The following is a 57,538-nucleotide window of genomic DNA, read 5'->3' on the forward strand; positions in this document are numbered from 1 at the left end:
CGGCGCCGCAGTCCCGGACGGTGTCCACCACCCTGCGCACCGACTCCGGTGTCGCGCCGGGCAGATCGATCATCAGCCGGTGCCCGCCGAGTCCGGCCAGTGCCTCGCGCAGCGTCGGCACCCCCCCGTGGGAGAGGTCGTCGACATCGGCCTTCGTGAGCCCCGCCAGCGGCCGGTCATGACCCCACAGCCGCTTCAGCGTCGCGTCGTGCAGCAGTACCGGGACGCCGTCGCGGGTGAGCCGCACATCGATCTCTACCGAGTCCGCGCCGCGTTCGAGGGCCGAGCGCAGCGAGGGCAGGGTGTTCTCACGGAACCGGTACGGGTCGCCCCGGTGGGCGACCACCGTCACCGCCCGCATGTCAGCGGGCGAGCCACGCGGTGGTGTACGTGTCGATCTCCGAGACGATCCTCGCCTTGCCGGCCGGGTCGAGGAACGACGCCTCCACCGCGTTCTTCGCGAGGGCGGCGACGCCGCGCTCGTCCAGCTCCAGCAGGCGGGCGGCGACGGCGTACTCGTTGTTGAGGTCCGTGCCGAACATCGGAGGGTCGTCGCTGTTGATCGTCACGAGGACGCCGGCGGAGACCATCTCCTTGATCGGGTGCTCGTCGATGCGGGCGACCGCGCGGGTGGCGATGTTGGAGGTGGGGCACACCTCCAGCGGGATCCGGTGCTCTGCCAGATACGCCAGCAGCTCCGGGTCCTGCACCGAGCTGGTGCCGTGCCCGATGCGCTCGGCGCCCAGGTGGTTGAGCGCGTCCCAGACGGTCTGCGGGCCGGTTGTCTCGCCGGCGTGCGGCACCGAACGCAGTCCGGCCGCGATCGCGCGGTCGAAGTACGGCTTGAACTGCGGGCGCGGGACGCCGATCTCCGGGCCGCCGAGGCCGAAGGAGACCAGGCCCTCGGGGCGCAGGTCGACGGCGAGCCGGGCGGTTTCCGCGGCGGCCTCCAGGCCGGCCTCGCCGGGAATGTCGAAGCACCAGCGCAGGACCACCCCGAACTCGGCCTCCGCCGCCTTGCGGGCGTCCTCGATGGCGGCCATGAAGGCCTTCTCCTCGACACCGCGGCGGGTGGAGCTGAACGGTGTGACGGTCAGCTCGGCGTACCGGATGTTCTGCCGTGCCATGTCACGGGCGACCTCGAAGGTGAGCAGCCGCACGTCCTCGGGGGTGCGGATGAGGTCCACGACCGTCAGGTAGACCTCGATGAAGTGCGCGAAGTCGGTGAACGTGAAGTACTCGGCGAGCGCCTCGGCATCGGCCGGAACCTTCGAGTCCGGGTGGTTCGCCGCCAGTTCGGCGACGATCCGGGGAGAGGCGGAACCGACATGGTGCACATGCAGTTCGGCCTTGGGCAGCCCCGCGATGAAGGGGTGCAGATCGGTCATCGGTTCCTCCAAGTGGGACGTGCCGCTCCTGCTCGTGGGCAGGTCCTGTGCGCCGGGCGGCGTGCTGCCAGGGGATCATCGTAGGCGCCCCTCCGGAGGGTGAAGCCGAGGCCGTAACATGGCCGGACCACCGATGGGGGAGAACCATGTCCGACAATCAGGTCCAGCCGCCCGGGGGGCCCCAGCCGAACGACCCGTGGGCTCCGCCGGAGAGCGGCGGCGCAGCCGGCAAGGTGCCCATGGACAAGCCGGCGGCCACCCCGCCGCCCGGCGTGCACGACCAGCCGACGGTCATCTCGATGCCCGGCGCCGACGACACCGGCTCGGTGCCGCCGCCGCCCGTCGCACCCGGCGGCCCCGCGCCCGGCCAACCCGCCGCAGGAGCCTACGGATACCCGGCCGCCCCGAGCCTGCCGCAGCCCCCGGCCGCCGGCGCCCCGGGATACGGCGCGCCCGACCCGTACGGTCCCGGCCACCCGGGCTACCCGGGATACGGCCAGGCGGCCGCCGGGTGGCAGCAGCAGCCGGCCAACGGCATGGGCATCACGGCGATGGTGCTCGGCATCCTGTCCGTCTGCCTCTTCTGTCTGTACGGCATCGTCGCCATCATCCTCGGCGTCCTCGCGCTGATCTTCGGCATCCTGGGCCGCAAGCGTGCCCAGCGGGGCGAGGCCACCAACGGCGGCATGGCCCTGGCGGGCATCATCCTCGGCGTGTGCGGCATCGTCATCGGGGCCGTCGTCATCGCGTTGATCGCCTGGGGCATCACCACGGCGATCAACGAGGAGAACAAGCGGGACAGCTACGACTACGACTACGACAGCTACTCGAACCACCTGGTCGTCGACGTCACCCGCTGACCCTGCTCCGTAGTTCCTCGCGCGCCTCCATCAGCGCGAATCCCAGCAGGTTGAGCCCGCGCCAGCGCGCGGGGTCCTGCGCCCGCTCGTCGTCCGCGGCCAGCCCGATGCCCCAGATGCGGTCCATGGGGCTGGCCTCGACGAGCACCCGGTCCCCCGTGGTCAGCAGGAAGTCGCGCAGCGCCGCGTCCTGTCCGAACTTGTGGACACTGCCCGAGCGCACGACGGCGAACCGCTCGCGCTTCCATATGGCGTCGTCGAAGCCCCGTACCAGCCTCCCCGCCTTCTTGGCCTCCGCCGGTGTCCGCGCGCCCAGGGCCGCCCGCTCCGCTTCCGCGTCGCCGAACAGCCGGGCCTTGGACGCCATCATCCAGTGCTCCGCCGTCTCGTACCGCACGCCGTCCACCTCGAACGGCGACGGCCACCACTGACTGAGGCAGCCCGCTCCGACGGTGCCGTCCGCACGTGCCCGGTGCCCCCAGAAGTGCAGGTACTTCACCCGCTGCCCCTCGGCCGTCCGCTTGATCAGCTCGTCGATCCCCATGACACACGAGTGTGGCAGCCGCCACTGACACCTCGTCCTGCGAGTGGCGCCGTGACGCGACACATGGTCGACCGATTCCGTCGCGTAACCAAAAGGCAACAACGGAATCCCTTGTTGCGTAGGTCACCCTCTGTCAGGATCGGCACTCCATTCGAGCTGGGACAACGGAGACCGCTTATGGGCAACCGCTACCGGACGCAGGACCGCTTCGCGGCCGGCGCGCAGTACATCGCAGGCACACTGCGATCCGGCACCTCGGGACGCACACAGGACATCGTCGACCCGGCCACGGGCGAGACGGTCCACACCTACGAACTTGCCGGCACCGCCGACGTGGACGCGGCCGTCGCCGCCGCCCGGGACGCCCTGCCCGGCTGGGCAGGAGCCACCCCGGCAGAGCGCTCCGACGCGCTGCACCGGTTCGCGGGAGTCCTCGCCGACCAGGCGGAGGAGTTCGCAGGCGCGGAATCGCTGCAGTGCGGCAAGCCCGTCAGACTGAGTACGGAGTTCGACGTCCCCGGCACCGTCGACAACACCGCCTTCTTCGCCGGCGCGGCCCGCCACCTCCAGGGGCAGTCCGCCGGCGAGTACAGCGGTGACCACACCTCGTACGTACGCCGCGAGCCGATCGGCACGGTCGGTTCCATCGCCCCGTGGAACTACCCGCTGCAGATGGCCGCGTGGAAGGTCCTGCCGGCCGTCGCCGCGGGCAACACCATCGTTCTCAAGCCCGCCGAGATCACCCCGCTCACCTCGCTGATGTTCGCCCAGGCGGCCACCGAGGCAGGCATCCCCGACGGCGTCGTCAACATCGTCAGCGGTGCCGGCAGGGACGCCGGGGAGCACCTCGTCGGCCACCCGGACATCGCCATGACCTCCTTCACCGGCTCGACCGCCGTCGGCAAACGCGTCGCACGCATCGCCACCGACACCGTCAAGCGCCTCCACCTCGAACTCGGCGGCAAAGCCCCCTTCGTGGTCTTCGACGACGCCGACCTCGACGCCGCCGCGCACGGGGCCGTCGCCGGGTCGCTCATCAACACCGGGCAGGACTGCACCGCCGCCACCCGCGCCTACGTCCAGCGGCCCCTGTACGACGCGTTCGTCGCCGCCGTCGCCGACCTGATGGCGACGGTCCGGCTCGGCGACCCCTTCGACCCGGGCACCGACCTCGGCCCGCTCGTCTCCCACGCGCAGCGCGACCGGGTCGCCGCCTTCGTCGACCGGGCCCGCGCCTACGCCACCGTCGTCACCGGCGGCGAAGCCCCCCAGGGCGACCTGAAGAACGGTGCCTTCTACCGGCCCACCCTCGTCACCGGCGCCGCCCAGGACAGCGAGATCGTGCAGTCCGAGATCTTCGGACCCGTCCTTGTGGTACTGCCCTTCGACACCGACGACGAGGGCATCGCGCTGGCCAACGACACTCCGTACGGGCTGGCCGCGTCCGCCTGGACCCGGGACGTCTACCGTGCCGGTCGTGCCACCCGGGAGATCAGGGCGGGCTGCGTGTGGGTCAACGACCACATCCCGATCCTCAGCGAGATGCCGCACGGCGGATACCGGGCCAGTGGCTTCGGAAAGGACATGTCGGCGTACTCCTTCGAGGAGTACACGCAGGTCAAGCATGTGATGTACGACAACACCGCCGTCGTCCGCAAGGACTGGCACCGCACGATCTTCCAAGGCCGATAGCCGGCGGCCGCGACTGCGGCGGCCATCCACCCGAAAGGGCAGAGCGTCATGGAGCAGTACGAGACCGAGCGCCTCTCAGCGGCCCAGCTGGCGGCCATGCGGCGCAGCCTGACCAGCGGACGGGGGGCCCTCTCCCGCCGTTCGCTGCTGCGCGCCTCCGGCGCCGGCGTGTTCGCCGTCGGCGGCGCCGGAATCCTCAGCGGCTGCGGCATCCCGCCCGCCAAGCGGGAAGGCGGAGCAGCGGACTCCGACGACCACTCGGACAAGGAGAAACAGGTCAACTTCTCCAACTGGACCGAGTACATGGACACCAGCGAGGACGGGAAGAGCCGCCCCACCCTCGAGGCGTTCACCAGGCGCACCGGGATCAAGGTCAAGTACACCGAGGACATCAATGACAACGTCGAGTTCTTCGGCAAGATCCAGCCGCAGCTCGCGGCCGGCCAGGACACCGGCCGCGACCTGATCAACGTCACCGACTGGCTGGCCGCCCGGATCATCCGGCTCGGATGGGCGCAGAAGCTCGACCCCTCGCTGCTGCCGCACGCCTACGCCAACCTCTCCTCCCAGTTCCGCACCGTGGACTGGGACCCGGGCCGGGCCTACTCGTACCCGTGGACCGGCATCCCCTGCGTCGTCGCCTACAACGCCAAGGCGACCCGCGGACGCAAGGTCGACTCGGTCACCCAGCTGCTCGACGACCCGACGCTCAAGGGCCGGGTCGGTTTCCTCACCGAGATGCGCGACACGATCGGCATGACCCTGCTCGACATGGGCAAGGACCCCGGCACCTTCACCGACGCCGACTTCGACGCCGCCGTCGGCCGGCTCCAGAAAGGTGTCGACAAGAACCAGATCCGCCGCTTCACCGGCAACGACTACACCGCGGACCTGGCCAAGGGCGACATCGCCGCCTGTCTCGCCTGGGCCGGTGACGTCATCCAGCTCCAGGCCGACAACCCGGACATCAAGTACGCCATCCCCGCCGCCGGTTATGTCACGGCCACCGACAACCTGCTGGTCCCGGCGCAGGCCAGGCACCGCAAGAACGCCACCCGGCTGATCGACTACTACTACGAGCTCCCGGTCGCCGCACAGCTCGCCGCGTACATCAACTATGTGTGCCCGGTCGCCGGAGTCGGCGCCGAACTCGCCAAGATCGACCCCGAGCTGGCCACGAATCCGCTGATCATTCCGGACGAGGCCATGGCCGCCAAGTCCCACTCGTTCCGCTCCCTCTCCTCCGCGGAGGAGACGGCGTACGAGGAGAAGTTCGCCAAGCTCATCGGCGCCTGATCGTCTTGTCCCCTTCCCCCGACACACCTGGGATCGCGACCCATGACTGACAAGCAAGCGGGCGGCGACGTCCGCCTCTCCGGGATCAGCAAGACCTACGGCTCCTTCACGGCCGTTCATCCGCTGGACCTGACCGTGCCGCAGGGCTCGTTCTTCGCCCTGCTCGGCGCCTCGGGCTGCGGCAAGACCACCACGCTGCGGATGATCGCCGGACTCGAGGACCCCACGACGGGCACCGTCCGGCTCGGCGACAAGGACGTCACCGGCCTCCCGCCGCACAAACGCCCCGTCAACACGGTCTTCCAGAGCTACGCGCTCTTCCCCCATCTGAACATCTACGACAACGTCGCCTTCGGACTGCGCCGCCGCGGCATCAAGTCCGTGAAGAAGCAGGTCGACGACATGCTGGAGCTCGTCCAGCTCGGCGACTTCGCACAGCGCAAGCCGCACCAGCTCTCCGGTGGTCAGCAGCAGCGGGTCGCCGTCGCCCGCGCGCTCATCAACCACCCGCAGGTCCTGCTGCTCGACGAGCCGCTCGGCGCCCTCGACCTCAAGCTGCGCCGGCAGATGCAGCTGGAGCTCAAACGCATCCAGACCGAGGTCGGGATCACCTTCGTCCATGTCACCCACGACCAGGAGGAGGCCATGACCATGGCCGACACCGTCGCGGTGATGAACGCGGGCAGGGTCGAGCAGCTCGGCGCGCCGGCGGAGCTGTACGAGAACCCGCGGACCACGTTCGTCGCCAACTTCCTCGGCACCTCCAACCTGATCGAGGCGGAGGTCGTCCAGAACACCGGTGGCGAGGTCGTCGTCACCGCCGGCGGCGGCAAGCTCCGGCTGCCGTCCGGACGCTGCCCGGACTCCACGTCCACCGGCGGGAAGCTTCTCGTCGGCGTCCGCCCGGAGAAGATCTCGCTCACCCCCGCAGCGGAGGCGGACGCCGTCCCCGCCGGCCGCAACGCCGTCACCGGCCGCATCCTCGACTCCTCCTTCATCGGCGTCTCCACGCAGTACGTCGTCGAGAGCCCGGCCGGCAAGGGACTCGAGGTCTACGCACAGAACGTCGAGCACCGGACGGGCCTCGCACCCGGCGCCGAGGTCGTCCTGCACTGGAACCCGGAGCACACCTTCGGACTGGACGCCACCCAGGCCATCGACGCCGGAGTCGAGACGGTGGGGGAGACGGCATGACCGTCACCGAGGCGCCGCCCGCCTCCCCGGCCCCGGCGCAGCCACGCGTCCACCGCACCCGAGTGCGCCGCAGGCTGATCCCGTACTGGCTGCTGCTGCCCGGCATCCTGTGGCTCGTCGTCTTCTTCGCGCTGCCGCTCGTCTACCAGGCGTCGACGTCCGTCCAGACGGGCTCCCTGGAGGAGGGCTACCGGGTCACCTGGCACTTCGCCACCTACTGGGAAGCGCTGAGCGAGTACTACCCGCAGTTCCTGCGCTCGCTGCTCTACGCGGGCACCGCGACGGCCCTGTGCCTGCTGCTCGGCTATCCGCTCGCATACCTGATCGCGTTCAGGGCCGGCCGCTGGCGCAATGTGCTGCTGGTGCTGGTCATCGCACCGTTCTTCACCAGCTTCCTGATCCGCACGCTGGCCTGGAAGACGATCCTCGCGGACGGCGGCCCGGTGGTGGAGGTCCTGAACGCCGTCGGCTTCCTGGACGTCACCAGCTGGCTCGGCATGACCGCGGGCGACCGGGTGCTCGCCACACCCCTCGCGGTGGTCACCGGTCTGACGTACAACTTCCTCCCGTTCATGATCCTGCCGCTCTACACCTCGCTGGAGCGGATCGACCCCCGGCTCCACGAAGCGGCCGGCGACCTGTACGCCAGGCCGTCCACCACCTTCCGCAAGGTGACCTTCCCGCTGTCCATGCCGGGCGTGGTCTCCGGAACGCTGCTGACGTTCATCCCGGCAAGCGGTGACTACGTCAACGCCCAACTGCTGGGCTCCACCGACACCCGCATGATCGGCAACGTCATCCAGTCGCAGTTCCTGCGCGTCCTCGACTACCCGACGGCGGCCGCGCTGTCGTTCATCCTGATGGCGATCGTCCTGCTGACGGTCACCGTCTACATCCGCCGGGCCGGAACGGAGGACCTGGTCTGATGCAGTGGCTGAAGCGCAATCTCGTCGTCATCGCGGGCCTGCTCACGCTGGCCTATCTGATCCTGCCGAACATCGTCGTGATGGTGTTCTCGTTCAACAAGCCGGCCGGGCGCTTCAACTACGCCTGGCGGGAGTTCTCCACCGACGCGTGGCGCGACCCCTGCGGAGTCGCCGACCTGTGCGGCTCGCTCACGCTGTCCCTGCAGATCGCGCTGTGGGCGACGATCGCGGCCACGGTGCTCGGCGGGATGATCGCCTTCGCGCTGGTCCGCTACCGCTTCCGGGCCCGCGGCACGATCAACTCGCTGATCTTCCTGCCGATGGCGATGCCGGAGGTGGTCATGGCCGCCTCGCTGCTCACCCTCTTCCTCAACATGGGTGCGCAGCTGGGCTTCTGGACGATCCTCATCGCCCACACCATGTTCTGTCTGAGCTTCGTCGTGGTGGCGGTGAAGGCACGAGTCATGTCGATGGACCCGAAGCTGGAGGAGGCGGCGCGGGACCTCTACGCGGGGCCCGTGCAGACCTTCCTGCGCGTCACCCTCCCGATTGCCGCACCCGGCATCGCGGCGGGCGCGATGCTGGCCTTCGCCCTGTCCTTCGACGACTTCATCATCACCAACTTCAACTCGGGCAGCACCGTCACCTTCCCCATGTTCGTGTGGGGTTCGGCCCAGCGCGGTACGCCCGTGCAGATCAACGTCATCGGTACGGCCATGTTCGCCGTCGCCGTACTGATCGTGGCGGGCACCCAGGTCGTCAACGGCCGCCGCAGGAAACGCGCCCTTTCGCAGTAGCACGAAGGAGTGGGAACCATGGCCCCAGCAGCCATGAACATTGCCGGATCGCTCTCCGACGCCCGGCCGGCGCCCTTCTGGCTCGAGGACCCCGGCAAGCCCGACCCGCTGCCCGCTCTCGCCGGCGACGAGCGGTGCGACCTCCTCGTCGTCGGCGGCGGCTACAGCGGACTGTGGACCGCGCTGCTCGCCAAGGAGCGGGACCCCGGGCGGGACGTCGTCCTGATCGAGGGCCGGGAGGCGGGCTGGGCCGCCTCCGGCCGCAACGGCGGCTTCTGCGCCGCCTCTCTCACCCACGGCCTGGGCAACGGCCTTGCCCGCTGGCCGGACGAGCTGGCGAAGCTGGAGGAGCTCGGCGCGCGCAACCTCGGCGCGATCGAGGAGACCGTCGCACGCCACGGAATCGACTGCGACTTCGAACGCACCGGCGAGATCGACGTCGCCACCGAGCCCCACCAGCTCGCCGAGCTGCACGAGACTCATGCAGAGGCGACCCGCCTCGGCTTCACGGGACTCGAACTCCTCGACGCGGAGGCCGTGCGTGCGGAGGTCGACTCGCCGACGTTCCTCGGCGGGCTGTGGGACCGGCAGGGGGTGGCGATGCTGCACCCGGCGAAGCTGGCCTGGGGACTGAAGCGGACCTGCCTCGATCTGGGGGTCCGCATCTACGAGAACACCCCCGGCCTGAGGCTGGCGGCCTCCGGCCCCGGGATTGTCGTGCGCACGCCGTACGGTCGGGTCCTCGCCCACCGGGTGGCCCTCGGCACCAACGTCTTCCCCTCGCTGATCCGGCGTGTGCGTGCCTACACCGTCCCCGTCTACGACTACGCGCTGATGACCGAGCCGCTCAGCGCCGCCCAACTCGCCTCCGTGGGCTGGAAACGCCGCCAGGGGCTGGGCGACAGCGCCAACCAGTTCCACTACTTCCGCATCACCGCCGACAACCGCATCCTGTGGGGCGGCTACGACGCGGTCTACCCCTTCGGCGGCAAGGTGCGGGCCGAGATGGACCACCGGCCCGAGACGTACCTCAAACTCGCGTCGCACTTCTTCCGCTGCTTCCCGCAGCTCGAAGGGCTCCGCTTCAGCCACACCTGGGGCGGTGCCATCGACACCTGTACGCGCTTCTCCGCCTTCTTCGGCACCGCGCACGCCGGGAGGGTCGCCTACGCGGCCGGCTTCACGGGACTGGGCGTCGGCGCGACCCGGTTCGGCGCCGACGTGATGCTGGACCTGCTGGCCGGTGAGCGGACCGAACGGACGGAGCTCGGGATGGTCCGCAGCAAACCGCTCCCGTTCCCGCCCGAGCCGGTGGCCTGGGCCGGTATCGGCCTGACCAAGTGGTCGATGGCCAGGGCGGACGCCAACGGCGGCCGGCGCAATCTGTGGCTGCGGACGATGGACCGCCTGGGTCTCGGTTTCGACAGCTGACCGGACCGGAACGACGGGACGTAACTCCGGCCCGGCCCGGTCCTGGCCGACTTCGGCGAGTCGCGCATGGGCTTCTTCGTACCGCCGGGCACCGCCCGGCGGTGGCTGGGCACGGGCGTCCGGGCCGCCGGGGAGGGCACCTGGATCGCCGTGCCGTACCCGGGCCGGACGGCCGGGGGAGTGCGCTGGCTGATCCCGCCGGACGGGTCGGGGACTCTCACCGACCCCTCGCTGCTGGAACTCGCGATGCACGAGGTGGCGGCGGATCGCGCGTGGGGAACCGGGCTGACGGGCCGGAGCACGGGGGGCGACGGGGCCGCTGGCCGGTGGCTGGGTGGTCGTCCACTCGTTCGGGTGGGGCCTGATCGGAGGCGGGAGGGGAACGAGACCGACTGGCTACGTTGGCGGCATGTCACGTTTCCGTATGTACCCGATGCCGCAGCAGGCACGGCAAATGCTCCTGCACTGCGCGCATGCGCGGTACGTGTGGAATCTGGCCGTCGAGCAGCATGCGAACTGGCGCAAGGGGCGCAAGGCAGCTCCCGGGTTCGCGGAGCAGTGCCGCCAGCTCACGGAAGCCCGACGGGACAGCGGGCCCGCCCTGCGGCCTGATGACCTGGTCCATCAACTGGGACCGCTTCAACCAATACGAGTTCTCGAAGAACTTCGACGCCTACCGGTGGAACTGAGCACCGGCAGCAGCGCCCCGAACAGGCACAGACTGCCGAGCACGTCCAGCGGCCAGTGATAGCCGCGCAGCACCAGACCGATGCCCGTCGCCACCGTCAGCACCACGGCGACGGGCATCGCCCATCTCCGGCGCAGATACGGCGTGACGAGCAGCGCCGCCGCGCCGTACGCCACCATCGCGGTCGCCGTGTGGCCCGACGGATACCAGCCGGTGCCCGGCTCCAGCGGGGCCGGACGCGCGACCAGAAGCTTCAGCGGCACCACGAACGCGGGCACCGCCGCCATCACGCACACCGCCGTCAGCACCGCCCGCCACTGCCGCCGGTCACGCACCAGGACGTAGCCGGCCGCCGCGGCCAGGACGGGCAGCGCGACGGTCATGTTGCCGAGATCCGCGAACAGCTCCGCGACAGCGGCAGGCCCGGTGCCGAACAGGGCGCGGCCGAGCCTCACGTCCGCGGTGAGCAGAGGCCCTTCGACCGCCACCTGCCAGGTGATCACCGCGAAGAGCACCACACAGAGAACGACGGCGGTGCGTGAACGCCGAGAGGCCGGCCACATCGGAACAGGGGGGGTGGTTCCGAAATGGCCGGCCGGACCGGTGTGCCGCGCGCCCCGGGGGGTTTGGGGCGGGCGGCCATCCGATCGGTGAGGAGTTCCGGAGCCTGAAGCTCCAGTGGTGTGCGCGAGGGCACGATCAGGTCGGGGCTGGGGAGGCTCCGGCCTGGGGTCGCCCGCAGTCTCCTGCGAGCGGGGTGTTTCTCTCATCTGCGGAAACCGTACGCCAGGCAGAAGGGGACCGACAGCCGGATTCCCATCCCGCCATCGGCCCCCCACAGCTTCTTCACAGAGCGGTTCCGTCGCCGCCGGTCAGACGCGCGCGAACGCCTGCTCGAGAATGTCGAGACCCTCGTTCAGCAGGTCCTCGCCGATCACCAGCGGCGGCAGGAAGCGCAGCACATTGCCGTACGTGCCGCAGGTCAGCACGAGCAGACCCTCGGCGTGGCACGCCTTGGCGAGCGCGCCGGCCGCCTCCGGGTTCGGCTCCTTCGTCGCCGGGTCCTTCACCAGCTCGATCGCGATCATCGCGCCGCGGCCCCGGATGTCGCCGATGACCTCGTACTTCTCCTGCATCGCGGCCAGGCGGCCCTTCATGACCTCCTCGATCCGCCGCGCCTTGCCGATGAGGTCCTGCTCCTTCATCGTCTCGATGGCGCCGAGCGCACCGGCACAGGCCACCGGGTTGCCGCCGTACGTGCCGCCGAGGCCGCCGGCGTGCGGGGCGTCCATGATCTCGGCGCGGCCGGTCACGGCAGCCAGCGGCAGACCACCGGCGATGCCCTTGGCCGTGGTGATGAGGTCCGGGACGATGCCCTCGTCCTCGCAGGCGAACCACTGGCCGGTGCGGCAGAAACCGGACTGGATCTCGTCGGCGACGAACACGATGCCGTTGTCGTTGGCGAACTTCACGATCGCCGGCAGGAAGCCCTTCGCCGGCTCGATGAAGCCGCCCTCGCCGAGCACCGGCTCGATGATGATCGCGGCGACGCTCGTAGCGCCGACCTGCTTGGTGATCTGGTCGATCGCCTGGGCGGCGGCCTCCGGGCCACAGTTCTCCGGGCCGGTCGGCCAGCGGTAGCCGTACGCCACCGGCACGCGGTACACCTCGGGCGCGAACGGGCCGAAGCCGTGCTTGTACGGCATGTTCTTGGCGGTCAGCGCCATCGTGAGGTTCGTACGGCCGTGGTAGCCGTGGTCGAAGACCACGACGGCCTGGCGCCCGGTGTGCGCACGGGCGATCTTGACGGCGTTCTCGACGGCCTCGGCGCCGCTGTTGAACAGCGCGGACTTCTTGGCGTGGTCGCCCGGGGTCAGCTCGGCGAGCTTCTCGCATACCTCCACGTAACCCTCGTACGGGGTCACCATGAAGCACGTGTGCGTGAAGTCCTGCAGCTGGGCGCTCGCCCGGCGCACGACGGCCTCGGCGGACGCGCCGACCGAGGTCACGGCGATGCCGGAGCCGAAGTCGATCAGACGGTTGCCGTCGACGTCCTCGATGATCCCGCCGCCGGCCCGGGCCGTGAACACGGGCAGCACGGACCCCACACCACCGGCGACCGTCGCCGTGCGGCGGGCCTGCAGCTCGATCGACTTCGGACCGGGGACGGCGGTGACGACGCGGCGCTCCTGCGGGATTGCGGTCATGCGGGGCTCCTGGGGGTGTATCCGGACGCTTGTTGTCTTTCTCCGCAGGCTAGGTGCGGGGCGGGGCGGCGGGCATGCGCCGATCGGGAGTGTTGGGGGTGCGTCGTTGTCCGCGACGGCCATAGGCCCGCGAGCGGGCCGGTTCCCTGGCGTGGCCCGGGTGCGGCCGGGTGCGAGGGGCCGGGGTCCGGGCCACGCCGGAAGGCGTTGTCCGGGTCTGCCGCCCGCCCAAGGGCTCACGCACTAGATTGATCGAGCACAGAGCGGGGCCTGGCTGGTCAGGGGGCAGCGGTTTTCATGGAATCCGAAGGCACATTCGAGGCACGCGGCACGCACGCCGATCGCGTGCCACGTCCTGCCGGTCCGCCGGCGGAGCCGCCGTCCGTGCCGCCCGGCACTCCCGCCCTGCCGGGCCACGCCCCGTCCACCCGCCCCGCCGTGCTCGACTGGCTGCGCACGCCGCGCCCCGAGGCGGAGCCCGGCATCTGGCGGTTCGGCCACCGGGCGCGGCCCGACGAGGAGCCGGACCTGGTCCCTGCCAGGCAGCTCCTGAGCGGAGCCTTCGTCGCCTACCTCTGCGGCTGGCTGCTCTGGTCGCTCCTGTGGAACGGCTACCTCGAGGGATGGTGGTTCTTCGTCGAGGACTGGTGGCTGCTGCCCATGCTGTGGGTCGTGCCGGACGTCTGGCGGACCGATCCCAGGTCGTACGTCGAGTGGTACGCCCTCTCCGGCCATCTCTACTACGGCATCGTGCTCGGGCTGCTCGCCTTCGGCTTCGGCCGGGTCGGGAACTGGAAAGAGGTCTGGCAGCGGTACGGAGTGCCGCTGTGGCCGTTGTTCGTGTTCCTGCCGGGGGCCTGGCGCGAGACGCCACGGAACATCAAGGATGCCGAGGTGTTCACCCAGACCTACTACTTCGTCTACTACCTGCTCCTCGCGGCGGCGGTGGTTGCCGTGGTGGGGAGGGTCGGCACCTGGCCGGTCGTACAGCGCAGGCGCGCGCGGGCGGCGGGAACGGAGCCCGTGGCCGGGCCGACACCGCCGAAGGACCCGGCCGACTGGCCGGAGTTGCGCGGCGCCGGACTGACGGAGAGCGCCGACCGGCTCGCGGAGGCCGCCCGGGCCGGGAGCCTCGGCGACGTGGACTACGCGCGGATCCGGCGCGCCTGGCAGGGCGTTCATGCCCGGCCGGAGCGGCTCGCAGCCTTTGTCGACACCGTCCGCCGGTACGGCCCCGCCGCGTGCGCCCACCCTTCCGGGCTGCGGGATCTGCCGGTGCGTACGGCGACGCACGACCTGGCCACCGGGCAGGTCAGGATCGGCACCGTGGTCGACGACGGACGCAATCCGTATGCCCGCCGTACCACCGGTGTCGCTCTGGAGCCCGCCCTGCTGGGCACGTCGCTGCTGGCCGTCGGCCCGTCCGGGTCCGGCAAGAGCGTGCGGCTCGTCCGGCCGGTCGTCGAGTCCCTGTGCCTGTTGGCGCTCGCCAACCGCGTAGCCGTCGTCGCCGTGACCGCCCACGGCAACGCCGTCGTTCCCGACGGGGACTTCGATCTGGTGATCTCCGTCGGACAGCCGGGGGCGACGCACGACCTCGACCTGTACGGCGGTGCACAGGACCCCGACGAGGCCGCACGGATGCTCGCGGAAGCACTCGTGGGAGACCTTGCCGCCGGTCTGCCCGGCGGGGACAGCCGGCGGGCCGCGACCGCGCTGGCCCAGCTGATCGGCCCCTACCGGTGCGTGCACGGGCACTTCCCCGCAGTCCCGGAGCTGCGCGAGCTGCTCGGCGGCGCGCCCGCCGCGCTCGGTGCGCTGCGGGCGGCCCTGGAAGAGGCGGGCGAGGCGGCGCAGCTGCGCGAACTGGACGCCAGGGAACGGCAGTCGGCCCGCGGCGACGACATCGGTGTGCTCCTGTCCGAGCGGATCGCATTCCTCGACCGGCCCGCGTTCGCCCGGTGCTTCCGTACCGACGGTGGCGGGCGGACGTTCTCCCTGCGCGCCATCGAGCACCCCATGCGGGTCCGCGTCGACCTTCCCGAGCGCGGCCACGCGGAGGCGTCGCGGATCATGGCCCGGCTGGTGCTCGCCCAGTTCACAGAGGCCGCGCTCACGCGTTCGGACCGCTCGCTCTTCGCCTGCCTGGTGCTCGACGACGCGACCAGCACGGTGACCGCCGACTCGGTGCGGGCGCTGCAGCGGCTGCGCTCCGCCAATGCCGGGGTCGTCCTCGCGCTGCGCACTCTGGAGGACGTGCCGGAGCCGCTGCGCGGCCCGCTGCTCGGCTCGGTCGGCTGCCGGATGGCCTTCGCCGGGCTCGCCCCGTGGGACGGCGGCCGGTTCGCGGAGACCTGGGGCACCGAGTGGGTCCAGACCCGGGACGTCACCAACCGGCAGATCATCGCGGACGAGCCCCTCACCAAGGCGCTGCACATGATGCGCCGCCTGGTCACCGGCAGGGCCCCCACCGCCGAGGCGGTCACCGTGCGTGAGGTGGAACGCGCCCGCTGGTCGGCGTCCGACCTCGCCCACGCCGTACCCGCCGGTCACGCCGTGCTGTCGCTGACGACCGTACGAGGCGAACACGCTCCGCCGCTGCTGGTGGATCTGCGGACCTGAGCGGCGCGACCGGGACTGCGACACCCTGGCAGAATCGAAGTACGCCGTTCATACGGGGCGGCGAAATCCTTCACCCCCGTCTCCTGCCTCGAAGGGCCCCCGGTTCCATGCCGCCCACGCTCGCCTCGCTCGTCCAGCACTCGGCGCTGAAGCTCACCGTGCGCGCCGGGGAGGACCGGCTCGAGACACCCGTGCGGTGGGCCCATGTCAGCGAGCTCACCGACCCGGTGCCGTACATGGAGGGCGGCGAGCTGCTGCTGGTCACGGCCATGAAGCTGGACGCCGAGGACCACGAGGCCATGCGCCGCTACGTGCGCAGACTGGTGGGCGCAGGAGTGGTCGGACTCGGTTTCGCCGTCGGCGTGTACTACGACGACATCCCCGAGGCGCTCGTCGAGGCCGCCAGGGCGGAGGGGCTGCCGCTGCTCGCCGTGCCGCGCCGCACGCCGTTCATCGCGATCAGCAAGGCCGTCTCGGCGGCGATCGCCGCCGATCAGTACCGGGCCGTGACCGCCGGGTTCGAGGCCCAGCGGGAGCTGACCCGGGCCGCGCTCACCGAAGGCCCGGGTGCCGTCGTCGCACGGCTCGCTGCGCACGTCGACGGCTGGGCGGCGCTGTACGACGCGTCCGGCGCGGTCGTCGCCGCGGCGCCCGAGTGGGCCGCCCGCCGCGCGGCCCGGCTCACCGCCGACGTCGAGCGGCTGCGCGAGCGCGCCGCGCCCGCGAGCGCCGTCGTCGGCGGCACGGAGGACGACGACCGGGTCGAGCTCCAGTCGCTCGGCACGGGGCGCCGGGTCCGCGGCGCGCTCGCCGTCGGGACGGGCGCCCCGCTGGGCACCGCCGAGCGCTACGCGGTGCACTCCGCCGTCGCCCTGCTGACCCTGTCGACCGAGCGGTCCCGGTCGCTGCAGGCCGCCGAACAGCGCCTGGGTGCCGCGGTGCTGCGCATGCTGCTGTCCGGGCAGCCGGACCACGCCCGGGCCGTCGCCGGCGATCTGTACGGCGGGCTGCTCGACGCCCCGTTCCGGCTGCTGATCGTCGAGACCGACGGTGAGCCGGACCCTGCCACGGGCGATCGCCCCGCCGCCTTGAGCGCCTTCGCCGAGTCGGTCGAGTCGGCGGCCGCGCGGGCCGGGGAGACCGTCCTCGCGGTGCCCGACGGGACGGAGGACCGCATGGTGGTGCTCGCCGTGGACGGCGGCGCGGTGGCCGCCGCGTGCGTGGGCGCGTACGGGGCCAAGGACGCGGACGAGGCGCAGCTCTTCGTGGGGCTCTCCGCGCCGGCCGGTCCCACTGCGGCGGCCGGCGCGTACAAGCAGGCGGAGCAGGCGCTCGCCGTCGCCCGCCGCCGGGGGCGGGCCCTCGTCGAGCACGAGGAACTGGCGGCCGGTTCCATCCTGCCGCTGCTCGGGGACGACGCCGTGCGTGCCTTCGCGGACAGCATGCTGCGCGCGCTGCGCGACCACGACGCGACCGGACGCGGCGACCTGGTCGCCTCGCTGCGGGCCTGGCTGTCCCGGCACGGCCAGTGGGACGCGGCCGCGGCGGACCTCGGCGTGCACCGTCACACGCTGCGTTACCGGATGCGCCGCGTGGAGGAGATCCTCGGACGCTCGCTCGACGACCCCGATGTGCGCATGGAGTTGTGGCTCGCGCTCAAGGCGACGGGTGAGCCGCCGTCGCAGCCGCAGGCGCGTACCGGTTCGTGACGGCGCTCAACGGCCGGTGGCGGTCATGAAAGCGCGGTCATGGCCGCCGGTGTTCATGACCGGCGGCCGAAGAACTCGATGTCGCTCTTCCTCGGCGGCACGATGCAGGCCACCGTCGGCTGACGCCGAAACAGCCCCCGGCCCGGTAATGACCCATGCCTGGCCGGGCCCCGGCTCGTACGGGAGCCGCACCCGGTAGGGGAGGACGCTCCGCTCAGGCGGGCGGGGCCTCCTCCTTCTCCGCGCCGGCCGCTGCCGCCGCTGGACGAAGGACCCCTGTACATCGGCCGGCTGCTCCTCCTCGTCCTCCGCGGCGGCGCGCTGCACGGACGCGGCGGTCGCGGGATGCCGGCGGTGCCGTTGCCGGTTCGGCCGCCGCGGCCGGAGCCGGTTCGCCAGGCCGGAGGCGCCGACCACGTCGGTGCGGCCGGCCGCGGCGGCGCGGAACACATGCGCCGTGTCGGCGGGCGGCGCGCCGTGCGCACCCTCGCTCCGGCGGTCGTCGGCGTTCTCACGGTCGCATCCGCGTCCGCGGCCGTGGTCGTGCTCCCGCTCGTGGTCGTGATCGTGCTCGTGGCTGTGCTCGTGCGCGTTCATCGACGTCTCCCCTGACCCGCACCGGTGGCCCGAGTCTCCACCATCACGTCGCCCGCCCTGCCCCGTCCAGCCCGGTCTCTGCCGGCCGAGGGCATGGAGCGCTGCCTCTTCGGGCAGCCCGGGCCGTACGTCGGGAATCCTGCCCGAATGCGGGCAGGATTTTTGGTCTTCCCGTCTCGGGATGCCTAATCTCCTGCTCATGACAAGCCCCGCCGCCGAATCGGCACCCGAGAACCGCGCCTCCGCGCCCGCTCTTTCGGCCCCCGCGATCCCCGCCCGCCACCGGATCTCCGGTGCCGTCTGGGCGGCGCTCGCCATCGTCTACGTCGTCTGGGGCTCCACCTATCTCGGCATCCGCATCGTCGTCGAGACGATGCCGCCGTTCGTCTCGGCGGCGATCCGGTTCGTCGTCGCCGGTCTGCTCCTCGGTGCCCTGGTCGCCTGGCGGCGCGGCCCCTCGGCACTCAAGGTCACGAAGAAGCAGCTCGCGTCCGCGGCCGTCGTCGGCCTGCTGCTGCTCCTGGGTGGCAACGGCCTGGTCGTCCTCGCGGAGACGTCCATCCCGTCCGGGCTCGCCGCGCTGCTGATCGCCGTGGTCCCCGCGTGGGTCGTCGTCCTGCGCCGGGTGTCCGGCGAACGACCCGGCGCAGGCGCCTACGCGGGCGTCGTCCTCGGTCTCGCCGGGCTCGCCGTGCTGACCCTGCCGGGCCTCAGCGGCGACGTGCGCATCGCGGGAGTACTCACCGTGATCGTGGCCACCGTGATGTGGTCGGTGGGCTCGTTCTCGTCCTCCCGCATCCCGATGCCGTCCGACCCGTTCGCGGCCAGCGCCTACGAGATGGTGGCCGGCGGCATCGGCTGCGCCCTCGTCGCGCTCGGCCGGGGCGAGTTCCACGGCTTCGCTCCCGGTGACGTCTCGACCCGCTCCTGGGTCGCGCTCGCCTACCTCGTCGTCTTCGGTTCGCTGCTCGCGTTCACCGCGTACGCCTGGCTGCTGCACAACGCGCCGCTCTCGCTCGTCGCCACGTACGCGTACGTCAATCCGGTGGTCGCCGTGCTGCTCGGCGCACTGGTGCTCGACGAGCGGCTGACCTGGCCGATCGCGGTGGGCGGCACCGTCGTCGTGGCAGGCGTCTGCCTGATCGTCTCCACCGAGCGCCGCCGCTGACTGTGCCTCGGCGGGGCAGCCGCCCGCCCCGCGGCCATGGCCCCGCCACTCCGGCCCGCCCCCATCGACCCGCCAAAGAGGCCAGGCGGGTCCGGCGACTACGCCACGCCGGACAAACGACCGGAAGGGCCGACGGCCCTACCGTGTGGTGAGAACGACCGAGAGCAAACCCCACTACTTCGGAAGGGCCGGGACCCACATGACTTCCACCCACGCCTTCTGGCTCGCCGGCCGCCAGGCCACCGGCGAGACCGCCTTCGACGTCACCTCCCCGTGGGACGGCCGCCTCGTCGGCCGGGTCTCCGTACCGACCGAGGCCCAGGTGGAGGAGGCCGTCGCCGCCGCGTACGCCGTGCGCGACGAGTTCGCCGCGACGCCCGCCCACGTCCGCGCCGCCGCGCTCGACCACGTGTCGAAGCGGCTGCTCGAGCGCACCGAAGAGCTCGCCCAGCTGATCTCCGCCGAGAACGGCAAGCCGGTCAAGTGGGCACGCGGCGAGGTCGGCCGCGCCGTCTCCGTCTTCCGGTTCGCCGCCGAGGAGGCACGCCGCTTCAACGGCGGCGAGGCACAGCGGCTCGACACCGACGCCGGCGGCCAGGGGCGGCTCGCGCTGACCCGCCGCTTCCCCAAGGGCGTCGTGCTCGGCATCGCGCCGTTCAACTTCCCGCTCAACCTCTGCGCCCACAAGATCGCCCCGGCCATCGCCGTCGGCGCGCCGATCATCCTCAAGCCGGCCCCGGCGACCCCGCTGTCCGGCCTGATCCTCGGCGAGCTGCTCGCCGAGACCGAGCTGCCCGCCGGTTCCTGGTCCGTGCTGACGGTCCCGAACGAGCAGATGCCCGCCCTCGTCAAGGACGAGCGCCTGCCGGTCATCTCCTTCACCGGCTCGGACAAGGTCGGCTACGCGATCATGGACTCGGTGCCGCGCAAGCACTGCACCCTGGAGCTCGGCGGCAACGGCGCGGCCGTCGTCCTCGCCGACTTCGCGTCCGAGCAGGACCTGGACTGGGCGGCGACCCGTATCGCCACCTTCTCCAACTACCAGGGCGGCCAGTCCTGCATTTCCGTGCAGCGCGTGATCGCCGACGCGTCCGTGTACGACCGGCTCCTGCCGAAGATCGTCGCTGCCGTCGAGGCCCAGGTCACTGGCGACCCGTCCGACGCCGCCACCGACGTCGGCCCGCTGGTCAGCGAGGATGCCGCCAAGCGCGTGGAGTCCTGGGTGGACGAGGCCGTCCAGGGCGGCGCGAAGCTGCTCGCCGGCGGCAAGCGCGACGGCGCCGCCTACGCGCCCACCGTGCTGACCGACGTCCCCGCCGACGCCACCCTCGCCTGCGAGGAGGTCTTCGGACCGGTCCTGACCGTGACCCGGGTCGACGGCGAGGACGAGGCCTTCGCGGCGGTCAACGACTCCAAGTACGGCCTCCAGGCGGGCGTGTTCACGCACGACGTCCAGACCGCCTTCCGCGCCCACCGTGCTCTCGAGGTCGGCGGCGTGATCATCGGCGACGTCCCGTCCTACCGCGCCGACCAGATGCCCTACGGCGGCGCCAAGCAGTCCGGCGTCGGACGCGAGGGTGTCGCGTTCGCGATGGACGACTACACGTACGAGCGGGTGCTGGTCCTCACCGGCCTGGCGCTCTAACGCCCGTACGCCACGACCGGCGGCCGGAGCCCACTGTGCGGGGGCTCCGGCCGTTGTTTTGCGTCGGAGCTCTGAACTGGGACAACGGCAGAATCCCGCCTCCTTCTTGTGGAGTAGTGGGAACACGGCGCTACAGTCTCTCGCCGTGGCGAGCGTTGTTCCGCGCAAGAACAAGGCCGGTGAGATCACCAGCGACCAGGTGAAGTGGGCGTGACGGTGGCTCGAGGACCGGCGACTGGCAGCACGAGCGCTTCGACGACGACGAGGATTCGGCGAAGGCCTTCAAGGAGGCCGTCGACGAGGGCGGGAAGAACTGGCTCCCCTGGCGGACTGAAGGGCCAGGGGTACATCCTTTGTCGGCCTTGCCGCAGGGAGGTCAGGGGGAGGAGGCACGGCTCGCTGCTGTCACCTACTCGTCAAGCTCAGCGGGCACGTCGCAGCAACCATCTGGCCGCCCGCGGCTGGGGTGTGGACCGGCGGCCACGGCGCATGCCATGACCTGTGCGCCTGCGGGAGCCCCCATGCACTCCGGAAGCCGGCCGCGCGCCGGTTGTTCCGTCACTCGGGCCGTCCCCAAGGCACCGAATACGGCTTAGATTCGACCACGCCGGCCCGCGGCGGGCCCGCCGCGGGCCGCGCACCCGCCGGGCGCCGAGCCGCCAGGCCTGCCTGCCCACCGGGCAGGCCGGCCGTGACGAGTGGTAGCCACGGCGGCGTACCGCCTGTGATACCTCCGCCCACCCGACGGAAGCTCGGCAGAACGCGAACGGGCCGGAACCACCGTGATCGGAGCGTGGTTCGATTCCCGTCATCCGCTCCACGGATAGCCCCGGGACGAAGACCCGGGGCTGTCTTGTCGTCTGGTCCGTGCTGAGCATTCCGTGCCCGCTCCACGGCCGGTCCCTGTCGTCGGACACGTTCGCCGCCCTGCCCTGTTCGGCGAGGACATGCTCGAAGAACCGGAGGCGGCCACCCCGGACACCCGAGTGGCCGCCCCACGCCGGTCGGTTCAGTGCTCCTTGCGGCCCTTGCCCGTGGTCGCGCCCGCGGACTTCACCGCGGCCGCGGCGTCCACGATGCCCCAGCCGTAGGCCGGGGAGTAGAGACCCGTCAGGCCGGTGCCCGGCTGGCGGGCCGTGCCGAGCAGTGCGTCCTCGACGTTGGCCAGAGTCCGGCCCTGGGCGAAGAGCAGGGCGGCGACGCCCGCCACGTGGGGCGTGGCCATGGACGTGCCGGCGTAGTAGTCGTAGTCCTTCTGGCCGCAGGACGCGGATCCGGTGCCGACCGGCACGGTGGACACGATGTCGTCCTCGCAGGAGACGAGTCCCGCGCCGCCGGGAGCCGCGACGGCCTTGAGGTCGGGCTTGTTCGGGAGTTCGGAGAACCAGCTCTTCAGCTCGTTGCGGTCGGTCGAGGCGACGCAGATCGCGCCGGGCTCCCACGCCGGGGTGTTGCAGGCCGGGGTGGCGGAGTTGCCGGCGGCGGCGATGACCGACGTGCCCTTCGCATTGGCGTACGCGATCGCTTCGGTCACCGACGACTCCAGGCCGGTGATGGTGATGACCTGGGTTCCCGCGAGACCGCCGAGGCTCATGTTGATCACGTCGGCGCCGTGGTCCACCGACCACCGTATGCCGGCGGCTATGTCCTCGAAGGTGCCGCTGCCGTCCTCGAGCACCTTGACCGGCATGATCCTGGCGTTCGGCGCGACTCCGGCGACACCGGTGCCGTTGTTCGCGACGGCGGCCACGATGCCGGCGACGTGGGTGCCGTGCTCGTCGCCGTTGTTCTGCCCGTCGGGGCCGCGGAAGTCGCCGTTCCCGCACGGCCCACCCGCGTTGCCGCAGCCGGTGAACGTGGCTCCGGGCACCAGGTTGGCCTTGAGGTCGGGGTGGGTCAGGTCCACCCCGGTGTCGACGACGGCGACGACGGCACCCCTGCCGGTGCTGGTGCCCCACGCCTGTTCGGCGTGGACCTGGTCAAGGCCCCACTGCTCGCCCCTCAGCGGGTCGTTGGTGGTGGCATGCGCGAGGCCGGCCGACGTGCTGAACAGGGCGGCGGCGCCGAGAAGCGACGCGGCCAGAGTGATTCTGCGGTTGCGGGACATGTGTTCCTCTCCTGGGTGATGGACGGGAGCACCGATGGTCAGCCGGCCTGCCGCGCTGTGAGGGTGAACTGGTAGTCGGCGCCGTACAGGTAGAGCAGCCCGACGTATGCCGCGCCGGGTGAGATCACGACCTTCTGGCCCGGCGTCGCGAAGTCGCCGGCGATCGGCTTGCACGCCGAGTCGTAGAAGAACATCTGCATCTCGCCGAGTTGGCTTTCCGGCTCGGCGTACGACGCCACGTGCAGACCGTCCCCCCAGCCGGTCGGCAGCTTCGTGATCCACGCGTCGGCGCCCTGAGCGGCCGGGGGTGTGCCGCAGGCCGCCTGCCACGAGGCCACGGTCACGCCGGGACGGTACGGCTCGGTGCCGGGGAGGTACCACAGTCCCTGCGGCTCACCGGCCTGGATCGTCCCCGACTCGCTGACCGGCTCGTCCGGGGTGAACGGCAGCGGCTCGACGCCTGAGGCGTTGCCGAACACCTGGAGTTCGGACAGCACGGCGTACGTCTTCGTCTCGCCCTGGATGGAGTCAACGAAGACCCGGACGTGGCTCGCGGTGACGGGGGTGTCCAGCTTCAGGGTCTGGATCTGCATGTCCGGCGCCGCGGGCCGCGGGGCCTGGGCGGCGAACGTGCCCGCCTTGACCGTCTTCCACAGCACACCGTCGGTCGAGGTCTGGACCGTGAAGTCCTTGGTGACGTTGAACCGTCCGGCCGTGGTCGGCTTGAGCGTGCTGACCGCGATGCGGGAGACCTGCGCCTCCTCGGCCAGCTTCACCTCGGCCACCTGGTGCGCGCCCGCGTTGTACGGCTTGCCGGCGTCCTTGGTCTTCCACGCGGTCGCCTCGGTGTCGTCGATCAGCAAGCTCGCGGGAAGGCCGTCGTCCTGGCTGGACGTCTTCACGACGGTCGCGCCGTTGTGCTTCGAGGCGAGGTTCGGCGCCAGCTTGAGGGTGCGCGCGGTCGTCTTTCCCGACTGCACCGACAAGCCCCGGAACTTCTGGATGCCGAAGCCGCGCGCCTGCACGGTCATCGTGTAGGCGCCGTCGACCATCGGTGCCGAGACGACACCGTTGGATCCGGACGTGCCGAGCGGTGTCACCCGGGCCTCGAACTCACCGATGATCACCCGGGCATCCTCGACGGGCTCGCCGGTGGAGGCGTTCACCAGCTTGACGGCGAGCATCCCGTTGCGCGACGGGGCCGCATGGTCGAAGCCCGGCTTCGGGTCGGTGTCGTCGGGACCTGCGGTCGCCGCCGAACGGCCCGCGCCGCGGCGGGCGAAGGCGGTCCAGATGGTGTCGGTGTTGTCGCCGTGGAAGCGAAGGGTGTCCGCGTCGAGGATGGCGTCGCGCATGTCGAGGAACGACGGAGAGGGCGGGGACAGCGGCATGGCGTCGGTCACCAGGTGTTCGGCGATGTCGCTGCCCGCCTTGGTGCCGTACCGGTCGACCAGGGCGCTGCGCAGGTCCCACAGCATGGCGGTCCAGATTTCGCCGTCCGCGTGGACCTCGGGACCCGTGATGTCGTAGCCGTAGTCGCCGTATGTCAGTGGGTTCTTGTCGTACGCCCAGTTGCGGATGCCCCGCTCGGCGTTCCCCACGGCGTATTCGCCGACCACGGCCTTGTCGTAGAGGCCCTCGCGGCCCAGGTGGTTGATGGCGTACCAGTCGCCCCAGCCCTCGCCCATCGCACCGGACTGCTCACCGCCGAGCGAGCCGAGTCCGCCGCCGCCGACGTACCGGTTGGACAGGCCGTGGCTGTACTCGTGCTGGATGACGGTCTGGTCGAAGTTGCCGTCGGCGTACGGGCCCTCGAACGCGTCGTTGATCGGCTCCCACAGGTACATGCTGGAGAACGACGGGATGCCGTCGGGCAGAGTCAGCATGTTGGCGTTGTCCCGGCCGAGGTAGGTCGGCGCGCCACCGGTCGCGGCGCCCGAGTGTGCGAGACCGCTGATCGGGTCGCCGCCCTGGCCGCCCTTGCCGAAGTTGTTGACCTGGAAGTTGCCCGCGGTCTCGGTGAAACCGAACTGGTAGTACTCGTCGTGGATCCGGTTGTGGTGGTAGAAGAGGTTGGTCACCGCCGGGTCGCGGTCCAGCACGTACGACGGCGGCAGCGTCTGGCCCATGGTCCGCGCCCAGTTGGCGGCATACGCGTAGTTGAACTGCGCTGTCGGACTGAGTGGCCGATTGTGCTCGTCGGTCGGCGCCAATGGTGCCGTGTACTGCGCGAAGGTGTTGGCGTTGTTGCCGAGCGTGGTGGGGCCGGGCAGCCCCGCGGCGCCGCTCGGGTCGACCCAGCCGCTCGGTGACGACGCGTTCGGGCCGAAGCTCTTGATGACCGGCCCGCCGCCCTGCGGAGCGCCCGGGAAGTTCTCGTAGACCGTGCCTTCGGGCTCCAGAGAGCCTTCGTGGTGCACCAGGGAGTGCCTGGCCAGCGTCTTCCCGGTCGCCGCGTCGACGACCACGCCCCACGCCTCGTCGAGGCTCTTGACGAACAGCACGCTGTATGCTGGTCGGGCACCGCCGGCCGTCGGGAACGCGACCTTGCGGACCCGTTGCACCTGTGCGAACGGCCCGGCCGCGAACACCTGGTAGCCGGCCTGGGTGCCACCTGTCGGCAGCGGCACGAAGTCGGACGAAGGAGACAGCGACGACACGGCAGCGGCGAGTGCGTCGGCCGGGGACTTGTCGAACCCGGCGAGGAGGCCGCCGCTGCGTACCGGGTCACCGGCGTAGGACAGCACCCGGCCGTCCTCGGCCACGGTCACCGTCATCACGCCACCGTGCACGGCCTCGACGCCGTCGAACATCTGCGTGAAGCTCACCACCCGGGCTCCGATGCCCGGCAATTCGTGGTCACGCCGTACCGCAAGCGCCTCGATGTCCGCGGCCGACAGGCCGAACGCCGCGCGGTGCACCTGCAGCCACTCCCTCGCGATCGCGAGCGGTTCGCCGGCCTGCGGAGCGGTGAGATGTCCGCCGGGCGCTCGCACGGTCCGAGGCGTCCCGTAGGTGGTGTTCCAGGTGACTTTCGGCGATACGCCTCCCGGGGCGGACCTCAGCAGCGCCGCCACGGCCGCGAGTTGCTCTTCGGTGGGCGGCAGGGTCGGCAGGCCACGTCGTACGTCCGTGGAGTCCTGCGGGACGTCACCGGCGACGGCCGACGCCGGGCCGCCCGACGGATCATCGGTCACGGAGCGGGCGACCGTCGGTGTCGCCATCAGCGCAGCGGTGAGCGCGAACACGACCAACTTGCGGGATGCATTCATGGGCAGTCCTCGGCTGGAAGCGATGCGACGGCCGCGGTCCGTCGACGCAAATGAAAGCCTCGGTTCCGCCCCCTGGACAATCCAAGAACTGCACCTATTCTTGCCCCAACCATGAACGACAACGCGTCCAGGGCGCGCCCGCTCCTTCCGGGCCCTTCCCCTGCGTCCTTCGCCGAGAACGTATCGACAGCCGTTCAGGAACAGGTCCGCAACGCCGAGTTGGCCGCGCTGCGCGGCCGGGCCGACCTCGGTCTCGAAACGCTGCGGAGCGCCCTGGCGGAAGTACCGCGGCTCGCCGACGACGACCGGATCGCCCTCGCCGAGATGGCCTCCATGCTCACCCGGTGGGGAGCCCCCGGCCCCGCCCCCTGGGCGCTCCTCGAGGAGTTGGCCGCCGCGTGCCACACCTCCCGCGCACGCGGTGCGGTGTTTCTCGCACAGGCACGGGCCGCCCGGGGGAAAGCGATGGCCGACTACGGCACCCGGGCCCTCTTCGAGTTCACCGCGGCAGGAGACATAGGGGGACAGGCGCTCGCCCTGAGCCGCATGTCCTTCCCCGCCGACGCCGGCCTCAGCCCCTCCTACCGCCGCGAGCTCGCCCGCCGGGCGCTGTCCCTGGCCCAGCAGTCCGGCGAGCCGTGGATCATCGCCGTCGTCGCCGGCATGCTCGCCGCCGGCGAGACCTACCAGGGACGCAAGCGCGCACCCCATCGCTGGCGTCGGGCCGCCTCGCTGCTGCCGGCCGACCTGGACGCGGTCACCGGCGAGATAGCCTCGCTCAACTACCTGAACTGGGCGCTGACCTGCGCGTACGCCGGGGACTACCCAACTGCTCTGGAGGCCCTCGGTCGGGGGCGGGTGGTGGGCCGAGGGCCCTGGGTGAACAAGTTCGCCGCGGTCGAGGCGCTCGTGCGTCACCGTACGGGACACCTCGACATCGCGAGAGAGCAGGCCGCGGTCGCGATGACGGGCGCCGCGCCGGGTATCCGTGAACTCGGCAGCGCTGTCGCCGCCGCGGTGACGTTCGAGACGGCGCGCCGCCTCCCGCACGACACCCTCGAGGCGGTCGTCGAGGTGGCGTATGCGACCTCGCCTCCGTGCGGCGCGAGTGCGGCGGCGACCCTTGCGTACATACGCCATGCCCGCCGCGAGCCGCGCCCGGCGCGCGGGCTGCCGCAAATCCTGCGGAAGGCTCGCGAGGCCGAGCACCACTTCGGCTGGGAGGACGCCCTGCTCGCGCTGACCGAGATCGCACCCGGCGCGGCGCGGGACGAGGCCGCCGCCATGTCCCGGTTCTGGTCGCCCTATCCTCGCGCCGCGGCGATCCGTTCGGTCGTCGAGGGGCACCTCGCCGGCAAGCGCGGCTGGGCTGCTCTGATCGCGGGCGCGGACGCTCTCGCCGACATGGGCGAGCCCATCACCGCCGGCCGCGCCTACCACGCCGCCGCCCGGGTCGCCCGCTCCACGCCCGAACGGGCCCGCGCCCGCGACCGCGCCGCCGAGCTTCTGACCGCGGCGGGAGCCGACAGATCACTGGCCACGCTCGCCCGCGACCGGTCCTTGCACCGAGGCCTGCTCCACGTCCCGGAAAACCAACGCCACCAGGTGAACGCCGGGCTCACTCCCCGCGAGCGCGACGTCGCGGTGCTCGCGGCCCAGGGGTTCACCGCGGTGGAGATCGCCGACCGTCTGGGCATCACGGTCGGCACCGCGCGCAACTACGTGATGAACGTGCGCCGGAAGTTCGGCTCGGTACCAAAGCGACGCCTGGGGCTGGTGCTCGGCATGGTCGGGGAGCCCGACTGAACCCGGCCGGGCTCGCGGACGGGTCTCGGGTGGTGCGGGGCTGTCGGCGCACGGCCGGCAGCCCCTCGGATGCGGTGTCAGCGGGTGCCCGATGCCTGCCAACCGCGACCGCGAGCGCCGCACGGAAGGTGATCGCGGCGAGGGCCGGCAGCGGCCAGCGGGTGCGTTCCAGGGCGTCGAGACGTTCCTCGTGGTCGACCAGTGTCTTGTCGGTCCGGCCGGGGCGCCGGTCGGTGAACCGCGCGCAGACGTGCCGGCATCCGGGCGGGCATGACGGACACTGGTGAGGAGAGCGGAGGTGCGACCGCGCTGACGGTAGTCCGTGAACGGCTGGGCCAGGCCCTGTTCAGCCGTGTCGCCGGTCCCGACGGACCGGCGTGCGTGACCGCCATCCACCCGGCCCGCGCTCGCACTCAGCCGCCCGATCCGCACGGTTCACGGTGATGCTGCGATGTTCATCGGCAGGCTGGGCGCGCTGCTGCTGCAGTCCCTGCATCCGCTGGTCATGGCGGCGGTGGCCGGACCCTCCGGTTACCGTGGCGATCCGTCGACGTGAGCCCACGGGGCCATGGCGCCGATGGACCTGCAGGCGGCTCCGAGCCGACCACTGCGTTCCAGGCGCCGAAGTGCGCCAGTCGCGCGCAGCCGGCCATCAGGCGGTGTCAGAGGGACGCGGACGGCCCAGGGCGAGGAGGGCGGTGTCGTCGTCGAGCCCGTCGCCGAAGTCGGCGAGCAGGCCGACGAAGGCATCGATCACGGAGCGTGGGCGTGCCGGGGCGAGGTCGGTGGCGAACGTCTGCAGCGCGTCGTAGCCATAGAGGTCGTCCTTCTCTCCCGTGCGCGCCTCGGTCAGGCCGTCGGCGTAGAGCAGCAGGGTGTCGCCGGGATGGAGAGCGGTGCCGATGATGGTGAAGGACGCTTCGGGGAAGGCCCCGATCAGCACTCCGCCAGGCGTCGGCAGGTACTCGGCCCGGCCGTCCGCCCGCAGGATCAGAGTCGGCGGATGGCCGCCGGAGGCCAGGCGGACGGTGACGGTCTCCCCTCCAAGTTCCAGGATGCCCAAGACGGCGGTGCAGTAGCGCGGGTCCTCGCTGGTGTACCGCTCGAGCAGCGCGGCATTGAGGGTGGACAGGACGGCTTCGGGATCGGAATCGTGCAGCGCCGCTGTGCGCAGGGTGTAGCGCACGAGGGAGGTCACGGCCGCGGCCTGCGGGCCCTTTCCGCAGACGTCGCCGAGGAAGAAGGCGAAGCGCTCGTCACCGAGGGGGAACAGGTCGTAGAAGTCACCACCCAGCTCTATCGAGGAGGCCGTGTGGTAGTAGGCGGCGCTCTCAATGCCGGGCACGGCCGGCAGGGTGGACGGGAGCAGGCTCTGCTGCAATACCGCCAGGGCCTCGCGCAGTCGCTCACGGTCATTCTCCGCCTGGCGGCGGGCCTCCTCGGCCGCGCGACGGGCGCGAAGCAGCTCGGTCTCGTAGGAGCGCCGGCCGGTGGCATCGAAGACGGTCGTGCGGATCAGCAGGGGGCGGTCTTCCGCACCTCTCTTCACGGTCGAGGTGATCAGTACCGGAAGCGGTGACGCGTCCGCGACCTTCATGTCCAGCGCGATGCCGCCGACGTGCCCCTGCATGCGCAGCAGCGGTGCATAGTGAGTCTCGTGGTAGAGCTTGCCTCCTACGGTCAGCAGGTCGCTGAAGTACTTGCGGCCGACGACCTCCTCCCGTGAAAGGCCGAGCCAGTCCAGCAGCGTCTTGTTGATCTTGACTATGGACCCGTCCATGAGGGTGGACAGGTAGCCGCAGGGAGCGGACTCGTAGAGTTCCTCCGTGCTGTCCTCCAGCAGCGCAGTGACATCTGCGTCGACGTGGGGCTGCCCCTCGCCGCTGGGTTGAGGAGCGGGGCCGAAGCGGCACATCATGTCAGGTCTTTTACGAACGCGGTGATCGCCTGGGTGGTGGCCTTGGGAGCGCTCAGTTGCGGACAATGGCCAGTAGCGGCGAGGGTGACGAGACGACTGCCGGGAATGGCTGCGTGGACGTAGGCTCCGACCTCCCGAGGTGCGATGACGTCCTGCTCGCATTCCAGGACCAGGGTGGGGACGGTCACGGTTTTCAGATCCTGCCGGGTGTCGGAGAGGAACGTGGTGCGTGCGAAGACGCGCGCCATATCCGGGTCGGTGGCACAGAAGCTGTTGGTCAACTCCTCACCCAGTTCTAGCCGGTCCGGGTTGCCCATGATGACCGGGGCCATGGTCGCGGACCAGCCGAGGTAGTTGGCCTCCAGGACTCCAGCAGCTCGTCAATGTCGGCCGCGCTGAAACCGCCGCGATAGCCCTCATCATCGATGTAGGAGGGTGAGGGGCACACCATGACGAGCGAGCCGAGTCGGCCTGGTGCCGCCGTAGCAGCCAGGATGCCGACCATGGCGCTGACGGAGTGGCCCACGAACACGGCGTCCCGCATCTCCAGCTCCTCGCACACGTCTATCGCGTCCTGCGCGTAGCCGTTCAAAGTGGCGTAGCGCTCCTCCTGCCAGGCCCTGAGGTCTGAGCGGCCGGCCCCGACGTAGTCGAACAGCACGACGCGGAAGTGCTCCGCCAAGGTGGGCGCCACGAGACGCCAATGTTCTGATCGCAGCCGAAACCGTGTGCGAGGACGACGGTCGGACCGGCTTCCGGCCCGATGACGCGGACGTTGTTCCTCTGGAGGACAGCCATCCCTCTGTCCTCCCACGTCGGTGATCGGACTGGTTTTCCCGCCGTCGACCGGACCCGACCATGTGGCACGGACTCGGATCACAAGGGGCTGACGGTGCGGACGCTACCTGTGCCGTCGTCCGTCATTGCGCCAACGTGGCGGGCGGGGCAGCCGGACAGCCTTGCGTGAGGCGAGCGGCAAGCGTCCGCCGTAGCAGTCACGGCGACTCGCCGCGGTGGTTGGTTCAGTCCGTCGCGTTACCCAAAAAGGCCGAGAGGGAGATCCCCCTCGGCCACTCGCCTGCTCGGCTACTTCGAGATGACCGCGCGGAGTGTTCCGGCAGTGGTCGCCTCGAACTCACCGAAGCCGGTTGTACCGTCCGCGAACTGTACGAAAGCCCGAGCCCCGGACATGTCGAGGACCCTCACCCCGGCTGACGGGGAGCCGGTGAAATCGGGATCGATTCCGGTGAACGACACCTGCTCTCCGGGAGAGAAACCGGAGAAATTCGCAAGCACGACCTCGGTGTCCACACCGGCCGTGCTCGTGAGCGTCGCGGGGCCTGCGAAGCTGCCCATGCTGTCCCAGGTGACGGGGAACTTGGCCGTACGGCCGCTGATACCCACCGATTGAACCTGAGAACTACTCCCGTTGCTGAGAGTGAGGTTGATGGAGAATGAGTTCAGCGGACCAGCGAATGTGGCCACGACTTCTTCAGCCATGTGCGATCTCCTGTCCCATCATTGCAGGGCTTCAATTCGGCCCGTGCGATTGCTCTCATGATGCGCACACTTCGGCCTCGACGGTAATAGCTGAGGACAAGCAGAAGGGAGCAAAGTATTTTTGAAGGAGAAATCAACTGTGGCTCGCACATCCCCTCACTGCATCATTGCGCCGTTTCGCTGCGCCGCTGGATGGGTATTTCAAGCACTGGATAGTCGGATGATATGAGAAAGGCGAGTGGCTGACAGCGGCTAACAGAATGAGCCCCGCGGGCTGCTCTACAGAGATCCCGGCTCGCCGTCGGCGATGAACCGCGTCAGGGATCCCTCCAGCAGTTCCAGAAATTGCCGCAGGTCGTCGGCTACCTTGTCGAGCTCTGGTTCGTCCAGTGATGCCGTCCGCGTCCGATGAACCGACCCATCAGGACCTGCAACGTAGGAGAGGCCACCTCCGTTCGAGCCGATGGCGACCATCTGGTCCGCGTCGGCATCGACAGCGCCGTGCTCCTGGAGTCGCAGAAGGACGTCGCTTGCCGGGTCGAGGAAGTATCCGTTGCCGACGTCCGCCCAGGTCACGTCACCGATGCTGTCGTAGAAAGTGACCAGGTCGGCCTGGATAAGGCCCGCTTGGGCAAGCGTGCGAGCCGCGGTTCGAGCATCGCGGCTGGCCGGCCGGACCTCGTTAGGACCGGGGGGAAAGCCGTGCCGACGCTCGAACTCGTCTGTCATTGCCGCGAGGGTTCCGGAGACTCTGTCTGTCCACGAGGCCAGCCAGGCGGGTGAAAGCGAACGGTCACTCATGAGGCCGGATCATGGCATGAGCCACGGACATCCATGAGGTGACCGGCGGCCTTGTACCCCAACGTCAGCGCAATGCCCTGAGTTGTCGGTGAGTGATGAGGCAGCAGGCGAGCTTGAGGAAGGCTTCGTGGATGTCGGCCCGCCGTTCCCACCTGATCCGCAGGCGTCGGAAGCCGTGCAACCAGGCAAAACTCCTCTCCACGACCCAGCGGTAGGTGCCCAGCCCGGTGCCATGCCGGGTGCCGCGGCGGGCGATCGCGGGCACGATGCCACGGGCGCGAACCTGGTCGCGGTAGATGTCGTGGTCGTAGCCGCGGTCGGCGAACAGCGAGTCCGGCTTGCGGCGGGGACGGCCGACCCGGCCGCGGACCGGTGGGATCGCGTCGAGCAAGGGCAGTAGTTGGGTGACGTCGTTGCGGTTGCCGCCGGTCAGTAGGACAGCCAGCGGGGTGCCGTGCCCGTCAGTGATCAAGTGGTGTTTGGAGCCAGCCCGGCCCCGGTCAACCGGCGAGGGGCCCGTCTGGCTCCCCCTTTTAGCGCCCTGATGTGGGAGGAGTCGACCACGCAGCGGGACCAGTCCAGCCGCAAGGCCGCGTTCAGTTCGGCCAGCAGGACCTCGTGCAGTCGCTGCCAGACGTCGGCCTCGTTCCAGTCCCGTAAGCGGCGCCAGCACGTCATGCCCGAGCCGAAGCCGAGGTCTTGTGGCAGGTACTCCCACTGGATCCCGGTGTGCAGCACGTACAGGATCCCGCACAGCACCTGCCGGTCCGGCAGCGGCTTGCGTCCCGGGTGCCGAAAGCGTCGCTCGCGCTGCGGAACAGCGGCTCCAACCGGTCCCACAGCTCATCCGACACGATCCATGGCGACCTTCCCCACACCGAACCGAACGCTCAACTACCTCCCTGGACACGGCCGTCAGGACCGAGCCACCTCATTGTGTTAGCCGCTATGAAGCGTTTACGAAAGCCATAAAAAGGCGCTAGTGCTCTGACCGCATAGGTTCGCCGGGTTGATCTGCAAAGGCGGAGGCCATTGGGGCGTTTGGAGGCGAGCATCCGATGCGGGCTCAGGAGGTAGTTGGGTACGAACCGGTGCGAGTGCGCTGGTAGCGCGCGGGCGTGGTGCCAACGTGGCGTGTGAAGTGTCGGTTGAGGTGGGCCTGGTCGTGCAATCCAACGGTTGTGGCGACCTCGGCGGGTCGGTGGCCGTCGAGGAGGAGGCTACGGGCGTGTTCGATCCGCTTGCCGGTGAGGTAGGCGTGTGGCGGAAGGCCGTATGTCTGCTTGAAGCAGCGGATCAGGTGGGTGGGGTGGGCATGCAGGGTGGCCGCGGCCTCGTGCAGGGAAAGGCCGGCGTGGGTCCGTGAGTCCAGTAGTTCCCGCAGCTGAGCGGCGAGCCGGTTTGCCTCACGCCCCGGTGCGCGGGGCTGGAGCGCAGCGAGGTGGAAGTGGAGCCGTTCTCTGATGAATGAGAGGCGGGACTCGGCTTCGAAGGCGTCTTCGGGATGGACGAGAGCGGTGTGCAGCTGGTCGATCCGGCCGCGCAGTAGTTCATCGTTGAGGACCGGGGTGTCTGCCGCCCGGCCGGCCAAATGCTGCGGGAGTACGGAGTCGTCAAGGTAGAGGTTGCGCTTGCGGAACCCGGATTCGGTGACGGTCCGACCGTCATGGGGGACGCCGGGAGGCAGCAGGAGGACGTTGGTGCTGCCGGTCGCCCCGTGGCGGTGACGGTCGAGTGCGAAGTCCACGGAGCCGTCGTCGAGGATCATCAGGTCCCACGTGTCGTGGGTGTGGGCCGGATATGCGTGGTCGGTGAAGTGGGCGTGGAAGACCTCGGCGATCCCGGGAACCGGCGGCCGCCAGGCGCTGATGGACGTGCGGGGGCGGTCAGAGGCCATGCCAGGAACGTACAAGACCCGCGGAGTCGGGACGCGGCAGGCTCGTCACACCGGCCGAGGGCCTGAGAGGCCGCTTGCGGTGCCCGGTCTTGAGGAGGGATTCCATATGTCCACGTCAGCTGTTCCCGTCAACCTCGTCGACAAGCTCGCGCAGTTCAGCGAGCTGTGGTCGCAGAAGAAGGTGGCGGTGCTCAACGACTACGAGGTCAAGCTGGCCAAACTGAAGGGGGAGTTCGTCTGGCACACCCACGAGGACACCGATGAATTGATCCTGGTCATCAGCGGGCGGCTCACCATCCGGCTCAGGGATGGCGATGTGGTGTTGGAACCCGGCGAACTGTTCGTGGTTCCCCGCGGGGTCGAGCACTGCACCGCGGCCGACGAGGAGACCGCGATCCTGTTGCTCGAACCGGCTGGAACGATGAACACCGGTGACGCAGGAGGGCCGATGACCAAGACGGCCGAGAACCTTAGCTGAGGCGGGCCGTCAGGCCGCGGCCTTGAGTGGTCGTCCACCCCAGCGGATGCCCTTATCGCTGCGGACGCGGGCACGTTCGCGTCGTTGGGCGGCCAGGACGTCGGGATGGCGGGTGTTCTGATTGCGCCAGCGCAGATAGCGGTGCAACTCCTGTGTGTGAACGGTGTGGTTGGGGTGGTTCGAGTTGGCGAGGGTGAACTGCCGCAGTGGCCCGAAGTGCGCCTCGATCGGGTTCGCCCAGGACGCGTTCGTCGGGGTGATCCCTTTGCGGCGCCGGTTGACGCCCCACAGAGTGTCGTTGCCGACCGAGTAACAGCCGTGGAAGTACGTGACCCCGTGGGTGCGGTGGAAGGTCGCCGCCAGCCGGTCGGGCCTGCCCTTCTCCGCCCAGCAGGCCCCGGCAGTGGGGCGGATGCCGAGCGGCCCGAACTCGTCGAAGGCGAGAGTGCGATCGGGCCGCTCGGCCAGCGCGTACTCGATCCGGTCCAGCTTGGCGTCGAAGTCTGGGTCGCTTGATTCCTCCCAGGTCTTGGTCCGTTGAAATGTCACGCCGCGACGGTGAAGCAGGCAGCGCAGGGCCTCGCGGCCGATGCGTATCGGACGGGCGACGTTGCGCCGCAGATGGTCGGCGAGCTTGCGGATCGACCAGCGGGTGAAGGGCTTGCCGAGTTTGGTGGGGCGGCTGGTGGCCGTCTGGATGACGAACTCCTCGTCGTCAGGGGTAAGCAGGCGGGGACGGCCTCCCGCCCACTGAGGGTCCAGGCAGGCCAGCCCGATCTCGTTGAAGCGGTGGATCAGGTCACGGACGGTGTCCTCGTCCGCCTGCACCAGATTCGCGATCACCAGCGCGGTGTTTCCGCCCGCCGAGGCCAGCAGCATCATCGCTCTACGGAGTACGGGTGACGACAAGCGCACGCTGCGGACCGTGCGGACCAAGACGACGTACGAGTCGACCTATGGTCTGCCGATCCTGGTGGAGTCGCTCGGCGATGCCGACGCCACCAAGACCAATGACGATTCCTGCACGAAGCTGGAGTACCTGCACCACACCGGCAAGAACCTGATCGGTCTGTCCAAGCAGGTCCTGGTCTCTCCGACGCTCTGTGCCAACGCCGACTGGGCCGATCTCAGCACGTTGAGCGGCGCCACCCGTACCGCGTACGACGGCACCGCGTACGGCACCGCTCTCAGCGCCACGACCCGCGGTCTCGCGACCGAGACCTGGTCGCTGAACGACAAGGGCACCGGTTTCCAGACCGGCGGCACGGTGGTCTTCGACGCCATCGGCCGTGTCACCAAGCAGATCGACCCGGATCTCAAGGAGTCCTCGATCACCTTCGACCCGCCCACGGGTCAGGTGTTCAAGATCACCCAGACCAATCCGCTCGGCCACACGCAGATCCAGGAGCTCGAGCCGGGGCGCGCTGTCACGCTGAAGACGACCGACGCCAACGGGCACGTCAGTGAGGCGAAGTTCGACCCGCTGGGCCGGCTCGCCGAGGTGTGGGCCCCGGGCCGCACCCCGACTACGGGTGCCGTGCCGGACTTCCGCGCCGAGTACGTGATCCCGGCCGAGGAGACCGACCCGACCGACCCGGACGGCCGCAAGATCCGCAAGCCTCCGTACGTCACGACCTACAGCCGTGGCTACGAGGACCGGGTCGAGAAGGCCGTCACGATCTACGACGGTCTGGGCCGCGAGCGCCAGACACAGGAGGAAGCTGACGGCGGCGGCCGTCTGATCACCGACACGCTGTACAACACGGCCGGTGAGGTCTACCAGACCAACAACGCCTACCTGAACCAGGACGACCCGCGCGGTGAGCTGTTCACGCCGCGCGCGGACACCACGGTTCCGAACATCACCCGCTACAAGTACGACGGCCTCGGCCGCGTGCTCGAGGAAATGCCGGTCCTCAAGGTCAAGCTCACCGGCACGACCGAGGCCATCTCCCAGCCGGTCCCCGAGAAGGCGACCCGCTACGAGTACGGCCCTGACTGGTCGAAGGTGATCCACCCGGAGGGGAACTCCTCCTACCGCGTCTACACCGATGCCCTGGGCCGCACCGTCCGCACGGACACGTTGAACCCGGCGGCGCCCGACGGCTACACGTCGACGCGCTACGAGTACAACAACCGCGGTCAGGTGGCCAAGGCGACCAGCTCGGTCGACCCGACCCACCCGTGGTCGTGGACGTACGACAAGCGTGGCCGGATGGAGACCGCGACCGACCCGGACACGGGCACGACGCGGACCGCGTACGACCACCGCGACCGGATCCTGACCACGACCGACGCGCGTGGCACCACGATCTGGAGCGGCTACGACGAGCTGTCCCGGCCCAAGGAGCAGCGTCTGAGCAGCTCCACGGGCACGCTGCTCGCCGCGTTCTCGTACGACTCCGTCGCAGGCGGCAAGGGCATGCCCGCCTCTGCCACCCGGTACACCGACGGCCTGGCGTACACGCAGAAGGTCAACGGCTACACCAGCGACTACCAGCCCACGTCTACGACGCTGTCGCTGCCGCCGACGCTGGCTAGCACCTGGGGCCTGCTGCCCGAGTACAAGTACGACTACAACTACTCCGACAACGGCATGCTGGAGGAGGCGAACCTCCCCAAGGCCGGCAAGTTCGACGCCGAGAAGCTGGTCATCCGTTACAACAAGGACGGCAACCCGGTCTCGATCTCGGGTAAGGACTGGTACGGCTCGGAGACGGTCTACTCGCCCTACGGCCAGGTCATGCGCTCGACAATGGGCGCCCTGCCGTACCGGGTGTGGACCCAGAACTCGTACGACGAGTCCACCGGTGAGCTGCAGAAGCAGATGGTCTACCGGGAACAGACCCCGCTGGTCAACAACAACCTGGTGTCGAACCGCGAGTACACCTACGACCCGGCCGGCAACGTCACGGGCATCCGTGAGCACGCCACCGGGATCGAGGAGCGGCAATGCTTCACCTATGACCCGCTGGGTCAGCTGAAGGAGGCCTGGACCTCCAAGGACCAGACCGCCTGTACCTCGCCGACCAACACCGACGGCACCCTGAACGTCGCCGCTGGCGCGGACACCTCCGGCTACTGGCAGCAGTACGAGTACGACCTGCTGGGCAACCGGACCAAGCTGGTCGAGAAGGACCTGACCGGCGCCACGGCAAAGGACTCGACCACCACGTACGGGTACGGTGTGGGCGCGGCCAAGAGCCAGCCGCACACCCTGACCAAGGTGTCGAAGACCTACACCACCCCCGCGGATGCGCGGGTCAAGGCCGAGGCCGAGCGTTTGTACGAGCTCACGGGTCAGACCAAGTCCGTCGCCTCGATCGAGAACGGTGACAAGCAGACGCTGTCCTGGACGGCGGACGGCAAGGTCGACCGGATCACTGGTGCGGGAACCGGCGGCCAGACCCCGTACGTGGGCCTCGCCGACAAGTGCCTCGACCTCAAGAGCGGTCTCGCGGCCGCCGCACAGCCGATCCAGCTGTACAGCTGCAACACCTCCGTAGCGCAGAGCTGGAAGTTCACGCCCACTCCGGGCACGGAGACGGCTCCGCAGACCGACCCGAACCGGGGCACCCTGTCGGTGTACGACAACTGGTGTGTCCAGCCGGCCGCGAACACGGCCGGGTTTGCGGTCCAACTCCAGAAGTGCAATGGCGTGGCCGCGCAGGAGCTGAAGCGGAACACCGCCGGTCAGCTCACGCACATCGCGTCGGGCCTGTGCCTGGCGGTGCAGGGCGCCAACTCGGCGAGCGGCACCCCGATCGTCCTCGCCGCCTGCGACAGCACCTCCGCCGCGCAGCTGTGGGCGCCGCAGAACGACACCCGTCACATCTACGGCCCCGGCGGCGAGCGTCTGCTGACCATCAAGGGCAAGCAGGCCACCCTGCACCTGGGTGACACCGAGGTCACCGTCCAGCAGGGCGGCGTCCTGGTCAACACGCAGCGCACCTACACCACCCCCGGTGGTGCGGTCATGCGCTACGCCTACGGCACGGGTACGGATTCACTGGTCGGCCTGACCAGTGACCACCAGGGTTCGACGTACGCCGAGGTCGCCATGAGCGGCACGATGGCGGTGCGAATCCGCAAGCAAGACCCGTTCGGCAACCAGCGCGGCGCGGGCATGGTGGCTGTCAACCTGCAGGCCCACACCGGTTTCCTCAACAAGACGCGGGACGACTCCTCCGGCTACACGCTGCTGGGCGCCCGTCAGTACGACGCGGTCGTCGGACGCTTCCTGTCCGCCGACCCGCAGATGGACCTGAACGACCCGCTGCAGGCCAACGGGTAGAGGCGGCGGCCCTCGCGGGCGCGGGCCTGTCCGCGGCCCAGGTCGCGCAGGCGCAGGCCACCATGGGCAAGTCCCTGACCTCGGTGATCCTCGCTGCTGCCTGGAGCATCCTGAGCGACTTCATCGGACTCAGCGACGCCATGGCCTGCTTCGGCGGCGACATGTGGTCCTGCGGCAGCCTGATCATCGGGGCCATCCCGTGGGCCAAGCTGGGCAAGATCCCGTCCGTCCTGAAGGCCGTCAACCGGACGATCGACGCCATCCAGGCGTTCAAGAAGGCGAAGGCGGCCGCCGAGGCCGTCCTCAAGGCCGCCAAGGCCGCCGAGGCCGCGGCCTTGAAGGCCAAGAAGGCGGCCATCGAGAAGGCGAAGAAGGAGGCCGCGCAAGGCCAAGAAGAAGGCAGCCGAGGCCGCCAAGCGGAAGGCCGAAGCGGCGGCGGCCGCCAAGAAGAAGACCGGTAACCCCGTCCAGAAGCAGTCCCAGGCCAAGGCTGCGCCGAAGCCCTCCTCCCAGTCGGGCGGAAGTAAGGGCAGCAAGCCCAGCCAGTCCAAGCCGGGTGGCAGCTCCGGTGGCTCCTCCCGCAGCAGCGGTGGCTCCAGCGGCGGCGGCTCCGGCAAGGCCGGCTGCAACAGCTTCGTGCCCGGCACGAAGGTGCTGATGGCCGACGGCTCCACCAAGCCGATCGAGAAGGTCAGGACCGGCGACAAGGTCCTCGCGACCGACCCGGAGACCGGGGAGAACCGTGTTGAGACAGTCACCGCGGAGATCAAGGGCCAGGGACTCAAGCACCTGGTCAAGATCACCGTCGACACCGACGGCAAGGCCGGCTCGAAGACGGCCCAGGTCACCGCGACCGATGGCCACCCCTTCTGGGTCCCCGAGCTCCGCGCCTGGCTCCAGGCCACCGACCTGACGTCGGGCCAGTGGCTCCAGACCAGCGCCGGCACCCGGGTCCAGATCACTGCGATCCAGCGCTGGACCGCCCAGGCGGCCACGGTTCACAACCTGACGGTCTCCGACATCCACACGTACTACGTGATGGCGTCGGCCACCTCGCTCCTCAACCACAACGACTCCTGCCCGACGGCAGGAGAGGGGCCCCCGGAGCGTGACCCGTACTCGCCCGAGCTCACCACGAAGCGCCGGGGCGAGAACGCCGCCAACTGGTCGGAGATCCTGAGGGAAGTCCACAACACCGTGAACGGTGTGGAGGACGGCTCGATCGCCCAGCGGACCAACGCGAACGGCCTGGACTGGTTCGATGCCCGCAGGCCCAACGGCGGCTACAACACCAACCACCCGTGGTACGGCGCGACCATCTACACGGGCGTCGGCAACGGCCGGAGTACGAATTCGAACAACACGTTGACACGTGTGCTCGTGCGCGCAGACGGCGTGGTCGGGTACGTACTGGGACACAACTACAATCAGATTTACGAGTACGGATACGCCGGGCGTCTGCCTGGCAGACACAACCGTCCGCCGCAGAGTTGGTTGAACGCACACTCATGAAATCTCTCGCCGCAGCGGGTCTGCTGATAGTTGACGGATGGAGTGAGCCCGAAGGGCTCATTCCGCCCCTCATCGCCGGCCAGGCACCGAGCTGCCCACCTGAGGAAGGCCGCGTCGAGGCCATGCTGGACATCGACGACCCGCTGCTGCACGAGAAGGCGAACGCCGACTGGTACCGGCTGTCGGTCGAAGGAGGGCTCTTCTCCGAGACCGACCGCAGGTTCCTGCTCGCGCTCAGCGCCGGGGAGGACGTCCCCGCGCGGTGGATCTGCGTCGAGTTGCAGAGCTCGTGGGACATCATGGGGAAGGGTGCTGCCGGGCTGCTCGGCAGCGCGCCCTGCCGACCCGAGTTCAGCATGCTCTCGCTCGACGGCAACGTGCTGTGCTTCGCGACGACGTGGGAGCACGACATCAGCACCTCCGTGCTGCCGGCGCCGCATCGTTCGCAGGTCCTCCGACGGTTCGCCGAATGGGTGGCCAAGGGATCGATGGACGAGCCGGACGAGCCGCCGTGGAGCACGGAGGCACGCCGCTGGCTCGACAGCCGCTAGGAGTGCGGCCGGGCCGGTCACCCCGGCCCGGCCGCACCGGCGCACGTTCGGGAGCCCCGACCGAAACATCGGTCGGGGCTCCCACCTTTTCCCCTACGGACGTGCCCGCCCCGCCTTCTCCAACCACAATGCCTCCGCCATCACCGCCTTCGCGATCGGCGCCGCGCTCCTGCCCCCCACTGATGTCCCCCGGCCGGCCTCCGCGTCCTCCACGCCGACCGCCCCGCCCGCTGGGCCGCGACCGCCGCCTGCGCCCAGGCGATGAACCAGGCGTACGGCGTCCCGGTGTTGCCGAGGCCGTGCTGGGCCGTGCCCGTCCTGCCGCCGATGCGCGCCCCGGGGGTGGCCGCGTTCGTGCCTCCTTCGACCGCCTCGACCATCAGCCGCTGCAGCTGGGGGGCGGTCGAGGGGCGCATCGCATGGCGGTGGCTGCGGCGGCCGGTGGCGTCGACCGTCGTGCCGCCCGACGTCGTCGTCCGCTTGACCGGATACGCGTGCGCGATCTCCCCGTTGTCGGCGACGGCCGCCGCCACCATAGCCATCTGCAGTGGGGTTGCCGTCGTGTTGAACCGGCAGATCGACGACAACGCCGGCTGGTCGTCGCTCATGTCCATGCCGAAGTCGGACCTCGCGACCCAGGAGCGCATCGTGACGCCCGGACCGTCGAAGCCGAACCGCTGTGCCGCGTCCACCATCCCGCCAGGCCCACCTCCACCCCCGGCCCGGCCATCAGCGTGTTGCACGACCACTGGATCGCGTACGCCGGCGAGGCGTCCCAGCAGCCCTTCGCCGCGTTCGGGAGCACCTGCCGGTTCCCGGCAGGACGAACAGGGCCGGGGTGTCCGTCGCCGCGTCGACGTCCGTCACCACGCCCGCGTCCAGGGCCGCCGCCGTCACGATCTCCCGGCCGGCCCGAGTTCCAGAACGTCGGCATCCTCTACCAGGTCCGCGTCACCGGCGTCCGGCTCCGCCCTGAGCCGGACGGCCGTACCGCCGAGTCGGTCTGGACTCCGATCCCGAGGTCGCCCGCCTCGGCCGGTCGTCGTTGCACGACGTCGGCCTCGCCCTGGCTCAGACCGTTCCGGCAACCGGCCCTGTCCCTCCCGTACCGGTTCGGCGGCCTGATCCGGCACTGAGGCCGGGTATGCCGTGGTCACGAGGCGGCGCGCAGGGAAGCGCGCTGATCCGGCCGGGGCACGCTGTGCGCGGCCCACGGCGGGTCCCTTTTGCTCCCCCTGCCGTACGCGGGCTGGTGGAGGTGCCCCGAATCGGGTACTACGAACGAGTAGCACCGTCCGGTACACGCCCTGGGCGGTCCCCGATTCGCGGCGAGGTGAGCCTCATGTCCGCTCCCACGGACAAGCCCCTGCACAAGCCCCAGACCCCGAAGATCAGCGAGCGCGAGGCACGAGAGGTCGCGGAGGCGGCGCGCGAACAGGACTGGCGCAAGCCCAGTTTCGCCAAGGAGCTGTTCCTCGGACGCTTCCGGCTCGACCTGATCCACCCGCATCCGACGCCGACCGGTGAGGCCACCCGGCGCGGCGAGGAGTTCCTCACGAAGCTGCGCGAGTTCTGCGAGACGAAGATCGACGGCGCGCTCATCGAGCGGGAGGCGCGCATCCCCGACGAGGTGATCAACGGGCTGCGCGAACTCGGCGCGCTCGGTATGAAGATCGATCCCAAGTACGGGGGCCTCGGCCTCACCCAGGTGTACTACAACAAGGCGCTGGCCCTCGTCGGCTCCGCGAACCCGGCGATCGGCGCGCTGCTGTCCGCGCACCAGTCGATCGGCGTGCCCCAGCCGCTGAAGCAGTTCGGCACCGACGAGCAGAAGGAGAGGTTCCTGCCGCGGCTGGCCCGCACCGACATCTCGGCCTTCCTGCTCACCGAGCCCGACGTCGGGTCCGACCCGGCCCGCCTCGCCACCACCGCCGTGCCGGACGGCGACGACTACGTCCTCGACGGCGTCAAGCTGTGGACCACCAACGGTGTCGTCGCCGACCTCCTTGTCGTTATGGCCCGGGTGCCGAAGTCGGAGGGGCACAAGGGAGGCATCACCGCGTTCGTCGTCGAGGCGGACAGCGAGGGCATCACCGTCGAGAACCGCAACGCCTTCATGGGCCTGCGCGGCCTGGAGAACGGCGTCACCCGCTTCCATCAGGTGCGGGTCCCGGCGGCGAACCGCATCGGCCCCGAGGGCGCGGGCCTGAAGATCGCGCTGACCACCCTGAACACGGGCCGGCTCTCGCTGCCCGCGATGTGCGTCGGCGCCGGCAAGTGGTGCCTGAAGATCGCCAGGGAGTGGTCCGAGGTACGCGAGCAGTGGGGCAAGCCCGTCGCGAGGCACGAGGCCGTCGGCGCCAAGATCTCCTTCATCGCCGCCACCACGTTCGCCCTGGAAGCCGTCGTCGACCTGGCCTCCCAGATGGCCGACGAGGACCGCAACGACATCCGCATCGAGGCCGCCCTCGCCAAGCTGTACGGCTCCGAGATGGGCTGCCTGATGGCCGACGAACTGGTCCAGATCCGCGGCGGACGCGGCTTCGAGACGGCCGAGTCACTGGCGGCGCGCGGCGAACGGGCCGTGCCAGCCGAACAGTTGCTGCGCGACCTGAGGATCAACCGCATCTTCGAGGGCTCCACCGAGATCATGCACCTGCTCATCGCCCGCGAGGCGGTGGACGCGCATCTCGCCGTCGCCGGCGACATCATCGACCCGGACAAGCCGATGTCCGCGAAGGCGAAGGCCGGTGCGAACGCGGCCGCCTTCTACGCCCGCTGGCTGCCCAAGCTGGTCACCGGCCCCGGCCAGCTGCCCCGTACGTACGCGGAGTTCCACCCCGCCGGACACCGCGACCTGTCCGCGCATCTGCGCTACGTCGAGCGCAACTCGCGCAAGCTGGCCCGCTCCACCTTCTACGCCATGTCCCGCTGGCAGGGCCGCATGGAGACCAAGCAGGGCTTCCTCGGCCGGATCGTCGACATCGGCGCGGAACTGTTCGCGATGAGCGCCGCCTGCGTCCGCGCCGACATGCTCCGGGCGTCCGGGGACCACGGCCGCGAGGCGTACCAACTCGCCGACGCCTTCTGCCGGCAGGCGAGGATCCGCGTCGAGGAACTGTTCGACCGCCTCTGGTCGAATACCGACGACCTCGACCGCCAGGTGGTGAAGGGCGTCCTGTCGGGCACGTACACCTGGCTGGAGGAGGGCGTGATCGACGCCAGTGGCGAAGGTCCCTGGATCGCCGACGCCACCCCCGGCCCGACGGTGAAGGAGAACGTCCACCGGCCGATCCGCTGACGGACCCGCCGGTGCGCCTTCGGGACTCCCTGTCCGAGCGGACAGGGAGTACGGCCACAATGGGGGGATGAGCGACAGCCCATCTCCCCTCGCAGACCCGCATCTCGTCTTCGACGCAGCCGAAGGCCGCCGGGACATCGTCGTCCTCGGCTCCACCGGGTCCATCGGTACGCAGGCCATCGACCTGGTCCTGCGCAACCCCGACCGTTTCCGCGTCACCGCCCTGTCCGCCGCGGGCGGACGGGTCGGTCTGCTCGCCGAGCAGGCGTACAAGCTGCGCGCGGGCACGGTCGCGGTGGCCCGCGAGGACGCCGTGCCCGCGCTGCGCGAGGCGCTCGCCGAGCGGTACGGCACCGAGCCGCAGCCCGAGGTCCTGGCCGGTCCGGACGCCGCGACCGAGCTCGCCGCCTCCCCGTGCCACACGGTGCTCAACGGCATCACGGGCTCCATCGGCCTCGCCCCCACGCTCGCCGCCCTCGAAGCGGGCCGTACGCTCGCGCTGGCCAACAAGGAGTCGCTCATCGTCGGCGGGCCGCTGGTCAAGGCGCTCGCCAAGCCCGGGCAGATCATCCCGGTCGACTCCGAGCACGCCGCGCTCTTCCAGGCGCTCGCCGCGGGCACCCGCGCCGATGTCCGCAAGCTGGTCGTGACGGCCTCCGGCGGCCCTTTCCGCGGCCGCACCAAGGCGCAGCTGGCGGACGTCACCCGGGAGGACGCCCTCGCCCACCCCACCTGGGCCATGGGCCCGGTGATCACGGTCAACAGCGCGACCCTGGTCAACAAGGGGCTCGAGGTGATCGAGGCGCACCTGCTCTACGACATCCCCTTCGACCGCATCGAGGTCGTCGTCCACCCCCAGTCGTACGTTCACTCGATGGTGGAGTTCATGGACGGCTCCACGCTCGCCCAGGCCACCCCGCCCGACATGCGCGGCCCCATCGCCATCGGCATCGGCTGGCCCGAGCGGGTGCCCGACGCGGCCCCCGCCTTCGACTGGTCCACCGCCTCCACCTGGGAGTTCTTCCCGCTGGACACCGAGGCGTTCCCGTCTGTGGGACTGGCCCGGCACGTGGGCGAGCTGGGCGGCACGGCGCCGGCGGTGTTCAATGCCGCGAACGAGGAGTGCGTCGAGGCGTTCCTCGCCGGGCGGCTGCCGTTCAACGCCATCATGGATACCGTCACCGAGGTGGTCGCCGAGCACGGGACCCCGGCACCGGGAACTTCCCTTACGGTGGCGGACGTCCTGCAGGCGGAGACCTGGGCCAGGGCCAGGGCCCGTGAAACGGCAGCGAAGGTGACGGCGGAGGCTCGCGCATGACGATTCTGTTGACCATTCTGGGCATCGCGCTCTTCGCGGTCGGGCTGCTCTTCTCCATCGCCTGGCACGAGCTCGGCCACCTCTCCACGGCCAAGCTCTTCGGTATCCGGGTGCCCCAGTACATGGTCGGCTTCGGCCCCACCCTCTGGTCGCGGCACAAGGGCGAGACCGAGTACGGCATCAAGGCCATCCCCATGGGCGGCTACATCCGCATGATCGGGATGTTCCCGCCGGGTGCGGACGGCAGGATCGAGGCCCGCTCCACCTCGCCGTGGCGCGGCATGATCGAGGACGCCCGCTCCGCCGCGTACGAGGAGCTGAAGCCGGGCGACGAGACGCGCCTGTTCTACACGCGCAAGCCGTGGAAGCGCGTCATCGTGATGTTCGCGGGCCCCTTCATGAACCTGGTGCTCGCCGTGGCGATCTTCCTCGGCGTGATGATGACCTTCGGCTCGCCGACGCAGACCACGGAGGTCGCCGGCGTGCAGAAGTGCGTCATCGCCCAGAGCGAGAAGCGCGACACGTGTGCGAAGGGCGACCCCGAGTCGCCGGCGTTCGCCGCGGGGCTGCGGGAGGGCGACAAGATCGTCGCCTTCAACGGTGAGCCGATCGACGACTGGGCCACCCTGTCGACCCGGATCCGGGACACCATCGGCACCGCCAGCGTCACGGTCGAGCGCGACGGGACCGAGAAGGTCCTCCAGGCGACGCTCATCGAGAACACGGTGGCGAAGAAGGACGAGGACGGCGAGATCGTCCCCGACGAGTACGTGCCGGCCGGCTACTTCGGCTTCGCCGCCAAGACCGAGATCCTTCCGCTGTCGTTCGGCGACTCCGTCGAGCGGATGGGCGGCATGATCGAGAACGGCGCGGAGGCAGTCGTCGCACTGCCGTCCAAGGTCCCCGACCTGTGGAACGCCGCCTTCGGCGACGGCGAGCGCAAGGACGACTCCCCGGTGGGCGTGGTCGGCGCCGCCCGCATCAGCGGTGAGGTGCTGAACCTGGACGTGCCGACGACGAACATCGTCGCGATCTTCCTGCAGGTGCTCGCTGGCTTCAACCTCTCGCTGTTCCTCTTCAACATGCTGCCGCTGCTGCCGCTGGACGGCGGTCACATCGCGGGAGCGCTGTGGGAGTCCGTGCGGCGGAACGTCGCCAGGGTCTTCCGGCGCCCCGACCCGGGCCCGTTCGACGTGGCGAAGCTCATGCCGGTCGCCTATGTGGTGGCGGGGATCTTCATCTGCTTCACCCTGCTCGTGCTGGTGGCGGACATCGTCAACCCCGTGAAGATCAGCTGAGCAATCCTTCGTGGGACATATGACGGCCGGGCACCCTTTGTGCCCGGCCGTCACTTTTGGAGGGACTTCGGTGCGCGATGTGCCCGGCCGAACTCCTGTGCCGTAATCTCGGGTGCTGGAGCCCGCCGATCTCGGGACCTCGATCCACACCTTGGGGTTGCACAGCAGATGACTGCAATTTCTCTCGGAATTCCGTCCGTTCCGACGAAGCTCGCCGACCGCAGGGTCAGCAGGAAGATCCAGGTCGGCTCGGTCGCCGTCGGCGGTGACGCGCCTGTTTCCGTGCAGTCGATGACGACGACCAGGACGTCCGACATCGGCGCCACGCTTCAGCAGATCGCGGAGCTCACGGCCTCCGGCTGCCAGATCGTGCGGGTCGCCTGCCCGACCCAGGACGACGCGGACGCCCTGGCCACCATCGCCAGGAAGTCGCAGATCCCGGTGATCGCGGACATCCACTTCCAGCCCAAGTACGTCTTCGCGGCGATCGACGCCGGGTGTGCGGCGGTCCGCGTCAACCCGGGCAACATCAAGCAGTTCGACGACAAGGTCAAGGAGATCGCCAAGGCCGCCGGCGAGGCGGGCACCCCGATCCGGATCGGCGTGAACGCGGGCTCCCTCGACCGCCGGCTGCTGGAGAAGTACGGCAAGGCGACGCCGGAGGCGCTCGTCGAGTCGGCGCTGTGGGAGGCCTCGCTGTTCGAGGAGCACGGCTTCCGCGACATCAAGATCTCGGTCAAGCACAACGACCCGGTCGTGATGGTCAACGCCTACCGCCAGCTCGCCGCCCAGAGCGACTATCCGCTGCACCTCGGCGTCACCGAGGCGGGCCCCGCCTTCCAGGGCACGATCAAGTCCGCCGTCGCCTTCGGCGCCCTGCTCGCCGAGGGCATCGGCGACACCATCCGGGTCTCCCTGTCGGCGCCGCCGGCCGAGGAGGTCAAGGTCGGCATTCAGATCCTGGAGTCCCTCAACCTCCGCCAGCGCCGCCTGGAAATCGTCTCCTGCCCCTCCTGCGGCCGCGCCCAGGTCGACGTGTACAAGCTCGCCGACGAGGTCTCCGCCGGTCTGGAGGGCATGGAGGTGCCCCTGCGGGTCGCCGTCATGGGCTGCGTCGTCAACGGACCGGGCGAGGCCCGCGAGGCCGACCTCGGAGTGGCGTCGGGCAACGGCAAGGGGCAGATCTTCGTCAAGGGCGAGGTCATCAAGACCGTGCCCGAGTCCAAGATCGTCGAGACCCTGATCGACGAAGCCATGAAGATCGCCGAGCAGATGGAGAAGGACGGCGTCGCCTCCGGCAGGCCGGACGTCGTCGCCGTGGGCGAGCCCGGCGCCTGACCCGCCGCCCCGGCCCTTCCGGGGTCCCGGGCCCGGCGCCCGACCCGCCCCTTCGGACCCTCCAGGACCCCACCGAGCCTCGTCGGCCGGTGGGGTCCTCCCATGGGCGCGCTACGCCCCGGACCAGCCGGGTAGAGTGCCAAGACCAGCAAACCGTGTGATGAGGCGCCCTCGTGTTGACGCAGACCACCACCCGGGTCCTCGACCCCGGCGAACTCGGCGCAGCGCTCGCCATCCTCGAGAGCGAGCCCGTGACGAATGCTTTCGTCACGGCCCGCGTCCAGGTCGCCGGGCTCGACCCGTGGCGGCTCGGCGGCGAGATGTGGGGCTGGTACGCGGACGGGCACCTGCGCTCCCTGTGCTACTCCGGCGCCAACCTCGTCCCCATCTGCGCCACCCCCGAGGCCGTGCGCGCCTTCGCCGACCGCGCCCGCCGGGCGGGGCGCCGCTGCTCGTCCATCGTCGGCCCCGCGGAGCCCACCGCCCAGCTGTGGCGGCTGCTCGAACCGAGCTGGGGCCCGGCCAGGGACGTACGCCCCCGCCAGCCCCTGATGGTCACCGACCGGATGCCCGAGGACATCGAGCCCGACCCGCACGTCCGCCGGATCCGCAAGGACGAGATGGATGTGATCATGCCCGCGTGCGTGGCCATGTTCACGGAGGAGGTCGGCATCTCCCCGATGGCCGGCGACGGCGGACTTCTCTACCAGGCCCGGGTCGCCGAACTCGTCGGCACCGGACGGTCCTTCGCCCGGATCGACGACGGCAAGGTCGTCTTCAAGGCGGAGATCGGCGCGGCCACCGACCAGGCCTGCCAGATCCAGGGCGTCTGGGTCGCCCCCGAACACCGCGGCCGGGGACTGTCCGAGACCGGTATGGCGGCCGTCCTGCGCTACGCCCTGGCGGACGTGTCACCGGTCGTCAGCCTGTACGTCAACGACTACAACACCGCCGCCAGGGCCTCGTACCGGCGGGTCGGCTTCCGCGAGGTCGGCGCCTTCATGAGCGTGCTGTTCTGAGTCCCGTCACGCCGCCCTGAACCCGCTGCCGCGAACCCCCACCGCCCCCTGCGGAACGGCGGACGACGGCAAGTAGGGTTCGGCCCATGCCAGCACTCACCGGGGACGGCCCGCACGGCCAGGACGTCGTGGTCGGGGCGCTCGATCTCGCCGCGCGGGTCGACGAGGCGCTCGCCGTACAGGCCCTCGCCTTCGGTCTCAGCGAGGACGAGATCGACATCCGCCGGTACATCGTGCTGCGCCACCTGCAGAACCCCGGAGCCCGCGCGCTCGGCGCCACGACGGGCGACGACCGGCTCGTCGGATTCGTCTACGGCATGCCCAACGACCGCACCCACTGGTGGTCCACCGTCGTCGAGCCGTATCTGCGCCGCACCGGGACCGAGGGCTGGCTCGACGACTCCTTCGTCATCACCGAGCTCCACGTCCATCCCGCCTTCCAGGGGTGCGGCATCGGACGCGCACTGATCACCGCCCTCACCGACGCCGCGGACCAGCCCCGCTCGATCCTCTCGGCGATCGACATCGAGAGCCCCGCCCGCAGCCTGTACCGCAAGCTCGGCTACCAGGACCTCGCGGGCCAGGTGCTGTTCCCCAGCGCGCCCAGTCCGTACGCCGTGATGGGCGCCCCACTGCCGCTGCGGAGGACGAGCGGCCCGGGGAACTGATTTCCGCCTCCCGGTGCGCCCCGGCTAACCTCCTGCACATCACACGTTCCGAGCAGGAGTTCACCATGGCCCAGGTCCAGCGCATGTCCCGTCTGATGGTCAAGACACTGCGCGACGACCCGGCGGACGCAGAGACGCTCAGCCACAAGCTCCTCGTCCGTGCCGGTTACGTCCGCCGCAACGCCGCGGGCATCTGGTCCTGGCTGCCGCTCGGCAAGCGCGTCCTGGAGAACGTCACCCGCGTCGTGCGCGAGGAGATGGATGCCATCGGCGCCCAGGAGGTGCTGCTCCCGGCACTGCTGCCCAAGGAGCCGTACGAGGCGACGGGCCGCTGGGAGGAGTACGGCGCCGAGCTGTTCCGCCTCAAGGACCGCAAGGGCGCCGACTATCTGCTCGGCCCGACGCACGAGGAGATCTTCACCCAGCTGGTCAAGGACCAGTGCACGTCCTACAAGGACCTGCCGGTGATCCTCTACCAGATCCAGACCAAGTACCGCGACGAGGCGCGTCCGCGCTCGGGCATCCTGCGCGGCCGCGAGTTCCAGATGAAGGACTCGTACTCCTTCGACACCAGCGACGAGGGCCTCGCCGAGTCGTACGCCCTGCACCGCGAGGCGTACATCAGGATCTTCGAGCGCCTCGGCCTCGAGCACAAGATCGTCTCCGCGGTGTCCGGCGCCATGGGCGGCTCGGCCTCCGAGGAGTTCCTGGCCCCCGCTCCGGCCGGCGAGGACACGTTCGTCTACTGCCCCTCCTGCGACTACGCGGCCAACACCGAGGCCGTCACCTTCGCCCTCGCCCCGGTCGAGGGCGCGGACCACGGCCCCGTCGAGGAGCTGGACACCCCCGACACCCCGACCATCGAGACGCTCGCCGCCCACCTGGGCGTGCCGGCCTCCGCGACCCTGAAGAACCTGCTGGTCAAGGTCGACGGCGAGATCGTCGCCGTCGGCGTCCCGGGCGACCGCGAGGTCGACCTCGGCAAGCTGGGCGACCACCTGGCCCCGGCCGCCGTCGAGCTGGTCACCGCGGAGGACTTCGTCGGCCGCCCGGACCTGGTGCGCGGCTACGTCGGCCCGCAGGGCCTGGAGAAGGTCCGCTACCTCGCCGACCCGCGCGTCGCGCCCTGCACGGCGTGGATCACCGGCGCCAACGCGGAGGGCAAGCACGCCAGGAACGTCGTCGCGGGCCGGGACTTCGAGGTCGACGAGTACCTCGACGTCGTGGTCGTCGAGGAAGGCGACCCGTGCCCGAAGTGCGCGGCCGGTCTGAAGCTCGACCGCGCGATCGAGATCGGCCACATCTTCCAGCTCGGCCGCAAGTACGCCGACGCCTTCCAGCTCGACGTCCTCGGCCAGAACGGCAAGCCGGTCCGCGTGACCATGGGCTCCTACGGCGTCGGCGTCTCCCGCGCGGTGGCCGCGCTCGCCGAGCAGACGGCCGACGAGCAGGGCCTGTGCTGGCCGGCCGAGATCGCCCCCGCGGACGTTCACGTCGTCGCCGCGGGCAAGGCGCTCCAGACCGAGCTCGCCCTCGACGTCGCCGCGCAGCTGGGCGAGGCGGGCCTGCGGGTCCTGGTCGACGACCGTGCCGGTGTCTCGCCGGGCGTGAAGTTCACGGACGCGGAGCTGATCGGCGTCCCCAAGATCCTGGTGGCCGGCCGCCGCTCCGGCGAGGGCGTGCTGGAACTGAAGGACCGGCGGACGGGCGAGCGCGAAGAGCTTCCGGTCGCGGAGGCGGTGGCGCGCCTGCGCGCCTGACCCGGAGTGCGGGGTTCTCCCCTCCCCTCCCCTCCCCATCCCGTAACCGGGCTCCTCTCCCTACGCCTGGCGGCGTGGGGGACCCCCAGGACCCGTACCGCGCTTCGCGCGGTGTCCTCAATCTCCCCCTACGGCCTGGCGGCCGTGGGAGGGGGTCCCTCCCACGGCCGCCAGGCCGTAGGGGGAGTACCCCCAGCCGGGCGGAAATGCCGCTGCGCGGCATTTCCAGCGTCGCCGGCGATTGAGGCGCAGGGCTCCGGGGCAGAGCCCCCGGTTTCGGGAAGGGGCGGGGAGGGGAAGGGCTCCGCGCAGCGGTCGGCCCCGTACCCGCCTCCGCTCACGCGGCTACAACCAGCCCGCGAACTCCAGCGCCAGTTCCCCCTCCGCGCGACGCCCCGCGGCCACCGCCCGTGTCCCCGACTCCACCGCCCGGAACAGCGTCCAGCCCCGCAGCCGCTCCCGGTCCACCTCCAGGGAGTCCGCAAGTTTGTTCAGCCGGCGGCGTGCCGCCGACGGGCCCGCGGAGGACGCGACGAGGTCCTCGACCCGGTCGCGCACCAACCTCGCCAGGTCGTAGGCGCGTTCGCCCACCAATGGCTCCGGACCGACCGCCAGCCACGGCACACGGTCGCCGGAAAGCACCTTGCCCTGGCGGAAGTTGCCGTGCAGCAGCAACTCCTCGGGCGGGAGCGCGACCAGTTCGTCCCGGGCCGCCAGCGCCGCCGCGACGAGCGGCTCGTCGGACTTCCGCATCGCCTCGGCCTGCCGCCCGGTGCGCCGTGCCACCGTCTCGAAACCGTGGCCGGCCGGGGGCTCCACCCACAGCCGCCGCACCGTGCCCGCCGCCTCCAGCAGCGCCTTCGCCTCCGGCAGAGACCGGAGCGATACCTCCGGATGCAGCCGCTCCAGCAGCAGCCCGTCGTCCGTGGCGGTGTCCAGCAGGCGCACCGCGCCCCAGCCGTTCCACTGCTCAAGCGCGGCCCGCTCGAGGCCGGGCGCAGCGGCAGGCGGGGCGAGTTTCAGCGCGGCCGGGGTGCCGTCCGGCTGCCGTACGAGAAGGACCAGGCTGCTCCGGCCGCCCGGCGCGACGGCCCGTTCGACGTCCAGCTTCCGCCGGTCCACCGTCTCCCGGACGGTCCCGGGCAGCCGCGCCAGCCACTCGTCGTCCTCACCGAGTGCCCGGACCAGCCGCTGCGGCGGTTCGAAAGCCATACGTCAGCAGTTCCCTTTCCCGTCAGTCCCGGCCGCCCCGCTCGGCGAGCCCAGGAAAGGCTACGCCGCTGCCGCGCCAGCGGACGGCGCGGACCGCCGCCTCGCGCAGCGCCCCGGCGGCTTCGAGCCGCAGGGGACCTTCCGAGGCCCGTATGAGATCGGAGTAGACGCCGGCGACGCGTTCCTCCAGGACGGTGGCGAGCCGTATCGCCGCGGCGGCGTCCGGCACGGGGAAGGGCAGGGCGTAGCCTGCGGCGGCCGCTGCGGGCTTTCCGCCGAGATCGCGCACGGTCCGCGCCAGGGCGTCCCGCCGGGACCGGTGGGCGGCGTGGGCGGCGGCGGCCTCGCTCTCGCGGTCGTCGCCCACCCGTCCGCCGACCACGCCGTAGCCGTAGACCGCCGCGTGCTCCGCCGCCAGGGCTGCCTGTAGGGCGTCCAGGCGGGCCGTGACGTCGCTCCGCGCGTCCACTGTGCTCATCGGGCGTCACCCTTCGTCAGCAGGTACTCATGCGCGGCGCCGGCGGCCGCGACGGAGGCGAGCAGGCGGGCGAGTTCGGGCTCTGCGTCGGCCAGGGCCGCGGTGTGGCTGTCCGAGGTGCGGCGCTCGGCCGCAGCCAGCGACTTCAGTGCGGCGGCGGGCTCGTCCGGGACCGGGGCGGAGGCACCGGCGGACGCGGCGGCCGGGGTCGGGCCGTCGGGGGACGGAGAGGCGGGCCCGGCGGCCGGGGCCGGGACGGAGGCGGACGGAGAGGCGGGCGCGGAGGAAGGCGTCACCTCGGACGCCGGTCCCGCCAGGGCCACCACATGCGCGGCGACCTCCGCACGCAGCGGCGTCAGCCGGCCGGCGAGCGCCGGATGGCGGGCGATGACGGCGTCGTACTCGTCCCGGAGCGCCGTGCTCGTGCCCACGAGGCGCACGCGCAGAGCGGCCTCGGCACGGGCACGGTCGGCTGCCGGGTCCCGGGTGCGCCGGGAGACGGGCGTGTCGCTCGAACAGCCCGTCAACAGGCCCGCCGCGGCCACCCCCGTCGCCAGAAGCGCACGTCTGCGTGTCGTCCCCGTGCGCCCCACGGCCGTCTCCTCGGGTTCGCAATGATCATCGCCGCAGGCGAGCGTACCTGCGGGCCCTGCGTGGGTGGACGGCAACACCCCCCGCGACCGGCTACCCTTTCTTCGACACGCGACGATCCCACAACAGCACACGCGGCCGAGGAGTCACCCGGATGAGCACCACCCAGAGCGAGAGGCTGCGCGGGCTGCTGGAACCGCTCGTCAGCGCCGCGGAACTGGATCTGGAAGAGATCGAGGTCTCCCGGGCGGGCCGGCGCCGCATGCTGAGGATCACCGTGGACTCCGACGACGGCGTCGAGCTGGACGCCTGTGCCGAGCTGAGCCGCGCCATCTCCGAGAAGCTCGACGAGACGGACGCGATGGGCGAGGGCGAGTACGTCCTCGAAGTCAGCTCCCCCGGCGCCGACCGGCCTCTCACCCAGCACCGCCACTACGTGCGCGCCACCGGCCGCCTGGTGAAGCTGCAGCTGCACTCCGACGGAGCAGCCGAGGAACTGGTGGCCCGCATCCTCACCGTGGACGACGAGGGGCTCGATCTCGAGGTGCCGGGCGTGAAGGGGCGCAAGCCCACCGCCCGCCGGGTCGCCTTCGACGAGATCGCCAAGGCGCGCGTGGAGATCGAGTTCAACCGCAAGGACAAGAAGGAAGAGGAGGCGTAGCCGTGGACATCGACGTGAAGCTCCTGAAGGGCTTGGCACAGGAGAAGGAGATCGCTTTCGATCTGCTGGTCGAGGCCATCGAGTCGGCCCTCCTCATCGCGTACCACCGCACCGAGGGCAGCCGCCGCCACGCCCGGGTGGTGCTCAGCCGGGACACCGGTCATGTGACCGTGTGGGCCAAGGAGGACCCGGCCGACCTGGAGGAGGGGCAGGAGCCCAAGGAGTTCGACGACACCCCGTCGGACTTCGGCCGGATCGCCGCCACCACCGCCCGTCAGGTCATCCAGCAGCGGCTGCGCGACGCGGAGAACGACGTCACGTTCGGTGAGTACGCCCGCCGTGAGGGTGACATCGTCGCCGGCATGGTCCAGCAGGGCAAGGACCCCAAGAACGTCCTGGTCAAGCTGGACGACAAGCTCGAGGCGATCCTGCCGGTGCAGGAGCAGGTGCCGGGTGAGGAGTACACGCACGGTCTGCGTCTGCGCACCTATGTGGTTCGGGTGGCCAAGGGTGTCCGCGGTCCGTCCGTCACGCTGTCGCGGACGCACCCGAACCTGGTGAAGAAGCTCTTCGCGCTGGAGGTCCCCGAGATCGCGGACGGCAGCGTCGAGATCGCCGCGATCGCCCGCGAGGCCGGCCACCGCACCAAGATCGCCGTCCGCTCGACCCGCTCCGGACTGAACCCCAAGGGCGCCTGCATCGGCCCGATGGGCAGCCGCGTGCGCAATGTCATGGCGGAGCTGCACGGCGAGAAGATCGACATCGTGGACTGGTCCGACGACCCGGCCGAGATGGTGGCGAACGCCCTGTCCCCGGCCCGTGTCAGCAGGGTGGAGGTCGTCGACCTCGGCGCCCGCTCCGCCCGGGTCACCGTTCCGGACTACCAGCTGTCCCTGGCGATCGGCAAGGAGGGGCAGAACGCCCGTCTGGCCGCACGTCTCACCGGCTGGCGCATCGACATCCGCCCGGACACGGAGCAGGGTGCCGAGCAGGGCTGAGGAATCGACCGGGGCGGAATCCTGTTGCACGAATGACGGGAGCTGCCCAGGATCTCACCAGGATCAGGACAACAACCGTTCGATTCTTGCCCCCAAGGGGTGAGGTCGGTGCGGGGAGGTAGACTTAAGCGTGTCTGGCCGGACGCATGCCCGCGTGTGCCCTGAGCGAACCTGTGTGGGATGCCGGGAGCGAGCGGCCAAGAGCGATCTGCTGCGCATCGTGGTGATCGAGGGCGAGTGCGTCCCCGATGATCGCGGTACGCTGCCCGGCCGGGGTGCGTACGTGCACCCCGCCTTGGTCTGTCTCGACCTGGCGGTCCGCCGCCGGGCGTTCCCGAGGGCCTTCCGGGCCCAGGGACCGCTCGAGACCGCCGCGGTGCGGCGGTATGTCGAGCAGGCAGCACCGTAAAGAGAAAGAAGTACGGCACGGAACCCCGTGCGGTCAGGTACCTCGCGAGTCGGAAGTAGGTCGAGATTGCGATGAGCACTCGATGAGTACGCGATGAGTACGCCCATGAAGTAGCGACGGTCCGGCGGTAACCCGGACCTAAAAGGAGCGAAGTGGCTAAGGTCCGGGTATACGAACTCGCCAAGGAGTTCGGCGTGGAGAGCAAGGTCGTCATGGCCAAGCTCCAAGAACTCGGTGAATTCGTCCGTTCGGCGTCCTCGACGATCGAGGCGCCGGTTGTACGCAAGTTGACTGACGCGCTGCAGGGGCCCGGCGGCAACGCCGGCAAGTCCGCAGCAAAGCCTGGCGCGCCCCGCAAGGCGACGCCCTCGAAGCCCGCAGCGCCCTCCCCGGCGCAGGCGGCACGTCCCGCTGCCCCCAAGCCCGGCGCACCGGCCCCCAAGCCGGCCCCGGCGAGCAGCACCCCTCCCGCGACGCCGGCCCCCGGCCCGCGTCCGACGCCGGGTCCCAAGCCCGCGCCGGCCAAGCCCGCTCCGGCGGCTCCGGTGCCCGCTGCCGAGTTCTCGGCCCCCGCCCCGGCACAGCCCTCCGCGCCGCAGGCGCCGCGTTCCGGCGCCACGCCGGGTCCGCGTCCTGCCCGTCCGGCCCCGTCCGGCGGTCAGCGCGACGGCCGTGACGGTGGCCGCGAAGGCGGCCGTGGCGGCGAGCGTCCGGCGCGTCCCGCCGGCGGCCAGGGCGCCCCGCGCCCCGGTGGCCGCCCGGCCGGTCCGCGTCCGGGCAACAACCCGTTCACGTCCGGTGGCTCCACCGGCATGGCGCGTCCGCAGGCGCCCCGTCCGGGTGGCGCTCCGCGCCCCGGCGGCGGTGCGGCTCCGGGTGCTCCCCGCCCGCAGGGCGGTCCCGGCGGTGCCCCGCGCCCGCAGGGCCAGGGCGGAGCCCGCCCGACTCCCGGCGGCATGCCCCGTCCGCAGGCGCCGCGTCCTGGCGGTGCCCCCGGCGGCAACCGTCCGAACCCCGGCATGATGCCGCAGCGTCCTGCTGCCGGTCCCCGTCCCGGTGGCGGTCCCGGCGGTGGCGGTGGCGGTCGCGGTCCCGGCGGCGCCGGTCGTCCCGGTGGTGCCGGTCGTCCCGGCGGCGGTGGCGGCGGCTTCGCCGGCCGTCCCGGCGGCGGTGGCGGGGGTCGTCCCGGTGGTGGCGGCGGTTTCGCCGGCCGTCCCGGTGGCGGTGGCCCCGGTGGTGGCGGCGGCTTCGGCGGTCGTCCCGGCTTCGGTGGACGTCCCGGCGGCCCCGGCGGCCGTGGTGGCACGCAGGGCGCCTTCGGCCGTCCCGGCGGCCCGGCGCGTCGTGGTCGCAAGTCGAAGCGGCAGAGGCGCCAGGAGTACGAGGCCATGCAGGCCCCGTCGGTCGGCGGTGTGATGCTGCCTCGCGGCAACGGCGAGACCATTCGCCTGTCGCGCGGTGCTTCGCTCACCGACTTCGCGGAGAAGATCAACGCCAACCCGGCGTCGCTCGTCGCGGTCATGATGAACCTCGGCGAGATGGTCACCGCGACGCAGTCCGTCTCCGACGAGACGCTGTCGCTTCTCG

At 70.6% G+C, this 57,538-nt stretch carries 42 protein-coding genes and 7 pseudogenes (2 of these 49 only partly in view); 30 read left to right on the top strand and 19 right to left on the bottom strand.

Annotated features, from left to right (window positions below):
• Both OGH68_RS26730 and OGH68_RS26735 read right to left on the bottom strand, forming a co-directional pair.
• On the bottom strand, window positions 1–361 hold the 5' portion of the coding sequence (locus tag OGH68_RS26730; RefSeq protein ID WP_264247532.1) for a glycerophosphodiester phosphodiesterase. Its footprint begins 347 nt before the window's first position; only the first 361 of its 708 coding nucleotides appear in the window; the start codon lies at window positions 359–361; its stop codon lies beyond the left edge, outside the window.
• Between the two features lies 1 nt (window position 362).
• The gene (locus OGH68_RS26735) at window positions 363–1,388 is read right to left on the bottom strand and encodes an adenosine deaminase (protein ID WP_264247534.1); all 1,026 of its coding nucleotides are present in this window, start codon (window positions 1,386–1,388) and stop codon (window positions 363–365) included.
• 146 nt (window positions 1,389–1,534) lie between these two features.
• On the opposite strand from OGH68_RS26735, the gene OGH68_RS26740 reads away from it, so the two are divergent.
• The gene (locus OGH68_RS26740; RefSeq protein WP_264247535.1) at window positions 1,535–2,248 is read left to right on the top strand and encodes a DUF4190 domain-containing protein; all 714 of its coding nucleotides are present in this window, start codon (window positions 1,535–1,537) and stop codon (window positions 2,246–2,248) included.
• Here the strand turns inward: OGH68_RS26740 and OGH68_RS26745 are convergent.
• Window positions 2,238–2,792 (bottom strand): NADAR family protein, encoded by a 555-nt coding sequence (locus OGH68_RS26745; RefSeq protein WP_264247537.1) that lies wholly within the window; start codon window positions 2,790–2,792, stop codon window positions 2,238–2,240. The genes OGH68_RS26740 and OGH68_RS26745 overlap by 11 nt on opposite strands.
• A gap of 177 nt (window positions 2,793–2,969) precedes the next feature.
• Between OGH68_RS26745 and OGH68_RS26750 the strand changes: the two genes are divergently transcribed.
• The 8 genes and pseudogenes from OGH68_RS26750 (at window position 2,970) to OGH68_RS26785 (ending at window position 10,876) form a co-directional block, all read left to right on the top strand.
• Window positions 2,970–4,484 (top strand): gamma-aminobutyraldehyde dehydrogenase, encoded by a 1,515-nt coding sequence (locus OGH68_RS26750; RefSeq protein ID WP_264247538.1) that lies wholly within the window; start codon window positions 2,970–2,972, stop codon window positions 4,482–4,484.
• 48 nt (window positions 4,485–4,532) lie between these two features.
• On the top strand, window positions 4,533–5,780 hold the full coding sequence (locus OGH68_RS26755; protein ID WP_264247539.1) for a spermidine/putrescine ABC transporter substrate-binding protein: 1,248 nt from the start codon (window positions 4,533–4,535) through the stop codon (window positions 5,778–5,780).
• 42 nt (window positions 5,781–5,822) lie between these two features.
• Window positions 5,823–6,974, top strand: coding sequence for an ABC transporter ATP-binding protein (locus OGH68_RS26760; protein WP_264247540.1), 1,152 nt, complete (start codon window positions 5,823–5,825; stop codon window positions 6,972–6,974).
• Window positions 6,971–7,900, top strand: coding sequence for an ABC transporter permease (locus OGH68_RS26765; RefSeq protein WP_264247541.1), 930 nt, complete (start codon window positions 6,971–6,973; stop codon window positions 7,898–7,900). The genes OGH68_RS26760 and OGH68_RS26765 overlap by 4 nt, the downstream gene beginning before the upstream one ends.
• Entirely contained in the window at window positions 7,900–8,697 is a 798-nt protein-coding gene (locus tag OGH68_RS26770) for an ABC transporter permease (RefSeq protein ID WP_264247543.1), read from the top strand. Before OGH68_RS26765 ends, OGH68_RS26770 begins: the two co-directional genes overlap by 1 nt.
• A gap of 18 nt (window positions 8,698–8,715) precedes the next feature.
• Window positions 8,716–10,128 (top strand): NAD(P)/FAD-dependent oxidoreductase, encoded by a 1,413-nt coding sequence (locus OGH68_RS26775; protein ID WP_264247544.1) that lies wholly within the window; start codon window positions 8,716–8,718, stop codon window positions 10,126–10,128.
• A gap of 27 nt (window positions 10,129–10,155) precedes the next feature.
• Window positions 10,156–10,401, top strand: a pseudogene (locus OGH68_RS26780) (hypothetical protein); the annotation flags it as partial.
• Window positions 10,402–10,552: 151 nt separating this feature from the next.
• A complete protein-coding gene (locus OGH68_RS26785; RefSeq protein WP_264250315.1) occupies window positions 10,553–10,876 on the top strand; it encodes a helix-turn-helix domain-containing protein in 324 nt (107 codons plus the stop codon).
• On the opposite strand, the gene OGH68_RS26790 is transcribed toward OGH68_RS26785, so the two are convergent.
• Entirely contained in the window at window positions 10,768–11,586 is an 819-nt protein-coding gene (locus tag OGH68_RS26790; protein ID WP_264247545.1) for a phosphatase PAP2 family protein, read from the bottom strand. The two genes, OGH68_RS26785 and OGH68_RS26790, sit on opposite strands and share 109 nt — an antisense overlap.
• Before the next feature lie 102 nt (window positions 11,587–11,688).
• Complete coding sequence (gabT, locus tag OGH68_RS26795; RefSeq protein WP_264247546.1) at window positions 11,689–13,023, bottom strand: 4-aminobutyrate--2-oxoglutarate transaminase; 1,335 nt, start codon at window positions 13,021–13,023, stop codon at window positions 11,689–11,691.
• A 660-nt stretch (window positions 13,024–13,683) separates the two neighbouring features.
• Between gabT and OGH68_RS26800 the strand changes: the two genes are divergently transcribed.
• A complete protein-coding gene (locus OGH68_RS26800) occupies window positions 13,684–15,645 on the top strand; it encodes an ATP/GTP-binding protein (RefSeq protein WP_413471127.1) in 1,962 nt (653 codons plus the stop codon).
• A 107-nt stretch (window positions 15,646–15,752) separates the two neighbouring features.
• Window positions 15,753–17,354, top strand: coding sequence for a PucR family transcriptional regulator (locus tag OGH68_RS26805; RefSeq protein ID WP_264247548.1), 1,602 nt, complete (start codon window positions 15,753–15,755; stop codon window positions 17,352–17,354).
• A 6-nt stretch (window positions 17,355–17,360) separates the two neighbouring features.
• Here the strand turns inward: OGH68_RS26805 and OGH68_RS26810 are convergent, their stop codons facing one another.
• Window positions 17,361–17,951 (bottom strand): hypothetical protein, encoded by a 591-nt coding sequence (locus OGH68_RS26810; RefSeq protein WP_264247550.1) that lies wholly within the window; start codon window positions 17,949–17,951, stop codon window positions 17,361–17,363.
• 199 nt (window positions 17,952–18,150) lie between these two features.
• Here OGH68_RS26810 and OGH68_RS26815 point away from each other — a divergent pair, with 199 nt between their 5' ends.
• Entirely contained in the window at window positions 18,151–19,119 is a 969-nt protein-coding gene (locus OGH68_RS26815) for an EamA family transporter (RefSeq protein WP_264247551.1), read from the top strand.
• A 199-nt stretch (window positions 19,120–19,318) separates the two neighbouring features.
• Window positions 19,319–20,764, top strand: coding sequence for an aldehyde dehydrogenase family protein (locus OGH68_RS26820; protein WP_264247552.1), 1,446 nt, complete (start codon window positions 19,319–19,321; stop codon window positions 20,762–20,764).
• A gap of 1,009 nt (window positions 20,765–21,773) precedes the next feature.
• Here the strand turns inward: OGH68_RS26820 and OGH68_RS26825 are convergent.
• Window positions 21,774–22,871, bottom strand: a complete 1,098-nt coding sequence (locus OGH68_RS26825; protein WP_264247554.1) for a S8 family peptidase — start codon at window positions 22,869–22,871, stop codon at window positions 21,774–21,776.
• 38 nt (window positions 22,872–22,909) lie between these two features.
• Entirely contained in the window at window positions 22,910–26,143 is a 3,234-nt protein-coding gene (locus OGH68_RS26830; RefSeq protein WP_264247555.1) for a M36 family metallopeptidase, read from the bottom strand.
• 111 nt (window positions 26,144–26,254) lie between these two features.
• Here OGH68_RS26830 and OGH68_RS26835 point away from each other — a divergent pair, with 111 nt between their 5' ends.
• Together OGH68_RS26835 and OGH68_RS26840 are read left to right on the top strand one after the other, a co-directional pair.
• Window positions 26,255–27,949, top strand: coding sequence for a helix-turn-helix domain-containing protein (locus OGH68_RS26835; RefSeq protein ID WP_264247556.1), 1,695 nt, complete (start codon window positions 26,255–26,257; stop codon window positions 27,947–27,949).
• Window positions 27,950–28,219: 270 nt separating this feature from the next.
• Window positions 28,220–28,496: pseudogene (locus tag OGH68_RS26840) on the top strand (oxygenase MpaB family protein); the annotation flags it as partial.
• A 105-nt stretch (window positions 28,497–28,601) separates the two neighbouring features.
• On the opposite strand, the gene OGH68_RS26845 reads toward OGH68_RS26840, so the two are convergent.
• From OGH68_RS26845 to OGH68_RS26870, 6 genes and pseudogenes are all read right to left on the bottom strand, one after another.
• A complete protein-coding gene (locus tag OGH68_RS26845) occupies window positions 28,602–29,867 on the bottom strand; it encodes a PP2C family protein-serine/threonine phosphatase (protein WP_264247558.1) in 1,266 nt (421 codons plus the stop codon).
• Window positions 29,864–30,665: pseudogene (locus tag OGH68_RS26850) on the bottom strand (alpha/beta fold hydrolase). Before OGH68_RS26850 ends, OGH68_RS26845 begins: the two are co-directional and overlap by 4 nt.
• Before the next feature lie 288 nt (window positions 30,666–30,953).
• A complete protein-coding gene (locus OGH68_RS26855) occupies window positions 30,954–31,367 on the bottom strand; it encodes a hypothetical protein (RefSeq protein ID WP_264247559.1) in 414 nt (137 codons plus the stop codon).
• A gap of 279 nt (window positions 31,368–31,646) precedes the next feature.
• Window positions 31,647–32,096, bottom strand: a complete 450-nt coding sequence (locus tag OGH68_RS26860) for an SMI1/KNR4 family protein (RefSeq protein WP_264247560.1) — start codon at window positions 32,094–32,096, stop codon at window positions 31,647–31,649.
• Window positions 32,097–32,232: 136 nt separating this feature from the next.
• Window positions 32,233–33,044 (bottom strand): annotated as a pseudogene (locus OGH68_RS26865) (IS5 family transposase).
• Between the two features lie 190 nt (window positions 33,045–33,234).
• Window positions 33,235–34,065 carry a helix-turn-helix domain-containing protein gene (locus OGH68_RS26870; protein ID WP_264247561.1) on the bottom strand — a complete coding sequence of 277 codons (831 nt, stop codon included), beginning with the start codon at window positions 34,063–34,065 and terminating at the stop codon, window positions 33,235–33,237.
• A 106-nt stretch (window positions 34,066–34,171) separates the two neighbouring features.
• Between OGH68_RS26870 and OGH68_RS26875 the strand changes: the two genes are divergently transcribed.
• On the top strand, window positions 34,172–34,543 hold the full coding sequence (locus OGH68_RS26875; RefSeq protein ID WP_264247562.1) for a cupin domain-containing protein: 372 nt from the start codon (window positions 34,172–34,174) through the stop codon (window positions 34,541–34,543).
• Between the two features lie 9 nt (window positions 34,544–34,552).
• Here OGH68_RS26875 and OGH68_RS26880 read toward each other — a convergent pair whose 3' ends face one another.
• Window positions 34,553–35,425 carry a helix-turn-helix domain-containing protein gene (locus tag OGH68_RS26880; protein ID WP_264247563.1) on the bottom strand — a complete coding sequence of 291 codons (873 nt, stop codon included), beginning with the start codon at window positions 35,423–35,425 and terminating at the stop codon, window positions 34,553–34,555.
• 13 nt (window positions 35,426–35,438) lie between these two features.
• Between OGH68_RS26880 and OGH68_RS26885 the strand changes: the two are divergent.
• Window positions 35,439–40,349: pseudogene (locus tag OGH68_RS26885) on the top strand (ricin-type beta-trefoil lectin domain protein); the annotation flags it as partial.
• Window positions 40,346–40,900 carry a hypothetical protein gene (locus OGH68_RS26890; RefSeq protein WP_264247564.1) on the top strand — a complete coding sequence of 185 codons (555 nt, stop codon included), beginning with the start codon at window positions 40,346–40,348 and terminating at the stop codon, window positions 40,898–40,900. The pseudogene OGH68_RS26885 and the gene OGH68_RS26890, both read left to right, overlap by 4 nt.
• A gap of 93 nt (window positions 40,901–40,993) precedes the next feature.
• Here the strand turns inward: OGH68_RS26890 and OGH68_RS26895 are convergent.
• Window positions 40,994–41,803 (bottom strand): annotated as a pseudogene (locus tag OGH68_RS26895) (penicillin-binding transpeptidase domain-containing protein); the annotation flags it as partial.
• On the opposite strand from OGH68_RS26895, the pseudogene OGH68_RS26900 reads away from it, so the two are divergent.
• The 8 genes and pseudogenes from OGH68_RS26900 to OGH68_RS26935 all read left to right on the top strand — a co-directional run.
• Window positions 41,803–42,036, top strand: a pseudogene (locus OGH68_RS26900) (NUDIX hydrolase); the annotation flags it as partial. The pseudogenes OGH68_RS26895 and OGH68_RS26900 overlap by 1 nt on opposite strands.
• A gap of 206 nt (window positions 42,037–42,242) precedes the next feature.
• On the top strand, window positions 42,243–44,201 hold the full coding sequence (locus OGH68_RS26905; protein ID WP_264247565.1) for an acyl-CoA dehydrogenase family protein: 1,959 nt from the start codon (window positions 42,243–42,245) through the stop codon (window positions 44,199–44,201).
• A gap of 67 nt (window positions 44,202–44,268) precedes the next feature.
• Window positions 44,269–45,519, top strand: a complete 1,251-nt coding sequence (gene dxr / locus OGH68_RS26910) for a 1-deoxy-D-xylulose-5-phosphate reductoisomerase (RefSeq protein WP_264247566.1) — start codon at window positions 44,269–44,271, stop codon at window positions 45,517–45,519.
• On the top strand, window positions 45,516–46,817 hold the full coding sequence (locus OGH68_RS26915; protein WP_264247568.1) for a M50 family metallopeptidase: 1,302 nt from the start codon (window positions 45,516–45,518) through the stop codon (window positions 46,815–46,817). Before dxr ends, OGH68_RS26915 begins: the two co-directional genes overlap by 4 nt.
• Before the next feature lie 168 nt (window positions 46,818–46,985).
• Window positions 46,986–48,155 (top strand): flavodoxin-dependent (E)-4-hydroxy-3-methylbut-2-enyl-diphosphate synthase, encoded by a 1,170-nt coding sequence (gene ispG, locus OGH68_RS26920; protein ID WP_264247569.1) that lies wholly within the window; start codon window positions 46,986–46,988, stop codon window positions 48,153–48,155.
• 176 nt (window positions 48,156–48,331) lie between these two features.
• The gene (locus OGH68_RS26925; RefSeq protein WP_264250316.1) at window positions 48,332–49,174 is read left to right on the top strand and encodes a GNAT family N-acetyltransferase; all 843 of its coding nucleotides are present in this window, start codon (window positions 48,332–48,334) and stop codon (window positions 49,172–49,174) included.
• Window positions 49,175–49,260: 86 nt separating this feature from the next.
• Entirely contained in the window at window positions 49,261–49,842 is a 582-nt protein-coding gene (locus OGH68_RS26930) for a GNAT family N-acetyltransferase (RefSeq protein ID WP_264247570.1), read from the top strand.
• Between the two features lie 65 nt (window positions 49,843–49,907).
• On the top strand, window positions 49,908–51,602 hold the full coding sequence (locus tag OGH68_RS26935; protein WP_264247572.1) for a proline--tRNA ligase: 1,695 nt from the start codon (window positions 49,908–49,910) through the stop codon (window positions 51,600–51,602).
• 345 nt (window positions 51,603–51,947) lie between these two features.
• On the opposite strand, the gene OGH68_RS26940 is transcribed toward OGH68_RS26935, so the two are convergent.
• From OGH68_RS26940 to OGH68_RS26950, 3 genes are read right to left on the bottom strand one after another with little or no spacing between them, the layout of a single operon-like run.
• Window positions 51,948–52,814: an aminoglycoside phosphotransferase family protein gene (locus tag OGH68_RS26940; RefSeq protein WP_264247573.1), complete on the bottom strand. Its 867-nt coding sequence runs from the start codon at window positions 52,812–52,814 to the stop codon at window positions 51,948–51,950.
• Between the two features lie 22 nt (window positions 52,815–52,836).
• Window positions 52,837–53,292: a ferritin-like domain-containing protein gene (locus OGH68_RS26945; RefSeq protein WP_264247574.1), complete on the bottom strand. Its 456-nt coding sequence runs from the start codon at window positions 53,290–53,292 to the stop codon at window positions 52,837–52,839.
• Window positions 53,289–53,885 (bottom strand): hypothetical protein, encoded by a 597-nt coding sequence (locus OGH68_RS26950; protein WP_264247575.1) that lies wholly within the window; start codon window positions 53,883–53,885, stop codon window positions 53,289–53,291. The genes OGH68_RS26945 and OGH68_RS26950 overlap by 4 nt, the downstream gene beginning before the upstream one ends.
• A gap of 152 nt (window positions 53,886–54,037) precedes the next feature.
• Here OGH68_RS26950 and rimP point away from each other — a divergent pair, with 152 nt between their 5' ends.
• From rimP to infB, 4 genes are all read left to right on the top strand, one after another.
• The gene (rimP, locus tag OGH68_RS26955; RefSeq protein WP_264247577.1) at window positions 54,038–54,544 is read left to right on the top strand and encodes a ribosome maturation factor RimP; all 507 of its coding nucleotides are present in this window, start codon (window positions 54,038–54,040) and stop codon (window positions 54,542–54,544) included.
• Between the two features lie 2 nt (window positions 54,545–54,546).
• Window positions 54,547–55,542 (top strand): transcription termination factor NusA, encoded by a 996-nt coding sequence (gene nusA, locus OGH68_RS26960; protein ID WP_264247578.1) that lies wholly within the window; start codon window positions 54,547–54,549, stop codon window positions 55,540–55,542.
• Window positions 55,543–55,672: 130 nt separating this feature from the next.
• Window positions 55,673–55,951: a YlxR family protein gene (locus OGH68_RS26965; protein WP_264247580.1), complete on the top strand. Its 279-nt coding sequence runs from the start codon at window positions 55,673–55,675 to the stop codon at window positions 55,949–55,951.
• A gap of 152 nt (window positions 55,952–56,103) precedes the next feature.
• Window positions 56,104–57,538 carry the 5' end (the start) of a translation initiation factor IF-2 gene (gene infB, locus OGH68_RS26970; protein ID WP_264247581.1) on the top strand. Its footprint extends 1,643 nt past the window's final position, so 1,435 of the gene's 3,078 nt are visible here — the first part of the coding sequence; its start codon is at window positions 56,104–56,106; its stop codon lies beyond the right edge, outside the window.

Origin of the sequence: Streptomyces peucetius (assembly GCF_025854275.1) — a bacterium.
Taxonomy (GTDB): domain Bacteria; phylum Actinomycetota; class Actinomycetes; order Streptomycetales; family Streptomycetaceae; genus Streptomyces; species Streptomyces peucetius_A.

Excerpts from the sequence above, each read along its gene's own strand:
- OGH68_RS26735 (WP_264247534.1), bottom strand. The coding sequence starts at position 1,388 with ATGACCGATCTGCACCCCTTCATCGCGGGGCTGCCCAAGGCCGAACTG.
- OGH68_RS26740 (WP_264247535.1), top strand. The coding sequence starts at position 1,535 with ATGTCCGACAATCAGGTCCAGCCGCCCGGGGGGCCCCAGCCGAACGAC.
- OGH68_RS26745 (WP_264247537.1), bottom strand. The coding sequence starts at position 2,792 with ATGGGGATCGACGAGCTGATCAAGCGGACGGCCGAGGGGCAGCGGGTG.
- OGH68_RS26750 (WP_264247538.1), top strand. The coding sequence starts at position 2,970 with ATGGGCAACCGCTACCGGACGCAGGACCGCTTCGCGGCCGGCGCGCAG.
- OGH68_RS26755 (WP_264247539.1), top strand. The coding sequence starts at position 4,533 with ATGGAGCAGTACGAGACCGAGCGCCTCTCAGCGGCCCAGCTGGCGGCC.
- OGH68_RS26760 (WP_264247540.1), top strand. The coding sequence starts at position 5,823 with ATGACTGACAAGCAAGCGGGCGGCGACGTCCGCCTCTCCGGGATCAGC.
- OGH68_RS26765 (WP_264247541.1), top strand. The coding sequence starts at position 6,971 with ATGACCGTCACCGAGGCGCCGCCCGCCTCCCCGGCCCCGGCGCAGCCA.
- OGH68_RS26770 (WP_264247543.1), top strand. The coding sequence starts at position 7,900 with ATGCAGTGGCTGAAGCGCAATCTCGTCGTCATCGCGGGCCTGCTCACG.
- OGH68_RS26775 (WP_264247544.1), top strand. The coding sequence starts at position 8,716 with ATGGCCCCAGCAGCCATGAACATTGCCGGATCGCTCTCCGACGCCCGG.
- OGH68_RS26785 (WP_264250315.1), top strand. The coding sequence starts at position 10,553 with ATGTACCCGATGCCGCAGCAGGCACGGCAAATGCTCCTGCACTGCGCG.
- OGH68_RS26790 (WP_264247545.1), bottom strand. The coding sequence starts at position 11,586 with ATGAGAGAAACACCCCGCTCGCAGGAGACTGCGGGCGACCCCAGGCCG.
- gabT (WP_264247546.1), bottom strand. The coding sequence starts at position 13,023 with ATGACCGCAATCCCGCAGGAGCGCCGCGTCGTCACCGCCGTCCCCGGT.
- OGH68_RS26800 (WP_413471127.1), top strand. The coding sequence starts at position 13,684 with ATGCTGTGGGTCGTGCCGGACGTCTGGCGGACCGATCCCAGGTCGTAC.
- OGH68_RS26805 (WP_264247548.1), top strand. The coding sequence starts at position 15,753 with ATGCCGCCCACGCTCGCCTCGCTCGTCCAGCACTCGGCGCTGAAGCTC.
- OGH68_RS26810 (WP_264247550.1), bottom strand. The coding sequence starts at position 17,951 with ATGAACGCGCACGAGCACAGCCACGAGCACGATCACGACCACGAGCGG.
- OGH68_RS26815 (WP_264247551.1), top strand. The coding sequence starts at position 18,151 with ATGACAAGCCCCGCCGCCGAATCGGCACCCGAGAACCGCGCCTCCGCG.
- OGH68_RS26820 (WP_264247552.1), top strand. The coding sequence starts at position 19,319 with ATGACTTCCACCCACGCCTTCTGGCTCGCCGGCCGCCAGGCCACCGGC.
- OGH68_RS26825 (WP_264247554.1), bottom strand. The coding sequence starts at position 22,871 with ATGTCCCGCAACCGCAGAATCACTCTGGCCGCGTCGCTTCTCGGCGCC.
- OGH68_RS26830 (WP_264247555.1), bottom strand. The coding sequence starts at position 26,143 with ATGAATGCATCCCGCAAGTTGGTCGTGTTCGCGCTCACCGCTGCGCTG.
- OGH68_RS26835 (WP_264247556.1), top strand. The coding sequence starts at position 26,255 with ATGAACGACAACGCGTCCAGGGCGCGCCCGCTCCTTCCGGGCCCTTCC.
- OGH68_RS26845 (WP_264247558.1), bottom strand. The coding sequence starts at position 29,867 with ATGATGTGCCGCTTCGGCCCCGCTCCTCAACCCAGCGGCGAGGGGCAG.
- OGH68_RS26855 (WP_264247559.1), bottom strand. The coding sequence starts at position 31,367 with ATGGCTGAAGAAGTCGTGGCCACATTCGCTGGTCCGCTGAACTCATTC.
- OGH68_RS26860 (WP_264247560.1), bottom strand. The coding sequence starts at position 32,096 with ATGACAGACGAGTTCGAGCGTCGGCACGGCTTTCCCCCCGGTCCTAAC.
- OGH68_RS26870 (WP_264247561.1), bottom strand. The coding sequence starts at position 34,065 with ATGGCCTCTGACCGCCCCCGCACGTCCATCAGCGCCTGGCGGCCGCCG.
- OGH68_RS26875 (WP_264247562.1), top strand. The coding sequence starts at position 34,172 with ATGTCCACGTCAGCTGTTCCCGTCAACCTCGTCGACAAGCTCGCGCAG.
- OGH68_RS26880 (WP_264247563.1), bottom strand. The coding sequence starts at position 35,425 with ATGATGCTGCTGGCCTCGGCGGGCGGAAACACCGCGCTGGTGATCGCG.
- OGH68_RS26890 (WP_264247564.1), top strand. The coding sequence starts at position 40,346 with ATGAAATCTCTCGCCGCAGCGGGTCTGCTGATAGTTGACGGATGGAGT.
- OGH68_RS26905 (WP_264247565.1), top strand. The coding sequence starts at position 42,243 with ATGTCCGCTCCCACGGACAAGCCCCTGCACAAGCCCCAGACCCCGAAG.
- dxr (WP_264247566.1), top strand. The coding sequence starts at position 44,269 with ATGAGCGACAGCCCATCTCCCCTCGCAGACCCGCATCTCGTCTTCGAC.
- OGH68_RS26915 (WP_264247568.1), top strand. The coding sequence starts at position 45,516 with ATGACGATTCTGTTGACCATTCTGGGCATCGCGCTCTTCGCGGTCGGG.
- ispG (WP_264247569.1), top strand. The coding sequence starts at position 46,986 with ATGACTGCAATTTCTCTCGGAATTCCGTCCGTTCCGACGAAGCTCGCC.
- OGH68_RS26930 (WP_264247570.1), top strand. The coding sequence starts at position 49,261 with ATGCCAGCACTCACCGGGGACGGCCCGCACGGCCAGGACGTCGTGGTC.
- OGH68_RS26935 (WP_264247572.1), top strand. The coding sequence starts at position 49,908 with ATGGCCCAGGTCCAGCGCATGTCCCGTCTGATGGTCAAGACACTGCGC.
- OGH68_RS26940 (WP_264247573.1), bottom strand. The coding sequence starts at position 52,814 with ATGGCTTTCGAACCGCCGCAGCGGCTGGTCCGGGCACTCGGTGAGGAC.
- OGH68_RS26945 (WP_264247574.1), bottom strand. The coding sequence starts at position 53,292 with ATGAGCACAGTGGACGCGCGGAGCGACGTCACGGCCCGCCTGGACGCC.
- rimP (WP_264247577.1), top strand. The coding sequence starts at position 54,038 with ATGAGCACCACCCAGAGCGAGAGGCTGCGCGGGCTGCTGGAACCGCTC.